This is a genomic window from Streptomyces sp. NPDC001450 (assembly GCF_053597295.1).
In genome coordinates, this window is sequence record NZ_JBSFHY010000013.1 from 170,002 (window position 1) to 219,103 (window position 49,102).

Below are 49,102 nucleotides of genomic sequence, written 5' to 3' on the forward strand. Positions count from 1 at the left end.
GTCGGTCTTCCCACAGCTCGAAGCTCTGCTCCCGCATGTGCAGAAGCCGATCCAGTACGTGGGCGGCGAGCTGAACTCCACCGTCAAGGAGTGGGACAGCTGCGACGTCCGCTGGGCGCTCATGTACCCGGACGCGTACGAGGTCGGCCTGCCCAACCAGGGCGTCATGATCCTCTACGAGGTACTCAACGAGCAGGAGGGCGTCCTCGCCGAGCGCACCTACAGCGTGTGGCCGGACCTGGAGGCCCTGATGCGGGAGCACGGCGTCCCGCAGTTCACGGTGGACAGCCACCGGCCGGTGAAGGCCTTCGACGTGTTCGGCCTGTCCTTCTCCACGGAGCTGGGCTACACGAACATGCTCACGGCGCTGGACCTGGCCGGCATCCCCCTGGAGTCCAAGGACCGCACGATCGACGACCCGATCGTCCTCGCGGGCGGCCACGCGGCCTTCAACCCGGAACCGATCGCGGACTTCATCGACGCGGCGATCATCGGCGACGGCGAGCAGGCCGTGCTGGACATGACGAAGATCATCCGCGAGTGGAAGGCGGAGGGCTGCCCCGGCGGCCGCGAGGAGGTCCTCTTCCGCCTGGCCAGGACCGGCGCGGTCTACATCCCGGCGTTCTACGACGTCGAGTACCTCCCCGACGGCCGTATCGGCCGCGTGGTCCCCAACAAGTCGGGCGTCCCGTGGCGCGTGTCGAAGCACACGGTCATGGACCTGGACGAGTGGCCGTACCCCAAGCAGCCGCTCGTCCCCCTGGCCGAGACGGTCCACGAGCGCATGTCGGTGGAGATCTTCCGCGGCTGCACCCGAGGCTGCCGCTTCTGCCAGGCCGGCATGATCACCCGCCCGGTCCGTGAGCGCTCGATCACGGGCATCGGCGAGATGGTCGACAAGGGCCTGAAGGCGACGGGCTTCGAGGAGGTGGGCCTGCTGTCGTTGTCGTCGGCCGACCACTCGGAGATCGGCGACATCGCCAAGGGCCTGGCGGACCGCTACGAGGAAGACAAGATCGGCCTGTCCCTGCCGTCGACGCGGGTGGACGCCTTCAACGTCGACCTGGCGAACGAGCTGACGCGCAACGGCCGCCGCTCCGGCCTCACCTTCGCCCCCGAGGGCGGCTCCGAGCGCATGCGCAAGGTCATCAACAAGATGGTCTCGGAAGAGGACCTCATCCGCACGGTCTCGACGGCCTACGGCAACGGCTGGCGCCAGGTCAAGCTGTACTTCATGTGCGGCCTCCCGACCGAGACCGACGAGGACGTGCTGCAGATCGCCGACATGGCGACGCACGTGATCCAGAAGGGCCGCGAGGTGTCGAAGTCCAACGACATCCGCTGCACCGTCTCGATCGGCGGCTTCGTCCCCAAGCCCCACACCCCCTTCCAGTGGGCCCCGCAGCTCTCCGCCGAGGAGACGGACGCCCGCCTGGAGAAGCTCCGCGACAAGATCCGCGGCGACAAGAAGTACGGCCGCTCGATCGGCTTCCGCTACCACGACGGCAAGCCGGGCATCGTCGAAGGCCTCCTGTCCCGCGGCGACCGCCGTATCGGCGCGGTGATCCGCGCGGTGTACGACGACGGCGGCCGCTTCGACGGCTGGCGCGAGCACTTCTCCTACGACCGCTGGATGGCCTGCGCCGACAAGGCCCTGGTTCCCTTCGGCGTCGACGTCGACTGGTACACCACCCGCGAGCGCACCTACGAGGAGGTCCTCCCCTGGGACCACCTCGACTCCGGCCTGGACAAGGACTGGCTCTGGGAGGACTGGCAGGACGCCCTCGACGAGACGGAGGTCGAGGACTGCCGCTGGACTCCTTGCTTCGACTGCGGTGTGTGTCCCGCCATGGACACGAACATCCAGGTGGGTCCGACGGGCAAGAAGCTCCTGCCTTTGACTGTGGTCAACAAGTAGCCGGTCGGGCCTCGTGCGGCAGGGAACGCAGGGGCCCTTCCGCTTTCGGGAGGCAGCGTGTCCGCACCTTCGCTGGGCGATGTGTGGACTTGCGCGCCAGAACCGCTGCGGCCGATCAGCCTTCCCAAGGCGGACAGTGGGGAGCGGGCCGCGCGCTTGGGGCGTCGGTCCCCGCAGCGCTGTTCCGCGGGGCAGACGAAGGGCAGCCTGGCTGGGCAGATGCCTCCGGCCCCGCGGCGCGGGTGCCGGACGCCGCCCACCAGGTCATCATGGGACCGTGATGGAGCTTTTCCCACCGATGCCGTTGACGGAGTGGCGGGACACCAAGGAGACCCTGCACCGCTTCGAACAGATCGTCGGCAAGATCCGCCTGGCGGCGAGCGCCCGGCGCAACCACTGGTGGAATGTCCCGTTCCATGTCACGGGGCGCGGCATCACCACGCGTCCGATGGGTCAGGTCGACGGGAATCCGATCTTCACGATCGACTTCGACTTCGTCGACCACCGGCTCATCGTCGCGACGCTGGACGGCGAAGAGCGGTCCTTCCCGCTTCTCGGCCAGTCCGTCGCGTCCTTCCACGACGCGACCCTGGCCGCCCTGACCGCGCTGGGCGTCCGGGTGGACATCGCCATTCCCAGGCCCTTCGACCTGCCCGACGCCGGCCGACCGTTCGCCCAGGACACCGAGCACGCGACCTACGATCCGCTGGCCGCCAACCGCTACTGGCGGGTCCTGAGCCAGGTGGCGTCCGTGCTGGAGGAGTTCGCGGCGGGCTACTCGGGAAAGAGCAGCCCGGTGCACCACTTCTGGCACACCTTCGACATCGCCCACAGCCGGTTCTCCGGGCGGCAGATCGACCAGCCTCGGCAAGCCGACCCGGTTACCCGGGAGGCGTACTCCAGGGAAGTGATCAGCTTCGGCTTCTGGTTCGGCGACGACACCTTCACCGAGCCCGCCTTCTACTCCTACACCGCCCCCGAACCCGCCGGCCTGGCCGGGGAGCCGCTTAGCCCCGCGGCCGCGCGGTGGGTCACGCGCGGTGACAGCCACCTGGCCGTGCTGCGCTACGACGCGGCCCGCGTCGAGACCGATCCCCGTGCCGCCGTCCTCGCCTTCTACGAAAGCGCCTACCGGGCCGGGGCCGGACGCGCCGGATGGGACATTGCGACGCTCGCGTGCCCCGGAGGCATCACGGACGTGGTCCGGCGGGTCTGACTCCCGGTCCGGAAAGTCCAACGATCGAGCGCGGTGCCTCCCTGATGAGGCTCCGTCGTCAGGTTTCGGTGTCGGTGCGCGCCAGGATGCCTTTGAGCAGCCCCGTGGCCTGGCCCACCTCGATGAGGTAGCCGTCCGGATCGCGCATGTAGCAGCGCAGCTCGGCGCGGCGGTCGATGGGCGGGGTGAGGAACTCGGCCCCTTTGGCGCTCGCCGTGGCGTAGAAGTCGTGGATGTCCGCCACCCGTACGTTCAGGGAAGCTGGAGACGGTGTTGGGGTTCTCTGGTGTGCGCAGGACGACATCGGGTTTGTCGTCGGTGGGCCCGCCGCCTGGGTTCATGATGATCCAGCTGTTGGCGACCTTGACGATGCAGGGGTTCTCGTCCAGCACCACCGTCCAGTATGTCTGCGTAGAACGCGCGCGAGCGAGGGACATCGCTGACCGCGAGGAAGTGCGTGAGCACCAGGCCCTCGGTCGGTGCGGGAAGGTCGTCGGCTGTGGCGCCGGCAGACGTGACGTCGGACATGTATCGAGCGTATGGCCCGCATGGACGTGCGGCATTCTCAGCCGGTGCGTCTCTCGTTGCGTGATGCGGCATTGGAGCGGGCGGGGCCGGGCCGGACACCGGGCGCGGTTTTGGAGCCGTTGGTTTATGCCCGCAGATGGACACGCACATCCAAATCGGCCCGACGGGCAAGAAGTTGCTGCCTCTTACGGTCAAGAACGCGGGTCCGACGCCGGCTTCGAGCGGCCACACGCACTGAGGTGAGCGAGGCACTCGATTGGGTGGTTGAGGCGCTGGCGGGGGTGAGCGAGGACGAGGTGGCCGCTGCGATGGCTGCGGTCGGCGCTTCGCGTCCTCGCCCGCCGGTGCCGGCGGTCTCCTCTCGGACGCCGTTGCCGCGCCCTGGAGGCGCCCCGCAGATCGTCTCCGAGGGGGAATGGGTCTGAGCCGTGTCCGGGCTGTGTGTGACTGTGTGATGCGTTGAGGCCCTTCCCTGGTCGGGAGGGGCCTCAGCGGTGCTTTGGGTAGTCCGCTGCCGGGTCCACGTACAACCTGCAACAATTCGCTCACGCATCCTCCGGTGCCTCTCGAAGGGGTTGCCTTGCTTCGCTTGCGACGACTCAGACAGCCTCCGATATCCGTCCCCGCGGCGGCGTCCCTGGGACTGGTGGTCGTGCTTCTTTGCCTAGACGGGTGTGCTTCCAGCGCGCCAAGGCCGACGGTGACCCGCATGGTAACGGCGACCCCAACCGTGGTCGTGAAGAGCGCCTTGGGCCAACCATCCGCGAGCGCAACTCCCACCCGTGCAGCGTCTGCATCCGCGATAACCAGTTCACTGCCAGCGGCTGCCACCAGTGCCGTCAAGGCGCCCCAGGGAGGCGTGACTCTCGCAGAGTGGCACGATGAAGATGCCAGCAATACGTGCGTCTCCGTCTCAACTCGCTAGGAAAACCGGTCGGATACTGCCGTCAACACCATCACCCAGACGTTCCACACTCTCTACATGCCTAGGCACAAGGACGGCGAGTATCCGCACGAGGTGAACGGGACCGTGAAGACCCTCACCCAGGTTGCTGGCATTGCTCCGTACCAGGAGCGCACCCTCTACTGGCACGTGTGCGCGCCAAAACTCGCCAGCAAGCAGAATCCTCCGCCGTCGGACGGTGCCGACGGTTTCATGAGTGAGATTGGTGCGCAGCCGAAGCGGTACTCCTGGAAGTGGAGCACACCGTAGCTGCATCATCGACGTGCCTCTATCGAGGCGGCTCAGCGGTCTCTAATCCGTGTCCCTCCGGTAGCAGTTTGAGGACTTGCCAGACGAGGTGAACTTGGGCAAGTCGTTGCGGAAGAAGCGGATCGTTTGGTCCGGTGGCTGTGGATTTTGCAGTTCGTTGACCGCCGACTCGGAAATGATCAAGCAAAACCTCTTGATCAAGTGATCACGGCCCCCTGAACGGAGCATTTCAAGGGAGCCTTGGTACTGGCCTGCCTGGTACATCCAGTTGTCGGCCAGGAACTCGAATGATGGCTGTTGAGGTTTGTCCTGGCTAACGATAAATGGGGCTGGATCGGTGCTCCAGTGATTATTGACTGTGTCCGTATCTGGGTCGTAATACCATGTGACGCTCTCCCTCCAATAAAAGACCGGCCGCTTCGAAGAAGCGATAGGCCCGGTAGGGGTGAGCTGCAAGCGCGCATCACGGATTACTTCGACATTCTCGCTCTTGAATCTGGTAGACACGGTCGGCTGCACGTAGAACCGCACACCATTGCCGGATTTTTCGAGGCGCAGTAGGTGGGGAAGCGCCACATCGACCTTGGGTTGGCGCTGCAGCTCAGCGAAGTTGTAGAGAGAAATGGCCAGGGCGACGACAGCTGCACCGGTAGCAGACCACTTGTGAACGGCATCGAATCGTCGCCTCCTGCGAGACCTATTCGGCCTCTGCGCAGCATCTTCCATCCCCCTATTCTGTCCGGAGGGCGCGGTTCTTCGTCAGCTGAGTTACTCCGTCTGGTCAGCGAAAATGACGTCCGAGCGGGGGTTTCACTCATCCTGAGGTGGCACCCGCACCGCCAGCTCCGCCGCAAGTTGCGCGCCTGTGCGGCCCGGTACAGGGTGAGGGGCTGTTCCGCTCGTGACCGATCCGGTCCGGCCCTACCGGCGTCCGTGCCGCGCGCACAGCAATCAGCGGCCTGATGTCAGCCGGCAAACGTCGGTCCACTTGATCCCGATGTACAACGGCGGCCGACGAATGCGGCAGTGCGAGGCGAGCACGCCCCCTTCAACTCCGGCCGGAATTCGCAGGCCGTCGGAGCAGGTAGCCCCATACAGGATCCTGGGCCGCGCCATCGAGGTAAGCGTGGTCAGACCAGTGACGCTCTGCGGCCGGAGCAAATAGCGCCTCTACATTGCACGACCACGCTTCACACAAGGTGCGCACGAACAGGCCAAAAAGGTCGCCCGACATGCGCCACCAGACCTTTTCCCAGGTGAGTGCGACATGATTACGTGCGAATTCATATTCGATATCGCGATTCAGGATGTCTGGAAATGAGCCGACGAAAGGCGGGTGAGGAGCCCTCTGGAAGACAACAACCCAATTTTTAGGGAGTAGTACATTCTGTCCAGACAGGTAGTTGTAGATCTGTGGAGGCCGGGTCCGGACTGCCACGTTCGGGCCCGAGGCAATGAAGACTTCGTCCCGTTGCGCCGCCCATGCTGCGACATTGGCTGGACGCAGTAAGCCATCCGCAGTCAGAGCAAATGCGATGTCATCGGTGATGCCCTTGAACGCTGTGTAGAGCGTGGCGGCCAGTTCCAATTGGACCGAGTCGCCGAAGTGCCCGACGTCGCGCAGCCGTTGCTCCTGGGTGCGCAACCATTGTCGAAGCTGATCTGGCTGCGCGACCAGGCTGGCCTGGTCCCTGGAAGCCCGACTGGGCCGACCGGCTAGATATCCTGCGAAGGCCATCGTCTGGTCAGCAAGGAAGCCACTAACCGGAACAACCCCGCTGAAGTTACCCCGGCCTTGATAGTTCAGGTCCGTCCAGAGCGTGGCCAAGCCGATACGTCGACCTGATTCATCCAGTAGCTCAGTTGCTCTTTCAACAAAGGCGTCGCGCAGTTGGAGGCGCTGTTTCTCCTGTCCAGTACGCCAGCTGTCTGTGAGGGGCGGGTACAGGCGGTCGAAAACGTCGTCCGGCTCTCCCGTAGCCAGGCTGAACGGCGGAAGAATGTCGGGTTCCGACACACCGGGGTCCCACATGCGTATGGGGACAGCGTTCTCCAAGACAAGTCGCCGAATGAGCTGACCCAGTCGGTCGCCTGAGGTCCTGCGGAGCAGTCCCTGGAGGTCGTAGGGATTCGTCTTCAGCGCGACCCGCACTGTTGTGCCCGAGGGGGCACGATCCTGTGCAGACAGCGGCATGAGCAGTGGTCTTTGAGCCGGGCCGCCGAAGGTCAGTCGGCGTGCGTCTGCCACGGAAGCGTCGTAGCGGCGGGTGATCAACTCGACCTGATCGCCCAGCAGGAAGACTGAATAGAAACCGATACCGAACCGGCCCGTGGGCTGAAATCCTCCACTAGCCAGGCCAGGGAGCCGACTACGGATTCGGGTGGAACTCCAGCCGCTGGTGCCGAAATCGAGCAGGCCATGCACGAGAGTTTCCTCGTCCATGCCGATGCCGTTGTCGCAGATCTCCAGGTACCAGGAACCGTCAGTTCCAGTCAGGCGTATGTCGATGCGGCCGTCGGTGAAATCAGGCTCCACAGCCTGGCGAGCAAGGATGGCATCCTGAGAGTTTTGGATTAGCTCGCGAACTGCGACCTCGGGTTCTTTGCCGTACAACTGCTCCCCGCCCAAGGTCTCTACCAGAGCAGGCACATCGGAGACCTTGACAGTGGCATCCATTGGCCGCCAGTCAGATACCGGGAAAAGCTCGGCGAACCGTTCAGGGAAGTCGACTCCCGCGACTGCACGGGCCGCGAGTCGCCTGTGGCCGAGGTCGTGCAGGAGGGCATCGACTTTTTTCAACTCCCGGTCTACGCCTCGCAGATAGTCCAGGGCTAGCCACCAAGCACTAGCGTCGCGCGGAAGGAAAGGGCGCAACGACGTGTAGGTGAGCCGGTCGCCGTTCAGGTGCGGGCGGCTGACGTGTTCCTGAAACCGCCAGTGCTCACGGGCGATGCCTTCCGGTTTACGTAGAGAGAACAGAAATGTCGGAGCGCGGCGGCTATCGATCTGGGCTGCGTCGGCGAGTCGTAGAATGCAGGCCAGCTTCAGCGGTTCGATGATCCACTCCGCTGGCTGCCATGTCAGTGAGCCCTTCACGGTGCGAAAGCGCGCCGCGAGCTTGTCCACTGACCACCAGTGACTGGCTGCCAGCTCGCCGATTAACGGGCCGTACGCTTCGCGAAGCTGAAGGTCCTGAATGAGGAGGATCTCATTGCCCGTGCTGGAGTGCCACGGTCGGTCGACCAGTTGCTGAGCTTGCTCCGCGTGCGTTTCGCGGATCGCCGTAGCCTGACATGCTTCCACGATCTCGGCTGGCGGTGCGTCCAGTTCCTCCTTATCCGGCCAGCAGCCCCGGCGATGGAAATAGGCGACTGACACCAGATCCCGCCATCGCTGTTGCCCCAGCGCGTCAGGCACGCTCATTCGATAAGCCGCCGTCCCCATCGCTGCGTCGTGCAGCACGAAGGCGCAGCCCAGAACGTATGCTTCGGCGGGGTTTAGTCCGACCTGGTCACCACACATGAGGCTGGCCGTCTCCCATAGTGCATCGACATGGCTGATGTCGTGCACCGTGAAATCGGGCATACTTCGCGCGTTCTCTCCCAGGAGTATGGCTGCGTTGTCCCGAAGCGTCAGATATGACGCGCGCAATCGCTCCCGCTGGTCGCGGTGATCATCGTTCCGCGGGCGTGGGGCGAGGGTTTTCTGCCACAGAGGCGTGCCGGAGAAACCGTACTCAGACACCGGGAACGATTACCTCATCGCGGGCAGGACGAAGAAACTGGCAAGTGTCCACATCGTGATCACGGAGACGATGATGAACAACAACACGTATGTCTCGTACCAGCGGAAGAAATTGCTGGGACGCGGGCGTTTGCGAAAGCCTGCACCGACCATCTCATCAGTGATGTCGCACTCCTCATTGCGGTAGTCGAGCCAAGCCAGGGCGCCCACCACGATCAGCATGACGGTGAATGCAGCGACCACCGTGGTAAGGATCAGGAGCCCGATCACTCCGCCCCGCGCGGTGGCCGGCGACACTCCCCACTTGCGGTACCCCACAAAGAGGGCAAGGACAGCACCAATCAGGGTGGTGGCAAGCGTCTGATAGATGGCGAGGAAGCGGTGAGCATTCTCATTCACCGCATGGATCTGCTGCAGGATGAACCGGTACCGTTCAAGTGCGAACTCGTTCCGCACCGCTCGCATGTCCGGTCTCGTTTCCCCCTGTGTCGTCATCTCCCCCACCTGTCTGACCTGCCATCAGCATAGGTGACTAAGGTCGCTAAACGCCGCTAGTTGCCAAGAGTCTTCAGGGACAGGGTTGGTCTCAGCCGTCTCGTTCATCCCTATTCACGGCAGTCAGTCGAGGCCCAAGTCGAGCCCACCGAGAAGCGAAACGGGGTCGGCACCTCGATTTGCGAGGCGCTCTCGGACGCGTCCAGTGGTGCAGACCCGACATGGGACGGGGCCCCGCTACCTGTTGGTTGCGGGGCCCGGTCGTCTCTCGTGGTTCAGAAGGGTAGCTCCGGGCGGGCAGCGCCTCGCTTGATGGTCGTGACCTGCTCGTGGAAGTCGCGCGTGGCGGCTTCGCGGGGGTACCGGGACCTGAGTTCCTTGTCCAACTCGTCAGCGACTAAAAGCAGGGACGGGAGGGACTTGCGGTCCGCCTCTAGGGCTTTGGTGCCCATGCCGATGGCTTCTTCGATCTCACCCATGCGTGCGGCGGCGACTCCGAGGGTGAGGCGGGCCTCTGCGGCGCGCATGGGTGAGATTTCGGTGCCGTCGGGGCCGGTGCTGATGCGGATCACGGACCGGGCGTGGGTGGCGGCGCGCTCGTCGTTGGCAACGGGGTCAGCGGTTGCGGGTGTGTTGGGAGCGACGCCACGAGCGGCATCCGCCGGATTCCCCCGGCCGGGATCGAGCAGACGCGGTCGAGGGCGAGGCCGCCACTGGCCCCTTCACCCGGTCCGCGGAGTTCATGAAGCTCCGCTCGCAACCAGGCCGCACCCTGGCCCACGGGGACTACCTCACGTCGGGGCCCCTCGCGGACGCCGACCGGACCACGACCGTCCTCACCGAGGAGGAGTTCGTGACCGGTCGGTTCACCGACCTGCCCTTCGTGCTCGGCCTCCGGCTCCTCGCCGCCGACGAAAGCGATGGCGTGTCAGGGCTGTTTCAACGTCCGAGTGATGCTGCGAAGTCGCAGGTCACAGCGGCGTGACGACTGCCGGTCGACCTGTCTCGCACACGACGAAGCTCCGGTTGGAGCGGGTGACCTCTCAAGTCGCCCTGCCGAACCGGAGCTTCGATGAGCCGTCGGTCTGCCAGCGTCTGCCTGATCAAGTCGCCCTCGCGTCAGCACCGCGCACTGCCGGGACTGCCGCAGCGGCTGGCCACGTTGGCCGATCCGCGGCACCGGCGCGGGAAGCGTCACCCGTTCGTGAGCGTGCTGCTGATCGCGTGCCCGGGCGTGCTGAGCGGAGCGTGTTCGTTCGCCGCGACGGCCAGTGGGCCCAGATGTCCCGCAGGAGGCCCTCGTCCGGCTCGGGGCCCGCACCAGCGTGTTCGCTGTCCGCGTCGCCCCAAGCACGTCGACCGTCCGCCGGATCATCAACCGCACCTGTCCCGGCGGGCTTGCCGACCTGCTCGGCACCGAGTCGGACATGCTCGCGCTTCTCCTGATCTGCGGTCTCTGGGCCCGCCTGGCCCACGCAGCCCCCTTCTGTTGGTCGGTGGTGAAGGCTTGTCACAACCAACCGGGCCATTACCTGAAAACCCGAAAGATCAGCAACCTGGAACAGCAGGTTTACGGCGAACGGTCCACCGCCGTCCGTTTCAGGGGTCGTACCTGATGCCCCCGACCTCGCCCAACTGTTCGGTGAGATTCTCTTGAAGAGCCCGGCCTTCGCCGGGCTGCGGGAGCGCTACGAGGCCACCGGGCGCAAGATCAACACCATCCAGCACACACAGGTCGGCAAGATCACCCTCACCTTCCAGGGCGTGGCGCTCGAAGGCACCCCCGGCCAGCGCATGGGCATCTACACCACCGAACCCGGCACCCCCGATCACGACGCCATGCTCCTTCTCGGCATGACCGCCACGCATACGGAGTCGAGGCTGTCCGAGCGGGTGAGGACGAGGTGGTTGCTGCGCCGGTGGCTGTCGGCCAAGGGGCTACTGACCCGAACCGGTGAAATTGTGGTGTGCGCCCTCGTCATCGGGGACGCACACCATATGGCTGAGGAAGCATCCTCCGCCCCGGGCTCGGGGCGGCGACGAAGTATGCGGGAGATGGATTCCACCCTTCGGGCCACGGCGACCGCGGCCGTTGGCGGAACACTCGTCATCTGGTGGCCCGCTTTCACGTTGGGCGCGTACAACGCCGTCTTCTTCGACAACGTGCTGGCCCTCTGGGCGGTGGCCACCGCGGTGCTGCTCTCGGGTTTTCTTCTCCACAGCCGCGGTGCGCTGCCTTGGGGAGGCTGGATCGCGCTGTCCCTTCCCTCGGTCTGGATCGTCCTGGCCATCGTGGCGCCGAGGGACCATGGCTTCCCCTACCTTCACTACTTCGAAGTCGCCCTGACCCTCCTGGGCGCCCCGATGCTCACCTGGCTGCTCGCGCGCACCCTGGTAGCCGATTACGAGGCGCTGCCTGTGTTCCAGCGCCTGGGTGCCGTTGCTGCCACGGCCCTTGTCGGGGTGCTGGCTTTTCTGCTGGGGAAGTTCAATTACCTGTTCCTCACGTGCTCCGACTTCGACGTGAGCGGCAACAACGCCCCTGCCGGCTGCGCCCATGGTCCAGCGTTCCATCGGCGCTGACGGTTGAACCGACGATTGAAGTCGAATGCGAAGCGCGGAAAGGGACGTCGGGTGCCCAATGCGGTGCCCCTCCTGGGACAGGTACGGCGCTCTTCGTGGCGCGATGCGCGGGGGGATCTCGTGGCCGGGTTCGCGGTCGCGGTGACGCTGGTGCCACAGGGCCTGGGGTACGGGCAGCTGGCGGGTCTGCATCCGGTGGCCGGTCTTTACACCGCAGTGGCGGCGATGGTGGTGTTCGCCCTGGTGACGTCCACGCGGCTGGTGGCGGTCGGCCCGTCCTCGACCATGGCGATCATGACGTACGCGGCGGTGAGCGGCCGGTCCGGCGACGACGCGCATCGGGCGGTGGCACTGACCGCGTGTCTGGCGCTGATCACCGGTGTTCTGCTGCTGCTCCCGGGGCGGCTGCGGGGGCTCACGAACTTCATGTCGGGACCGGTGGTGCTCGGCTATCTGGCGGGCACGGCCGTACAGATCATGGCCGGTCAGGTGGGCACGCTGCTCGGTGTCCCCACCCACGGCAATCGTCCGATGGTGAAGTTGTGGCAGGTGCTCACGCATCTGGATCAGGTGCACGTGGTGACTGCCGTCGTCGGTGTGTCTTCATTGGCCGGGCTCATCGTGTTGAAGAAGGTTCTGCACGCCGTGCCCATGCTGCGTGCCGTGCCTCCGACGCCCGTCGTGTGTGCGGCCGCCGTCGTCGTATCGGCCGCGGGGGACCTGGCCGGTCACGGCGTGGCGCTGATCGGTGGCATCTCCGGCGGCCTGCCCACCCCGACCTGGCCGGACGTGAGGGCCGGAGACGTGTGGGACCTGCTGCCCACTGCGGCCGGCATGGCCATGATCGCCTCGATCGAGGGCGTGGCCGTTCTGCGCAGGACAGCGCCGTCGGAGGGACAGGTGTCCTTGGTAAGGGAGTCGGTTGCCATGGGGGCGGCGAGTGCGGGTTCCGGCTTCCTCGGTGGCTTCGCGCCGATGGCCAGCACGCAGCGCACCCTCTCCGCCAAGGGGGCCGGCGGACGCTCTCAGCTGTACCAGCTGGCATGCGCCGCCTTCGTGGTGATCGGCCTGCTGACCACCGGCCCGGTCATCGAGCTGCTGCCGAAGACGGTGCTGGCCGCGGTCGTCATCGTGTCGGCCTCGCACCTCATCGACGTCACGGGGTTCGAGGAACTGTGGCAGGGCTGGCGCACGGAGGCCCTGCTCGCGCTGGCCGCGATGATCGCCGTGCTGGGCCTCGGTGTGCTGCACGGGTTGCTGGTGGCCGTCATCCTCGCGTTGCTGCAGCTGCTCCGTCGCGTGGCCTGGCCCCATGACGCGGTGCTCACCGTCACCGACGACGGGACGCCGCGTGAAGCCGCTCCCGATGAGCCCGTCGACGGAGGAGTGCTGATCTACCGGGTGGACGCTCCGCTGTTCTTCGCCAACGCCAACCGCGTCCACCAACGGATCTTGAGCCTGGCGGCGACGCGGTCGCCCTATCCGCGGTATGTGGTGCTGGATACCGAGGCCGTGTTCCATGTGGACGCCACGGCGGCGCAGGTCCTGGCTCGGCTCACCGCCGACCTGCGGGAACACCACTGCGAGCTGGTGCTCGCGCGCCCCCGGGAGACGGTCTTGGCCACCCTGCGCGCCAGCCCCTACGAGGAGGGCGCCACTCGGCGGCTGCGGGTGTTTCCCACCGTTCGGGAGGCGTATGCCGCACTGCGGCGACCCTGACCAACGGCTGCTGCTGTCCGTTGGCGCGGCGCCGTGTCGGCGCAAGCGCCCAACGCTTGCTGCTCCAGAATCGCGTGCAGAGCGAACACGTTCCGTGTGGAGGCCGGATGACGTCTGACCGTGAGGTGCGTTCCGTCTGCTGCGGCCCTTCGCGGCCGGCGACGCCGGCGTCCGAGTCGCCGACCGGAGCTGCGCGCGTGTGCGCCGGCGAAGGTTACCCCGACCGGGTGGGCATGGTGCTGCTGGAGGCGGCCACCTTCTTGATGGGCTCACATGACAAGTGGGCAGTTCAGGCAGACGGCGAAGGCCCGGTCCACGATGTGACTCTGGGTCCCTACTGGATCGACCGGTGTGCCGTCTCCAATGCCGACTTCGGCGCTTTCACGGCCGCCACCGGGTACGTCACGGAGGCCGAGCGGTACGGCTGGTCGTTCGTCTTCGCCGGGCTGCTGCCCCCCGGCTTCCCCGACACCCGGGCGGCGGCTGCGGCCCCCTGGTGGCGTCAGGTGCACGGTTCCTGCTGGCGGCACCCCGAGGGGCCGGGCTCCGACCTCACCGACCGTGCCGACCACCCCGTGGTGCACGTGTCCTGGAGGGATGCCTCCGCATACGCCGCCTGGGCCGGAAAACGCCTGCCCACCGAGGCGGAGTGGGAGTACGCCGCACGCGGCGGCCTGGAGCAGGCCGCGTTTCCCTGGGGAGACGGTCTGGAGCCGGGCGGCGAGCGACGGATGAACGTGTGGCAGGGCCGCTTCCCCGACCACCACACACGCCCGGACGGCTGGTACGGCACTGCCCCGGTGACCGCCTATCCGCCCGGCGGCCACGGTCTGTACAACGCGTGCGGCAACGTGTGGGAGTGGTGCGCCGACTGGTACGCGCCGACGTACTACGCCCACAGCCCCCGCGAGAACCCCACCGGGCCCGGGTTCGGCACGGCCCGGGTGATCCGCGGCGGCTCGTATCTGTGCCACGCTTCCTACTGCCGCCGGTACCGGGTGGCCGCCCGCAGCTCCAGCACTCCGGACAGCAGCACCGGGCACCAGGGCTTCCGCTGTGCCGCGGACGCCGGACCCCTCGACGGTCGTTGAGGGACCCGACGCCCGCGGCCGCTGTCAGTCGCGGTGGAACATACCGATGAGTTCCTTCTCCACGTCGGAGAAGGCTTCCCCGCTGACGTCGACCACCACCTGACGGATCGTGCCGCCGAGGAACTCGAACGGCGGGCCGTAGTCACTGGAGACCGGCTGGCTGGCGTCGCGGCCGACCGCGAGGCCTTCTCCGACCAGGGAGAAGTTGCCGGGCTGGGTCTTGATGTCGGATCGGGCGACCTGGCGGTCGTCCACGTAGAGGGTGAGCGCGCCGTGCGTGCTGCCCTGCTGGTCACGCTCGCGTGCCTGGAAAACCACCGAGAAGGTGTGGTCGCCTGGGCCGACCGGCTCCGGGGAGGCGACCTTCTGCTCCATACGGCCGAGCCAGTTGTAGACGTAGTGGACGTGTCCGTCCATGAGGTACAGGCTGTGCCCGCCGAAGCGCCCGCCGTGGGAGAAGAGCACCCCGCGGGCCTCGGGCGTGTCCAGGCGCGCTTCGGCGACGATGGTGTAGGACCGGCCGCGGATGTTGACGGCCGCGACCTCGGGGACGCCGGCGCAGCCGGGGTAGTAGACGTACCGGTCACGGGGCTTGGCCAGCTGCGGCCGGGGCGTGCTCAGGATCTCCATGGGGCTGCGGTCGTCGAGCGGCAGCCCGTGGTACTTCTCGGCCTCCGCCGACCACAGGCGCTTCAGCTCCTCGAGTTTCTCGGGGTGCTGTGCGGCCAGGTCCCGGTTCTCGGAGCGGTCCTCACGCAGGTTGTACAGTTCCCACACGTCCTGCTCGAAGTGGCTCCAGTTGGACGGCGCCGGCGGATGAGCGGTCGCGGCGTGCCAGCCGTCGTGCCAGATGCCTCGCGTGCCGAGCATCGTGTAGAACTGCGTCTGCCGCGGGTCGGGCGCCTGCGCGTCCTCGAGAACCCTGCGGAAGCTGGCGCCTTCGATCGGGCTCTGTTCGAATCCCTTGACGACGGCCGGGGGCTGGATGCCCAGCAGGTCGTAGATCGTCGGGACGATGTCGATGGCGTGCACGTACTGGTGGCGGGTCTCGCCTCGCTGCTTGATGCCCTTGGGCCAGGCGACGATCATCGGGTCGGCGATACCGCCCTCGTACGACACCCACCGCTTCCAGTACTTGAACGGGGCGTTGAATGCCCACGCCCACCCGCTCGGGTAGTGGTTGTAGGTCTTCGGGCTGCCCATCTCGTCCAGGTGACGCAGGTTCTCTTCCATGTCGTCGGGCACGCCGTTGAAGAAGTTCATCTCGTTCATCGACCCGTTCGGCCCGCCCTCGGCGCTGGCACCGTTGTCCGAGACCGCGACGATGATGGTGTTCTCCAGCTGTCCGGACTCTTCCAGATAGTCCAGCAGGCGGCCGATCTGCGCGTCGGTGTAGGAGACGAAGCCGGCGAAGACCTCGGCCATCCGGGCGAACAAGCGCTTCTCGTCGTCGTTCAGCGACTCCCAGGGGTGCACGAAGTCGGTGAGCGGCCACGGCTGGCCCGAGGGCCCGGTGGCCTCCGGTTCGCCGTGCGGGTTGATCGGGGTGAGCTCGGTACCCTCGGGCACGATGCCCAGCTCGATCTGCCGCTGCAACGTCATACGGCGGTAGACCTCGTATCCGTCGTCGAACTTCCCCGCGTACCGGTCGGCCCACTCCTTGAAGATGTGGTGCGGCGCATGGCCCGCGCCTGGGCAGAAGTACGTGAACCAGGGCTTCTCCGGGGCGATGACCTTGGCCTCCCGGATGAACTGGATGGCCCGGTCGGCCAGGTCCTTCGACAGGTGGTAGCCCTGCTCCGGGGTGGCCGGCGGTTCGACCGGGTGGTTGTCGTAGACCAGGTCGGGGTACCACTGGTCGGCCTCGCCGCCCAGGAAGCCGTAGAAGCGCTCAAATCCACGGCCGAGCGGCCAGTGCCGTTTCGAGGATGCCAGGGTGGCCTCGTCCGAGGGGACGAGGTGCCACTTGCCCAGGGCGTAGGTGTTCCAGCCGCGTTCGACCAGCACCTCGGCCAGACTCGCGTTCTCGAACGGGATCCGGCCGTTGGACCCGGGGAAACCGCTCGTCATCTCCGCGACGCAGGCCATGCCGTTGCTGGTCGCGTTCCGCCCCGTCAGCAGGGACGAACGCGTCGGGGAGCACAGGGCGGTGGTGTGGAAGTTGGTGAACTTCACCCCCATCCCGGCGAGCCGGCGCATCGCCGGCGCCTCCACCAGCCCTCCGAAGATGTCGAAGGTGCCGAAGCCGATGTCGTCCCACACCAGGTACAGCACATTCGGCGCACCGTCAGGAGCCTGCGGCTGCTTGTACGGCTCCCAGTCCGGCACCGACTGCCGGATGTCCTCTTGGATCACGCCCTTGAAGGGGATGGCCATCCTTGGGGTCTCCTTCGGGTTTCCTGGCGCCGCACGGCGACGGCCTTACCAAGGAGAAACGTCCCCACTCAGGTATGCCAGGCAGACCATGCCGACATCAGGTCATCCCATCGGCCGCACCCACGATGTATGCCATCCGGCACGGGGTGACCATGACACGAGGGAAGCGCCCTGAGCGATCACGCGCGCCTCTCGCATCGGCATCGGAAGGAGCCGAGACAGGTGACCTACCAGCTCCGCCCCGAGGACCTCGGCTTTCTCGACCGTGCCCTCTTCCGGCAGACCTGCATCCGAGAGCTGCGTGCTCCTGTCGGCGCGATCTTCGAGCAGCTCGCCGAACGCCCGGAGAACTGGCCCCGCTGGTTCGCCCCTGCCAACGACGTCCACTTCGAGGGCTCACCCCCCTACGGCGTCGGCTCGACACGCTGCTTCCGCCTCTACCGCGCCATCCGGGCTCGCGAACGGATCATCGCCTGGGATCAGGGCCGGCGCTTCGCCTACTGTGCCTACGAGGCCAACACGCCGGGCGTCTCGGCGTTGGTGGAACAGTGGACCTTGGCGCCCACGGCCGATACTGCCACCACCGTCACCTGGAACCTCGCCATCGACTCCAACCCCTGCGTACACCAGCTCCTGAGAGCCGGCCGACGACACATCGACAAGCTTTTCCGGGAGGGGATGCAGCGGCTGGAGGTCTTGAGCCAGGGCAGATGACGACCACGCGTCGGCACATAGCGGGGTGGTCTTCGGTGTCTCACCGCCCCCGCAGAGGGATACGGCCATACAAATCGGCCCGACGGGCAAGAAGTTGCTGCGTCCAGGCGGCGGCGGTCTTTCGCGCGGGAGGTGTCCCCGACACCTCAGCGGTGTCGGATGCGGACTCGGCCGACGTCGAGACGTTCAGTCGAGGGTCGCGAGGTGGTCGGCGGTGCCCCCGTGCCACTCGATCATGAAAAGGGTGGCGTCGTCGGTGGTGCGCCCGCCCCGTTCGCTCTTCAGCGCGTGGGAGAGTCGGCGCAGATCCGCCCGCACACTCTCTGGCGGCTCTTCCCCCAGGCGGTTGACGCAGCGGATGAGGCGTTCCTCGCCAAACGTCTCCCCGCCGGCGACATGCTCCTCGATGATGCCATCGGTGTAGCAGAGCACCCGGTCGCCTCGCTGGAGCACGTGCTCCCTGACTCGGGGCATCTCGCCGCCGAAGCCGACGGGCAGCGTCGTCGCGCTCTCCAGCTGCTGCACGACCCGGCCGTCGCGGATCAGCAGCGGTGCGGGGTGGCCCGCGTTGACCATTTCCATCTCACCGGTCGTGATGTTCAGGTGCATCAGCTGCGCCGTGACGAAGTGGTCGGGCCCGAACTGCCGGGAAATGGCATCGTCCATGAACGAGTACTTTTCGTCCAGGCTGATGAACACGCGCCGGGCATGCCGGTAGGCGCCGATGGCCACGGTCGCCATCGTGGCGGCGTCCAGACCGTGGCCCATGGCGTCAATGACGGCCATGTGCAGGATGTTGCCGTTGAGGGCGTAATCGAAGCTGTCGCCGGCGACGCGGTAGGCGGGCTCCAGGGCCCCGGCCACCTCGACCTGGGGCACGGACATCGTCAGCGGCGGCAGCAGGCTCCACTGGATCTCTGCGGACACGCTCATCGGCTCCCGACGCCGGGCCTGGAAGAACTGGTCGGTATAGGCGTTCTTGGTGACCAGCATGTCGGCGACCAGGCTGGCGAGCCTCTGCAGCAGGCGCCGGTCGTCGTCGTCCACCGTGTCCAGGGTGAGGGCCAGTACGCCCACCTGGTCACTGCCGTCCAGCAGCGGCAGGTACATCCGGATGCCGCCGCTGGCCTGCGGTACCTCGACAACGTCCCCGCGCAGGAAGGCCCGCCCGGCGGGGGAGTCGGCCATCGGCTCTGGCTGGGCCACGTGCAGCTTTCTGCCCGGCAGCGGCACCAGCAACTCCTGCGCGTAGTCCTGGAGCAGGACGGAGACGTCACGACCGCCGATCCTGGCCACTCCCTCCGCGACCAGCGGGGCGATCATCTGGGGCGGCAGCAGCCGCGCTCTGTCCAGCAGCAGGCCGAGCAGCCGCTCGCCGAAACCTTTCGATCGGTCGATGCTCTCCGTGCCCATGGCCCGGTTTGCCACCCGCCTTCCCGCGTCCACGCCGGTCACCGCCTCCGCACAACGTGACCTGGGAAGCCGCCGAAGCGGTTCATTACGCCATGCGCGGCATGTCGGCGGCATGCGTCACCGGCCTGAACAGCACGGCGGACAAGGACAGCGGGAGGCCCGGTGGCGATGCCGACGGATCGCTGTTCGCCACCGGCTGGGTGTGGAGAGCGGATTGACGCTCTGCCGTACCGATCAGCTGCGCCCCATCGTCTCGCGCCGGGGAGGTGATGTGCTGGTGTCGTGCACGAAGCGGTTGATCGCCTCGGCCACTTGGGTGGGCTGGTCGAGGTTGTCGAAGTGGCTGGCGTCGCTCACCCATTCCAGCTGGATGTCGGGGAAGCGGCTTTCGGCGTCATGGAAGAGCCACTGCGGCTGCGCGTGGTCTTCGGTCGCCTGTAGTTGCAGGATCGGGAAGGGGAGGCCGTTCTCGCCTATTCGGTCCATGGCGGCGGGAAGATCCCAGTTGCGGGCGAGGAAGTAGCGCGAGACCGCCTCGGCGACGCCTGGCCGCGAGAACTCGTACACGAAGTAGTCGCGGTCGTCCGGCTGCAGAGAGGTGGTCATTCGCGACGGGTAGACCTGGTCGATGATGGCGGCCGGGTCCTGCATTTTGTACCGCCCGAACTGGTAGCTGCGGCAGTAGAGCCACTGTGGCTTGAGCCGGTAGAAGGTGATCCAGTCGCCGAGGGACTTGGGGCTGGCGAGATCGAGTTCCATACGGACGTATCCAAGGATGCGGTCCGGGTGATCGCCGACGAGCACGCTGCCGATGACCGTGCCCCAGTCGTGCGAGACGACGTAGAACCTGTCGATGCCCAGGTCGTCCATCAGGTCCAGGGTCTGCCGGGCAACTGTGTGCCAGTTGTAGTCGCGGTCGTGGTGGTCGGACCTGCCGTAGCCCTTCATGTCGACGGCGATCAGGCGGTACTGGTGATCCACCAGCGGCAGCACATGGCGCCAGGAGTACCAGCTCTCGGGCAGTCCGTGGAGGAAGAGGATGACCTCGCCGTCGCGTGCGCCTTCGTCCACGTAATGCCAGTTGAGGCCATTGACGATGCGGTCCTGGTGGTTGAACTGGGCGTCGATCCGATCGTGCTCGGCCCGATGCTCGACCCGGTACTGCTCGTACTTCTTGGCCAGGCGCTGCGCACGGAGGCGGGCGTACCCCTGCGCAGCCGCTGCGCCGGCGAGGCAGGCTCCCGCTGAGACTGACGCCACTCGGTTCGCAGTCTTGTTCATCATGATCGCTTCCTCGTTTGAGCGGACGACTTCCACCGAGGTTCCCCTGAACCCGACCCTCGGGCGGGAGGGGTTCACATGCGTGCGAGCGGCCTACTCGGAGGTGGTCGACTGCCGTAGGCGATGGGGACGGGGGTGCTCAACCCGACAGGGAGCAGCCAGGGGACTGCCACACCTTCATGCTCAGCGGTAACTTGCGTAGCGGCAACTGGTGTGCCCTGCCTCAGCGCCTGCGTTCGCTCACTGCATGTGTTCGGTGCCGGCCGGCTGGGTTGGCGCGTCGGACTCCACCGACCGTCGGCGCGGGGCTGAACGCCGTTCCACGCATGTGCCGGCTGTGTGGCCCTTGAGCCCCCTTCCCTGCTGGGAGGGGGGCTCGTCGGTGAGCGGTGGCGCCGGGTCACGACTTCGCGAGCCGGTGTACGACCTCATCCGGCCCGGCGCGGTGCAGGCCTCCTACCAAGCCACCGGCAGCTCCAGCGGAAACCGCCTGATCGTTTCCGTGTCCCACCGCAGCTCCTCCGGCGGCACCGCGAGCCGCAGGCCCGGGAACCTCTCCACAAGGCGGCCGATGGCCACTTCGAGCTCCGCCATGGCCAACGGCATCGCGATGCACCGGTGTCCGCCCCAGCCGAAGGTCATATGCGGAGCGCTGGGCCGGTCGAGGTCGATGACGTGTGGGTTCGGGTAGCGCTCCGGGTCACGGTTGGCCGTCAGGTACGACACGTGCACGAAGTCGCCCGCCTTGATCCGCGCCCCGTCCAGTTCCACGTCCTCGAGAGCCACGCGGGGGATTCCGACGCCTTTGCGGAACGGGATGCAGCGGAGCATTTCGTGCACGACGTCGGTCAGGGTCTCGGGCCGGCGCGTGAGGTGCTGCATCAGCTCGGGGCGTGTCAGGAGCAGGTAGGTGATGTCGCTGATCTGGCAGGTCGCCGTGTCCTGGCCGCTGAGCGCCAGCGTCAGTGCCATGACCGCCAGTTCCTTGTCGTCGAGCTGTTCCTCGCCCTCCCGCGCTGCGGCCATCGCGCTGATGAGGTCGGGGCCGGGTGAGTTCCGGCGCTGCCCGACGAGTTCGGTGAAGTAGGCCGTCAGATAGGTCTTGGCTGTCGCGGCGGCCTCCTTGTTGCCCGCGCCGACGACGAGCAGTTGGTGCAGGGACTCCTCGACTCGGGGCCATTCCTCCCGTCCGATACCGAGGAGATCCAGGATGGTGTGCTGGGGGAGCTTGTTGGAGAGGTGCTGGACCACATCCGCCGGCGCTCCCTCTTTCTCCATGTTGTCCAGCAGGCGGTCCGCGAGCCAGGTGATCCGGTGCCGCATGCTCTCGACCTGTTGCTGGGTGAAGGCCTGCGAGGCCAGGTGGCGGACACGGCTGCTGAGCGGCGGGTCCATCACGTTGATCGATTCCGGCGAGACGATCGGCTCCGGCGTCATCCGGGGGTAGTCGTGACCGATGATGCCTGCCCTGCTGAACCGTGGGTCGGTGGTCACCTGCTTGACGGAGTCGAAGCCGGTGATCAGCCAGGCATCCGCGTTGCCGTAGGGAAGCCGGATGCGCGCGGGGGAGCGGCGTTGCATCAGGTCCGCGAGCGCGGGGTCGAACTCAAGTGCTTCGCTGAAGTCGAACGGGCAGGTGATTGTCTCGTTGTCCGCGGTCATCAGCCGGCTCCTCCAGGCATGGGTACGACGTTGGTGACGTCCACGGCCCGGCGAACGGCCTCGGCGAGCCTGACGGCATCGCCGACAGCCCAGTAGTGGACGAAGAACAGGCGTGGTTCGTCGGTGAGGTTGTGGTGGTGCACCTCGACGAGTTCGACCCCACCGCGTCGCAGGGTCGCGAGGACGGGCTGGACCTCGTCGGCGATCATGACCAGGTCGCCGCTGAGGGCGGCCCTTCCGCCGCCGAGCGGCTGGAAGTTGACGGAGGTGGTCGAGCCCAGTCCCGAAGGCAGGGCCATACGGCCGTCGGCGACGGTCTCGCGACGGACATAGGTGGACTTGTAGATCTCGCCGTCAGCGCTGCCCTTGACGCCCATTGCGGCGTCGATGGCGGTGGTGTCCAGGTCGACGGGCGGCGAAGGGGTGGCGGGTTCGGCGGGTGGAGTACCGGTGCAGTCGAATGCGGCGCGCAGACCGCGAGCGACGGCGACCGGATCGTGACCGTGGGCGTGCAGATGGACCCACCAGACATCCGGTTCGTGGGCGAGCAGGTGCTTGTGGATGGCGGTCTGCATGATCCCGTGCTCCTGCAGGACGTCACAGAAGTGCTGCAGTTCGCGTTCGGTGACCACAGCGTCACCCATCAAGAGCGTGCTCTGGTCCGCGTATCGGACGAAGGACACGTGCGTACCGAGGGCGAGCGCGGGGTTGATCAGGATGCCGCGCGAGTAGACCGTGAGGTCCCGGCGCGGCAAGCCCGTGTGGTACATGAACCGCCTCATGTCACCGGGTCGGCCGAGAGCGTCGCCCACGTCCGCCCAGTCCGTCAGCTTGGTCCTCACCGGTTCGACCAGGGCGCGGTCCGCCGGTCCGGCGGACAGGGCGTGGGCCCGGGCCGGCACACTGGCAGCTATGGGCGCCAGGGCGGCCGCCGCCAGCACATGACGCCGGGACGCGGTGAGTCGGGAGCGGGTGCCTTGCTGTGTCTCGTCAGTCATGTCATGGGCCTCCTCGCAGGATGCAAGCATGGGAGACCGCGTCGACCGCTGATCGGCACAGTTGCACCCGGCCAGGTGGGCTAATGCCGGGGGTGGTGCCGCACTGGTTGTTGTAGGCCAGGTACAGCAGTGCTGGACAGCGACCGTGCCGACCGGCGACAGCCGTTCATGGACCGCGCAGCCCTCCTGACCGGCCCGACGAAACTCAGCGACCATCGTGCTCGTAGTTCGCATCGAGGGAGCCAAGGAGCGGCCCCGGGCCGTGCCACTCTCGTGCCGGAGCGGGCGGGGGCCCAGGGCACTCGATCGGGTGGGTGAGGCGCTGGCGGGGTGAGCGAGGAGGAGGTGACCGCGCACAGCGATGGCCGACGACGGACGCCGAAGGGCGAATGCGCTCGCCGTCCAGCTGCAGCAGCTGCCCACCCTGACGTGGCCACGCCCATTGTCGGGAGGCCGCCCCAAGGGCGGACTGTTCCCCTGACAGATGAAATCGCCTAAGTTAATCCGATTAAGATGGATTCGATGGATGTAGATCGCTACAGGTCCACATCCGATCACTTGCAGCCCAGCGGGTGAGCGGAGGCGACAGTCGACAGTGGTGAACACCAGAGGTGGCGAAGCGCACAGCACCGACCCGTCGATGCCCCACGTCCCCCATTCGCTGCACCAGCCGCAGGGTCTGCGGACCATACCGACCGCACGGCCCTCGGAAACACACCGCATACGGATGCGGCTGCTCGACGCCGTGGACGAGGACCGGCGCGAGGTCGAGGTGCTGCTGACCGCGCTCCAGCAGGCGGTGGCCGAGGTGCACGGCCTGGGCGGCCTGGTGCATCTCCCGGGCGGCGGCATGAGCGGCATCCTCTACCTGGTCGCCGACAGTGGCCTGCCGGAGTCGATGACCCGGCCCTGGCTGATCATCCCGGTACGGGGCACGGCCCCGCCCAGCAGGGCCGCCCGCAACGACACCATCACCTGGCAGCCCGACCTGGCTCCGCCCGACCCGGTGCCCGGCCGGGACCCCGCCGCCCTGTGGCCTTCCCGGCTCCCCGTCGGCATCGGTCACCTGGCCGTCCCCATTCCGGGCGGTGGCCGGCGACGTGGCGCGCTCTCCGTCCTCTTCGCCCCGGGCGACGAGCCCGGTGCGGCGGAGTGCGCGTTTCTGGACGAGGTGGCGACCTGGATGTCCGGGAGGCTCGGGTCGTCCGGGATCCTCAATCCGTCCCCCACCCTGCTGCGCGCCCTGGAGAACGAGCCAGGACCGCGGGAGTCCGCCCCTGCGTGGGACGTGGAAGGGGCGCCCCCCGTCTCGTACACCTGGGACCTGCGCACCGGCGAGCTGACCTCCGACCGGCCCGTCGAGGAGGTGCTGGTCGGCATCGACCCGGAGGTGATGAGCGGCGGCATCGAGGCGTGGGCGGCGCTGATCCACCCCGACGACCTGCCGGGGGTGGTGGCCGGCTTCGACACGGGCATCCAGCTCCGCGGCGGCTTCCAGAACGAGTACCGGGTCCGGCGCCAGGACGGCACGTACCTCTGGATCGAGGCCCGTGCCCGGACGATCACGGACGAAGACGGCGCACCGGTGAAGGTGATCGGCACCCTCCGGGACAGCAGCGAAACGCACGCCGCCGCCGAGTCGGTGGGGCGGGCGCTGCGCCACATGAGCGACGGCTTCGTCTCCCTGGGCACGGACTGGCGCATCGGATTTCTCAACCAGGCCGCCGAGCGGTTCCTCGGGGCCGCGGGAGACGTGGCCGGAGCCCTGCTCTGGAACATCCCCGCGGTACGTGCCGTGCCGGGGCTGGAGCAACGGTGCCGGGCGACGGCGGCCGAGGGCCGGCCGGCCGGATTCGACGTACCGGGGCCGGACGGGACGTCCTGGTACCACCTGCGGCTGGTGCCGGTGCCGGAAGGCCTCACGCTCTACATCACCGACACCACCGAGCGGCATCTGCGGGAGGCCGAGCGGGCCGCCGCGGAGCGGGCGTCCGCGGAGCGGGCGGCCCTGGTGCAGCGGATCACGCGGGAGCTGGCCGAGGCTGTCACGGCCCAGGATGTGATGGCGGCGACGGCCGACGGTGTGATGACACCCCTCGGAGCCACGGGGCTCATCATGCTCGGCGTGGTCGGCGACCGGCTGACCGTGGTCGGCTCCCGGGGACATGCGGAGCGCTTCACCCGACTGCTGGACGGGCACTGGGCAGTGCGGGACACCATGAACCCGGCGGGAGACGCCCTGCACACCCTCACCCCCCTCTGTATCTCCTCCTCGGAGGAGTTCCTGGAGCGTTACCCGGGGACCGAGACCCTGATCCGGGAGAGCGACAAGCAGGCGTGGGCCTTTCTGCCGCTGGCGGTGTCGGGGCGCGAGATCGGCGCGGCGGTGATCTCCTTCGGACGACCGCGGGTACTGGACGACGACGAACGAACGCTGCTGACCGCGCTCAGCGGACTGATCGCGCAGGCGCTGGAGCGAGCCGGGCTCTACGACGAGGCGACGACCCGCGCCCGCACCCTCCAGCGCAGCCTGCTGCCACAGGTACTGCCCAAGCTGCCCGAGGTGACGACAGCGGCGCGCTACCAGTCGGCCAAACAGGGAGCCGACGTCGGCGGCGACTGGTACGACGTGATCCCCCTCTCCGCGGCCCGGGTGGCGCTCGTGATCGGCGACGTCATGGGCCATGGCATGGCCGAGGCCGCCACCATGGGCCGGCTCCGCACAGCCGTCCGCACCCTCTCGGAGCTGGAGCTGCCGCCCGACGAAATCCTCGGCCACCTCAACGACATCGTCGGCGAGCTGGGCAACGATGCCTTCGCGACCTGCCTCTACGGCATCTACGACCCGGTGAGCCGGTGTCTGTCGTACGCCAGCGCCGGTCAGCCGCCCCCGGCGGTGGCCCACCCCGACGGCACCGTCACCTTCCTGTCCATGACCCCGGACCCGCCACTGGGGGTGGCCGCTCCGCCCTTCGAAACGCTCGAGACCCCACTGCCCGCCGGCAGCCTGCTCGCCCTCTACAGCGACGGCCTGGTCGAGAGCAAGGACAGGGATGTCACCACCGGCATGAACCACCTGGCCGAGCTCCTCTTCCGGTCCGTGAACGCCATGCCGACCTCACCGGCGGACGCGTCCGACCTGGACGCCCTCTGCGCCACCCTCACCTCCGCTCTCCTCCCCGCCCACGGCGTGCTGGCAGACGACGCCGCCCTGCTGCTGGCCCGGACCCACCCGCTGGACGCGGAGAACATCGCGGAGTGGCCGTTGCCGGAGGACCCGGTGGCGGCGGGCCGGGCCCGCGAGCTGGTCCGCGCCCAGCTCACCGACTGGGACCTGGCCGACGAGGACCTGATCATGACCACCGAACTCGTGGTCAGCGAGCTGGTCGGGAACGTCATCCGGCACGCCTGCGGCCCCATCCGGCTGCGCATGCTCCGCAGCCGCGCACTGATCTGCGAGGTCTCCGACGCCAGCCTGACCACGCCGCACATCCGCCACACCTCCGCCACCGACGAGGGCGGCCGCGGCCTGCAGCTCATCTCCGCACTCTGCCAGCGCTGGGGCACCCGCCACACCCCCAACGGCAAGTCCATCTGGACCGAACAACCCCTCCCCGGCGCCTCAGTTTGAGCGTCAGCACTCGATCGGTGGCGGCTGTCGCGTCAACTGTCACCCTGCTCGATGTGCAGATGGATCGGACCGCGAAGGACGGGGCTGCGCCGGTACGGCGGTGGGTCGGCGACCAGCCGGGGTCGGTCGAGACGGCGTACCAGTTCGGTCAGCGCGATCTGGGTTTCGCGCCGGGCCAGTGGGCCGCCGAAGCACAGGTGGATGCCGCTGCCGAAGCCGAGGTGCTGGTTGTCACGCCGATCGGGGTCGAAGCGGTCGGGATCGTGGAAGCGGTTCGGATCGCGGCTGCCCGAGGCCAGCATGAGCAGGATCCGCGAGCCTTTGGGGATGACTGTGTCCGCGACGGTGATGTCGCTGTACGCCGCCCGCCACGGAATGATGTGCACGGGAGGCTCGTAGCGCAGCAGTTCTTCGACCAGAGGGACGACCAGGCCCGGTTCGTCGCGCAGTCGCCGCAGCACCTGCGGGTGGCGCAGCAGCGTCAGCATGCCGTTGGTGATGAGGTTGACGGTGGTCTCGTGACCGGCGATCAGCAACAGGTTGGCGGTGGCGACGATTTCGTCGTCGGCCATCCGCCCCTCCGGCCCGTCGTCGTTGGCCAGCCGTGACAGCAGGTCGTCACCCGGCCGGCCTTGGCGTTGCTCCACCAGCCCGCCGAGGTACGCGCGCAGGTCCTCGGTGGCCTGCCGGCCGTTCTCCAGCTTCTCCTTCGGGTCGATCTTGGGGTTGTAGTCGATCGACTCGATGATGGCGTTCACCCACAGGTGGAACCTCGGTTCGTCCTCGCGTGGCACGCCGAGCAGATGGCAGATCACGGTGACGGGGAACGGGTAGGCGAAGTCGTCGACGACGTCGATCTGCTCCTTGCCCGCGAAGTCGTCGATCAGGCTGCCGACGGTGGCGGTCAGGTCGGGTTCCAGGCCGGCCACCAGCCCCGGGGTGTGCGGGGGGCCGAAGTGACGCATCGCCATACGCCGCAGGCGGTCGTGCTCGGGAGGGTCGAGGTTGATGAACGCCGGCGTGCCGGATCTCTCGAATGCCTCCATCGGATGTGACAGATTGCGGACGTCGGAGCTCAGGTGCGGGTTGTGCAGGATGTCCGTGAGCTCGCGATAGGCGCTGATGACGTAACTGCCGTCCTCCTGCAGTGCCACCGGCGTCTCGCGCAGCTCGGCGTACAGCGGGTACGGGTCGGCCCGGGAGGAGTAGTCGAGGATCCGGCGCAGGGTGTCGGGCGTCTCGGTCGTGGTCATCTTGCCTTCCCTCTCACCGGTGCTGCTGGATGGACGTGACGCGCCGCTCACCTGGGTCATTGCCGGTGACGACCACGGTCGCTCCCTGGGCGATCAGGGCGGGGCCGGGGAAGTCGACGGGCACCGGTTTCATGTCGAGGGGCTGGTCGGGCGTGGGCCAGGGCGGCGGGAAGGGTGCGGCCGTCTCGATCAGCTGCCGGTAGTGGTCCAGCCACTTGGCGTTGTTGAAGCTGACCGCCGCGGTGACGCGGCCCCGGTAGCCGTACGCGGCGACGAAACGGTGGTCGGGCACCGATCCCTGGGTGACGACCACCTCGTCGGCGAAGGTCGGCACGCCGACGGACTTGATGTTGACGCCGAACTGGATCGACCAGAACACCGGGATGGACAGGTGGGGCCAGCGGTCCGCCTGTCCGCTGACCATGTTGTGCGCCGCGACCTCGGCCTGCTCCACGGCGTTGGCCCAGTGCTCCAGCGAGATGAGCCGGTACTCGTAGATCGGGTTCGGACAGCGTGCCACGTCTCCGGCGACGAAGACGTCGTCGGTGATCAGGCCGTTGAGGTCGAGGGCGCGGCAGCCCGTGTCGCAGGCGATTCCCCAGACACCCGCCGCCAGGCCCGAGTCCCGCAGCCACTCGGTGTTGCGGATGCCTCCGAGTGCCACCACCGCCACGTCGGCGTCGATGGTGCTGCCGTCGTCGAAGTGGGCGCGGCGGAAGTGCCCCTGCGCGTCGCCCTCCAGCCGGGTGACCTTGACGCCGCAGCGCAGGTCGACGCCGTGAGCGCGCTGCATGTCCGCCGCGATCTCACCGACCATGGCACCGAGCGCCCCGACCAGCGGAGCCGGCGCGAGTTCGGCGACGGTCACCGGGATGTCCCGCTCGCGGCAGATGGAGGCGATCTCGGAGCCGGTGAATCCCGCACCGATGACCAGTACGCGGGAGGGCCCGGCGGCGAGGGCTCGCTGCAGGCCCTCGGCGTGCTCGCGTGTACGTACGACGAACACCCCGTCCAGGGCTGCCTCGCTCTCGACGAACCAGGGCCGTGCCCGCACCCCGGTAGCGATCAGCACCCGGTCGAAGGGAACCTCGCGTCCGTCGGCGAGACGCACGTGGTTGGTCGCCAGGTCCAGCCCGCTGGCGGGCACGCCCAGCAGCCACTCCGCATTGACGTCACGGCGTCGCGGCAGCTTGGTGCCGTCGGCCGGCACCCACCCGGTCAGTACCTGCTTGGACAGGGGAGGCCGGTCGTAGGGCTCGCCCAGCTCGTCACCGATCATGGTCAACGATCCGGTGAAACCCTCGTCGCGCAGAGCCTCCGCGGCCCGCAGCCCAGCCAGCGACGCCCCGACGACCACGATGCGGCCATCACGCTTGAACGCACGCAAGTTGTCGGCGCTGGTCATGACTTCGACGCCTCCGCCGGTACGTCCCGTCCCTCCAGCTGGTCGACCAGAATCGCTTGGACCGGGCAGGCCGCCGCGGCGCGCAGCACCTGGTCGCGCCGGGCGTCGTCGGGGTTCGGGTCGTACATCAGTGCTTCCTCGCCGTGCATCCGGAACGCGTCCGGAGCGAGGAACGCGCACTGCGCATACCCCTCACATCGGGAAAGGTCCACGACAATTCTCATCCCGACCTCCACAGGGACTGCAAGCTGCGGACCCTGAAGCCGGTGCCGATCCGGCACGCAAAGCGCGAGAAAGGCTTGGAGAGAAGGGATTCGGCCGTTGCCCACTCCTGGAAAGTGCGAGGGGGCGCACCGCGCTCGTCGGGTCTCAACAGAAAGAACTGAGCGTCGCGAATAAACTGAACGTCGCGAATAAGGCGACCGGCGTCTGTAAACCGCCCAGAGAACCTGACCTTGTCGTCAAAAGCCTATCCCGCATGCACATCGCCCGCACCCGGGGAACCAGGGCACCCGTGGGCGCCATTCACTCGCGTGCCACGTGCCCATGCGGCAAGGACCGTGCGCCGTCGTTGATTCTTTACGCATGGGTGAAGTGCTGGGTGATGTGCTGGGGTTGGCGGCCGGTGTCGCCGTCAGTCCGCTGCCGATCGTCGCCATCATCATCGTGCTGGCCACGCCTCGGGGACGCGTGAACGGACTGGTGTTCGCCGCCGGCTGGGTGGTGGGTCTGTCGGCCTTGGGCGTGGTGATGCTGGTCATCGGCGGCCACCGGAGTGCCACCACCCACGGGCAGCCGGCCGACTGGGTGGGGGCTCTCAAACTCGCCCTGGGGGTGGCACTGGTTCTTTTCGCGGTGAGGCTGTGGCGTCATCGCCCTGCAGATGTCACGCAGGCACAGTTGCCTCAATGGATGGCCGCGATCGACCGTTTCACACCGGTGAAGGTCTTCCTTCTCGCTCTCCTGCTGTCGGCCGGGAATGTGAAGAACGCCCCGCTGACCATTGCCGCGGCAGCGTCCATCAGCTCGTCGGGGCTGCCGGTCGAAGAGCAGATCGCCGCGCTCGCGATCTTCGTTCTCGTCGCATCCGTGGGGCCGTTGACTCCGCTGGGCGTCTTCCTGGTCATGGGTGAGCGGGCGAAGAACATGCTGGCCAACTGGAAGGAATGGGCGGCGCGGCACAACATCGCTGTCATGGCGGCTCTGTTCTTCGTGTTCGGGCTGAAGCTGCTGGGGGACGGCATCGACGTTCTGGTTTCCTGACCGTGTCGGCGTCGCTTCAGCCGTCGCCGGAGCCCGGGCCATAGAGCGCGGCGATGTCCTCGGACCTCGCCCACCGGCTGTAGGTGGGCGACTGAGGCCAGCCCTCGGGCGAGTCCTGCCATTCCTCCTGCCGCCCGTACGGTAGGACATCGATCAGCGCGAAGGTGTGACTGAGCTGCTCGGTACCCCGACCGTTCGTGTGCCAGGTGCGGTAGACGGTGTCGCCGTCGCGCAGGAACACGTTGACCGCGAAACCTCCGTCGGGCGGTGCGCCGACGTCGGCCCCGAACGGGCTGTCGGAGGTCGAGTACCACGCCATCCGGTTGCCGACCCGCCGTTTGTAGGCGAGTGCCTCTTCGATCGGGCCCTGGGTGACGACGACGAATCGCGCGTCGTAGTCGTCCAGGAACTCCAGACGGGTGTACTGCGAAGTGAACCCCGTGCAGCCCGGGCACTGCCATTCCTTGCCGGCGAACCACATGTGGTTGTAGACGATCAGTTGCCTCTTGCCTTCGAAGATGTCCGCCAGCCGAACGGGGCCGTCCTCGCCCTCGAGGATGTAGTCGGGCATCTCGACCATCGGCAGGCGACGACGCTCGGCGGCGATGGCGTCGAGCTCCCGCGTCGCGGCCTTCTCCCGGGCGCGCAGTGCCTCGAGCCGGCGCTCCCAGGTCGCGGCGTCGACGACGGGCGGTAGTGCGTGGGTGGTCATGGTCCCCTCACAGAGTTGGTGCGCGGCTTTCGCTTGCGCAGAGGCAGACCCCACCGAGTTCCGGAACTCATCGGTCGCCGGCCCGGTATCGCCGCTGCGACGTGATCGGCGGCGTTGCACGGCTGGGCGCGGTCCGCCATCGGGGCGGGCGGGTCGTTCGGCTCCGGCGCACGTGTCGCCGCCGCGGTCCGTGCGGTGAGGGTCAGTTGGACGTGCCGGCCGTCGTTCCACCCCGTCCGCTTGTCGGTCACTTTCCAGGTTCCCGTGCCTGACAGGCACCACCTGTCGTCGAAGTCCCGTTCCTGTCCGTCCAGGAGACGGATCTCAGCCCTTCACGTGGTGGGTCAGAGTGATTCGGCCGTCGCCGTGGGGGTCTCCTCCTGCGCGGGTGCACCGCGGCCGACGGTCATCGACCAGCGAACGGATGAGGGCGCCTCGACGGAGACGACGCCGCTGCGATCCACGCCGCTGACAGCCAGCTGGTTGTAGGTGGTGCTGACCTGGCCGGCGAGGCACTCCAGCGGGAAGGTGACGTGCGCGGACCGCACCGCGACCTTGATCCTGCCCGCGCCTTGGCAGCGGACCGCGACGATCAGTGCGTCCCCCTTCCTGCCCTTGCCGAAGGCGAGGCTCGCGTTCCCGGTGGTCGCCTTCTGGCGGGCGGCGAGTGTTTCGTCGGCGTCCAGCCGTGGGGGCTGCTGGACCGGGGGCTGTGCACTGCTGCTCGGAGTGGCTGTTGCCGCCACCGAACCCGGCTCGGGCGAACGTGTGGGCCGCGCGGGCTTTTTGGCCTCGGTGTGGTCCGAGGTGCAGCCGGTGAGCGGAGTGAGCAGCGCGGCACACGCGATGCTCAGTCCTGCGAGGGTCCGCAAGGCCCCCTTGGATGTGGGCATGACATTTCTCCTGGTCAGGGAGGTGGCGTGCCGCGATCGGTTGACTGCTCACGGCTGACGAGATCATGTCAGCGCCGAGGGGCGGACTGCCTGCCTCCGTGAGTCTTCTGAGCAAGATGTGAGGTTCACGCGGCCGGCCTGGACGAATCGAGAAGCGAAACAGGTCGGCGCCCCGCGCTGTTGCGGAGGTGAGCGGCCCCGCGTTGGAATCAAGTGTGAGGCACTTTGGCGGCGTCGAGTCCGCCGGCCGCCCCGCCCCCGGGACGGGGGCCGGCCGCAAGGGGCTCAAGAACAACGCCCTGGGCATGTTCTCCTCGGTGGTCATGGGCCTGGCCTCCACCGGCCCGGCGTACAGCGTCGCCGCCACGCTGGGCATCATCGTGGCCGGGGTCGGACTGCAGGCCCCGATCGTCACCATGCTGGCCTTCATCCCGATGCTGCTGGTCGCATACGCCTTCCGGGAGCTCAACGCGAGCAACGCCGACTGCGGGACCACCTTCACCTGGGCCACCCGCGCCTTCGGACCGCGCACCGGCTGGATGGGCGGCTGGGGCATCGTCGTCGCCGACATCATCGTCATGGTCAACCTCGCCGAGATCGCCGGTGTCTACGGCTTCCGGCTGGTGGGCCTGGACGAACTGGGGGAGAGCCGGCTGTGGACCACCGTGGCCGGCATCGTCTGGATCGCCGTGCTGACCGCGATCTGCTACGTCGGCATCGGGTTCTCGGCGGCCGTGCAGCGCTGGCTGCTGTGCCTGGAAGTGCTGATGCTGGCCCTGTTCGCCGTCGCCGCGCTGGTCAGGGTCTACAGCAGTAGTCCTCCCGCGACGGCGATCCACGTCTCCGCCTCCTGGTTCAACCCCTTCGAGGTGTCCTCGGCACGGGCCCTGACCTCGGGCGTCCTCGCGGGCGTCTTCATCTACTGGGGATGGGACACCGCCTTCGCGGTCAACGAGGAGACCGTCGACAGCACGCGCATCCCCGGGCGCGCCGCGGTCCTCGCCACCGTGCTGCTCCTGGTCATGTACGGGCTGGTGTCCACGTCGGCGCAGGCGTTCGCGGGTGTCGGCGCCTCGGGTATCGGGCTCGGCAACCCGAACAACTCGGACGACGTGTTCTCCGGACTGGGCGATGCCGTGTTCGGGAGCCACGAGACGGGGCTGGTCCTGTCGAGACTGTTGATCCTGATGGTGCTGACCTCGGCGCTGGCCTCCGCCCAGACCACCATCCTGCCCCTGGCCAGGACCGTCTTCTCCATGGCGGTCCACAAGGCCCTCCCCGCCCGGTTCGCCCGGATCCACCGCAGGTTTCTCACCCCGACCTGGGCGACCATCGGCATGGGAGCGGTCTCGATCGCCCTGCTGGTCCTGCTGACGTCGTTCAGCCAGAACATCGTGGCCGACTCGATCGACTCGGTCGGGCTCGCGATCGCGTTCCAGTACGGAGTGACCGGTTTCGCCTGCCTCTGGTACTACCGCAAGGTCCTCACCCGAAGCGTCAGGGACATGGTCTTCAAGGGCGTGTTCCCGGCGCTCGGCGGGCTCAGCATGCTCCTGCTGTTCCTGTACGCCACCTTCGTCGTCTACGCGAACCCGCGGTACGGCTCGACCAGCGTCGACCTGCCGCTGATCGGACCGACCGGCGGGGTCACCGTCCTGGGCCTGGGCGCCCTGCTGGTCGGTCTCCTGCTGATGCCGTTGGCCACCCGTGGCCACACGGTGGCCCTCAAGCTTCAGCGGAGCCTGCTTCCGCGCCGCCTGCCGTCACACGCCGCCCTCGACTCGGCGAGCCGTTACCAGCCCGCCGACAGCGGGTCCGGGGTGGGCGGTGACTGGTACGACGTCATCCCGCTGTCGGGCAGCAGGGTCGGCCTGGTCGTCGGGGACGTGCTCGGTCACGGCCTGCGCGCCGCGGCGACCATGGGGCAGCTGCGCACGGGGGTACGCGTCCTGGCCCGCCTGGACCTGAGCCCGGACGAGCTGCTGTCCCGCCTGGACGACCTGGCCGAGCAGACCGCGCACGAGCGCGGGACCGGACAGGGGCCGGGCCACCTGAGGCCGCGGACCACCGCGGCGCTGGGCGTGGCCTGCCTGTACGCGGTGTACGACCCCGCTTCGGGAAAGTGCAGTCTGGCGCGGGCCGGGGACTCGGTGCAGGCGGTCGTCGTACCGCGCGACGGCGTCGTCGAGTGTCCGGAGCTGCCGTCAGGACCGCCGCTCGGTGTCGGTGGCCCGCCCTACCAGAGCACGGAACTGGAGTTCCCGCCGGGCAGCGTCGTCGCCCTCTTCACGGGCGGCCTCCTCCAGGCGGCCGAAAGCCGTGAGGCCGGGCTCACGCAGCTGTCCCACGTACTCGCCGGCGACTGCAGGTCCCTGCAGGCGCTGTGCGACACGGTGGTGGACACCCTGCTGCCCGGGGCGGTGGACGTGGACGCGACACTGCTCACGGTCCGCACCCGCATGCTCGACCGGAACCGGTTCGCCCAGTGGGCACTGGCCCCGGACCCGGCGGCGGTGGCCACCATCCGCTCCGCCGTCGCGAAGCAGCTCGGCGACTGGGGGCTGGACGACCTGGCGTTCACCACCGAGCTGATCGTCAGCGAACTGGTCACCAACGCCATCCGCTACGCCGGCGGCGGCCCGATCCAGGTACGCCTGATCCGCGACCGGAACCTGATCTGCGAGGTCTCCGACACCGGCCACACGACGCCCAATCTGAAGCACGCGGAGAACGACGACGAGGGAGGCCGGGGCCTGTTCATCATCGCCCAGATGACGCACCACTGGGGCACGCGCTACACCCCCACCGGCAAGACGATCTGGACCGAGCAGGACCTGCACCCGGCGGACGGCGAGTAGCGCCTCCCGCGCACCCTCGCTGTTCCGGACCGTTGCCGCCCCCCGTTGGCAACCACCCGGGGAGGGTGAGGCCGGCCCCGTCGATCGGTTCGATCCTGTCGGGAGGGCGACGTGGGCACGAGGCCGGGCCGGTGGGCCGGGCCACGGCGGAAGGCAGGCGGACGATGGCCGACGACATGGCCGAACGCATAGCGGAGTTCATCGGGCCGCTGCGGGTCGAGCCCGGCAAGAAGGTGCGTCTGGCGGAGGACTTCGATCCCGGCTACAAGGCAGGCCTGCGGAAGAAGAAGAAAGAGGGCGTCGAGCTGCTCCGCACCGGTGTCGAGCTGCTCGCCGAATACCAGCGGCGGCTGGCGGCCCAGGACACCTATGGGGTGCTGGTGATCCTGCAGGCCCTGGACGCGGGCGGCAAGGACGGGACGATCCGCCATGTGATGAGCGGCGTCAACCCGCAGGGGGTGCGGGTGTCCAGCTTCAAGGTGCCCTCGGCCGAGGAGCTCGATCACGACTATCTGTGGCGCTACGCCTGCCGGCTGCCGGGGCGCGGCGAGATCGGCATCTTCAACCGGTCCCACTACGAGGAGGTCCTGGTCGTACGGGTGCACCCGGAGAACCTCGACCGGCAGCGGCTGCCGGACTCGGTGCGCGGTCCGGACGTGTGGGACCGGCGCTACCGGGAGATCAACGACTGGGAGCGCTACCTGACCGACAACGGGTTCCGGATCGTGAAGCTGTTCCTGAACCTGTCGAAGGAGGAGCAGCGCATCCGCTTCCTCAAGCGCATCGACGTTCCCGAGCGCAACTGGAAGTTCTCGCCCGCCGACGTCCGGGAGCGGGCCCGGTGGGACGACTACCAGCGCGCGTTCTCGCAGATGCTGTCCGCCACCAGCACGGACTGGGCGCCCTGGTACGTCGTACCGGCCGACCACAAGTGGTTCGCCCGCGTCTGCGCGGCCGCGGTGCTGGCGCACACCCTGATCGAGATCGATCCCCAGTACCCGCGGGTCAGTGACGAGACCCGGCGTGGCCTGGCCGAGGTGAGACAGGAGCTGGAGCGTGAGGCGCCCAAGGGTGCCGCGCCCGATCCGTATGCCGCTTCTGTTCCCAAAGGCAAATCACGCCACGGGAAATCCGGTAAGAGGCGCGCGCCGTGACCGCGCGGACGGATGCCCCGCACGAGGGAGCGACGGGCGACCCGGCCTGGTACGCACGTCCCGCGGAGGAGGTCGCCGCCGCGTTCGACGTGGATCCGGCCGTGGGGCTGTCCTCGGCGCGGGCGGCGCAGCTGCTGCGGGCGAACGGTCCGAACGCGCTGCCGGAGGAGAAACCCCTGCCGGGCTGGCGCCGCTACCTGGCCCAGTACCGCAGCTACATGCAGCTGGTCCTGGTCGCCGCCGCCGTGGTGTCGTTCCTGATCGCGCAGTGGAGCACGGGCATCCTGCTGGTCGTGCTGACGGTCCTCAACGCGGTCGTCGGCATGCGGCAGGAGGGCAAGGCGGAGAGCGCCATGAACGCGCTCAAGTCGATGCTGAAGGCGACCGCCCGGGTGCGCCGGGACGGGACGGAGTCCGAGATCCCGGCCGAGGAGGTCGTCGTCGGCGATGTCGTCCTCCTCGCCGCCGGGGACGAGGTTCCCGCCGACGGCCGGATCGTCGGCGCCAGCGCCCTGCAGATCGACGAGTCGGCGCTGACGGGCGAGAGCGTGCCCGCCGCCAAGGATGCGACGACCCTGGCCGGCCACGACCTGGGCCCCGGGGACCGGACGAACATGGCGTTCATGAACACGCCCGTCACGCACGGCAGCGCGACGGTGATCGTCACGGCCACGGGCGCCGGCACCGAACTCGGCCGCATCTCCGGGATGCTGTCGGCCACGCCCCGCGAGGCCTCGCCGCTGGACCAGGAGCTCAACCGGCTCACCCTGTGGATCACGGGGGCGGCCGGACTGACGATGATCGTGATGTTCGTCCTGGGGCGCAGCCGCGGTAATGCGTGGGACGCGTTGTTCGTGAGCGCCGTCTCGCTGGCCATCGCCGCCATCCCGGAGGCCCTGCCCACGGTGACCCAGACCATCCTGTCGATCGGCGGGTTGGACCTGGCCCGGCGTCAGGCGATCGTGAAGGACCTGCCGTCGGTGGAGTCGCTGGGGTTCACCTCGGCGATCAACTCCGACAAGACCGGCACGCTCACCATGAACCAGATGACCGTCGTGGAGGTCGTCGATCCCGCCGACCGCTACACCGTCTCCGGCACCGGCTACAGCCTGGAGGGCAAGGTCCATCACGCCGTCGGCAGCACACCCCGTATCGAGGACGCGATCCTGCCCTACGTGGTCGCCAGCGACGCCGGGCTCGTGGACGGCAAGGTGGTCGGCGACCCGACCGAGGGCGCCCTGCTGGTGCTCGGCCACAAGGCCGGGCTGGACATCGACGCCACCCGGGAACGGCTGCCCCGGCTGGCCACGCTGCCCTTCGACCCGTCGTACAAGCTGATGGCCACCTTCCACTCGGCCACGGACGCGGCCGGCCGCCCGGTCGTACGGTGCTTCGTGAAGGGTGCGGCACCCGCGGTCATGGCCCGGGCCGCCACCGCGCTGCGCGACGGTGCGGCCGTCCCCTGGGACGCGGAGCTGCGTGAGCGGGCCCAGACACACGTCGAGCGCATGGGCGGCGAGGGGCTGCGGGTGATGGCCGCCGCGCGCCGGGACCTCGACCCCGCCGCCTTCGATCCGGACGGGGACCTGCTCGCCCACGTCACCGACCTGCAGATGACGAGCCTGGTCGGCATGCTCGACCCGCCTCGCGCGCAGTCGCGGGCCGCCGTGGCCGACGCGCAGGCCGCGCACATCCGGGTGCGGATGGTGACCGGCGACGACGTCGTCACGGGCGCCGCCATCGCCCAGCAGCTGGGCATCGAGGGCGAGGCGCTCCTCGGCGCCGAGTTCGCCGCGCTGCCGGAGAGCGGGCGGCTCGCCCGGATCGACGACATCGGGGTGGTCGGCCGCGTCGCCCCCGAACACAAGGTGCTGCTCGCCGACACGCTCAAGAAGAAGGGCGACGTGGTGGCCATGACCGGGGACGGCGTCAACGACGCCCCGGCCATCAAGGCGGCCGACATCGGCATCGCCATGGGCTCCGGCACGGAGGTCGCCAAGAACGCCGGGCGGATGGTGCTGGCCGACGACAACTTCGCGACGATCGTCTTCGCCGTCGAGCAGGGCCGCAAGATCTACGACAACCTCACGAAGTACATCCGTTTCGTCCTCGTGCTCCTCGTGGTGTTCGTCCTGACCTTCCTCGGCGCGACCCTGTTCGACATCGCGGCGGGCGAACCCTTCACCCCGGCCCAGGTGCTGTGGATCCACTTCTTCGTCAACGCGGCCTTCGGCTTCGCGCTCGGCTTCGACCGGCAGAGTCCCGGACTCATGGAGCGCAGACCGCGTCCGCGCGGTGATCCCGTGCTGACCAGGGGCGTGATGATCACGGTCGGGCTGTCCGGGCTGGTGATCACGATCGGCCTGCTCGCCCTGAGCAAGCTCGGCGAGTCGCACTACGGCAGCACCGCCGTCGGCCAGTCCATCGCGTTCACGTCCTTCGCGCTCTGCCTGATCGTGGCCGCGCTCGAATGCCGCAGCGAGACGGAGACCGTCCTGACCACCGCCAGCTTCGACAGCAAGCAGATGAACTGGGCGATGCTCGTGGAGTTCGTCCTCGCGGTGCTGGTCACGCAGATGGACGGCTTCCGGCGGCTGCTGGGCACGACCCAGATCAACGCGCGGCAGTTCGGCTGGGCGCTGGTGCCGGCGCTGGTGCTGCTCGGGCTGTGGGAGCTCGGCAAGTGGGTCGCCAGGCGGGCCGCAAGGACGTGAAGGCCGTAGATACGACGCCGTACTGGGCCGGGTGCCAGGGCTGGAGGGCTTCCACGACATGCGCTCCCATCCCGGCGCGCAGTGGACCACCGGCGCCGGGTGACGTCATCTCCCCAGCGCGAGCCGCGCCACCCGTGGCCAGTCGGCGGCCGGTCGGGCGACCGGTGAACCGGGGCGGCGGCGCGGCACGCGGACCCGCAGGACCCCGGGAGCGATCCGGCACACGACGGGTGCGGGCAGCACGACGTGCTCCCCGTCGATACCGGCCGGGACGGTGGGCGCGTCCGCCTCGACGACGACCTCCCGCGCGGTCAGCCGGCTCAGCCCCGGCGAGCGCGGGCCGCGCAGCAGCCGGGCCGCCTGCGCGGTGCTGCCGACGCGCAGGCACAGTACGCCGAGCCGTCCGGAGTTCAGGCAGACCCGGCGTCCCGGGCGGGAGACGTCGACGGCACGCCGGTACGGGTTGTTGCTGACGAGCAGCGCCTGCAGGCCCTCGGCCCGCGTCCGGCCGGCCCGCATCCGCAGGCTGGGGGCCTTGTCACCGGTGAGGAGTTCGGGCAGCTCCCGCAGCGCCGTGCGGACCTTCTGGTCCCGGTAGGCGGGATTGGCCACCACGGCCGCGTACGTGCCGAAGGAGACATTGTTGACGAACACCCGGCCGGCGGCGAACCCGAGGTCGACGCGGAACTCGTCGGCGTCGGTCAGCGCCTCCAGGGCGGCCGCCGGATCCTCCCGGTCCAGGCCGAGGTCCAGGGCGAAGTGGTTGCGGGTGCCGGCCGGAATCACGAGGAAGGGCAGGCCGTGCCGGGCCGCGACCTCGGCGACCAGGGCCTGCGTGCCGTCTCCGCCGGCCACCCCCAGCAGGTCGGCGCCGTCCGTCACCGCGCGCCGGGCCAGCTCCGCCACGTCCTGATGCCGCGTCGGGTCCAGCAGGACGACCCCGGCACCCGCCGCCCGTGCCCGCTCCGCCAGGTGGCAGCGGGCCACTTTGCCGCCGCCGGAGTTCGGGTTCATCAGGATCCACGGGTGGCGCGGCGGCTCGACGGGCCCCCGGTCGCGGCGGCGCGCGGAAGCACCCGCGGGCGTCAGGGCGATCCGCGCGGCCACCACCGCCAGCACCCACAGGCCCAGCGAGAGGCACGCCGCCCACAGCAGGTCGTGCGCGGCGTACAGCGCGAGGACCGCCAGGGGCGCGGCCACCGACAGCAGCGTCCCCACCGCCCGGACGACTCCGGTGTGCGCGAGGACCCACCACACCCCGGCGGCGGTGAGGGCCAGCCCCGCGACCCCGACCAGCACCCACAGCACGCTCTTCAGCCCGGCGACGACGAGCGGTACCGCCACACTGCCCAGCAGGGCGAGCAGCGCCGCACGGGCCCACAGGGCGGGACCCGGGCCGGAAGCCGGTCTCACTGTGCGCGTGGCACACCTCGGGAGAAGTCGCAGGAGCCGTCGTCACATCCAGCTTGGGCACGGCCTGCGCCGGAGGGCTTCACCCGACGCGGGTGAACGCAATCGCCGAGGTTGATCAGCGTCAGCCCTCAGGTGAGCCGGTGGGTCTGTCCGGACCGGAAGGGCAGCGCGGCGTCGGAGCGGCCGGCCCAGCGACAGTCCGCCCCGTGCGGGTACACCGGGGACCGGGGCGTCGAAGACGTGCACCATCGGCCACCGGGTATCGCCGCGCCGACGTGGTTCGGCACCGCGTCGACGCGCTCCTCACCGCGGCCCGCAAGGCCTCCGGGTCGGTCAGATCGCCCGCGCGCACCGGCAGGGATTGCCCCGGTCTACGGGAAAGGCCCGCCGGAGAACTCCGGCGGGCCTTCTCGCTGACGTCGGCTCAGTGGGCCGGGGCGTACTTCGGGTTGGGGCCGTACTGGTTCGGCTCCGCCTTGCCCTCGGTGGCGAGGAAGACGATCAGGATGATCGCGCCCACCAGCGGGATGAGGGAGATGAGGATCCACCAGCCGGAGCGGCCGGTGTCGTGCAGGCGGCGGACCGTGACACCGAGGCCGGGGAGCAGGACGGCGAGGGTGTAGATGAGGCTGATGACGTTCGAGCCGACGGCGCGGTCGACGATCGTCAGCACGATGCTGATGATCAGGTTGAACAGGAAGAACATCCAGTATTCCTGCCGCCGCGCGCGGCCGCTGAACACCGCGTACTTCTTGAGTACGTCCACATACCAGTGCATTGTCTCGTCCCCCCTGGGATTCGCGTGATTGCTCCCCCATCGAATCAGTCAGGGTGACTGGAAACCATATTTTTGGCGTGCGCGGGTCAATGTGTTATCCGGCCGCTGCCATTCGGTGATCAGGCCCCGTCGGCAGCGGCGAGGCGGGCGTCCAGCCAGTCGAAGACGCGCTGTTCGAACAGGGCGCGCCCCATCGGCTCGCAGTGCAGGTGCGCCCCCTCCGCCTCGGTGAAGCGGACCAGGTGCTTCGGGCCGGGCAGGGCGTCGTACAACTCCCTTGAAGCGCCCGGCCAGAAGTGTTCGCCCTCCGGGTCGGTGATCAGCAGCGGGGTGGTGATCCGGTCGGCGAACGGCGTGACGTCGTACCGGGAGACCTCGGTGAGGAGGTCGAACGGTGAGTCGATGCCGTACGGCTTGGCCCGCCAGCGCCAAGTCGCGGCGAGTGCCCCGTCCTGGGCGAGGGCGTCCTCGATGACGCGGTCGAAGGCGGCACGGTCACCGGACTCCCACAGGTAGCGCAGATCGGGGCCGATGTTGTGCCACCAGCTGTCCGCCACGCGGGTCACCCCCGGGTCGGCGACCGCGGCCGCGATCCGGTGCTCGAAGGCGAGCGCGCGCGGGACCCAGTAGCCGGCCTGGCTGACGCCGGCCAGGACGATCCGGCGGGGGTCGACGTCGGGACGGGCGAGGAGGAAGTCCACCACCGGGGTGATGACGGTCTCCCAGTCGGGTCGGAAGGGCACGCCCCGTTCGAAGAACATCGACTGCTGGCCCGGGCCGTCGAAGAGCAGGACGCGGTATCCGCGGGCCACCGCCGGCGCGCCGAGCAGCGTCCAGGCCGCGCTGAGCGGGCCGTCGCTGCCGTTGTTGGCGATCAGCGTCGGGAGGGGACCGGGGGCGCCGGGTGGGCTGACGAGGTAACCGGGCAGGGGCGTGTTCTCGTACGGGATGGTGACCGGCTCGGCGGGTGGGTCCCAGGCCGTCAGGAAGCGGTCCAGGCAGGCGCGGTGCTCCGGGAACACCTCGGCCAGCCGTCTGCCGGGATCGGCGACCGCCTCGACGCCCACCAGGGCGGTGCCGAAGTAGCCGGCGGCGCGCAGCAGGGCGTCCCGGGCGCTCTCCGTCCGCCCCTCGGCGGCGCTGCGGTCGGCCTGTTCCCGGACTCTGCGGGCCAGTTCGACCCAGGCGGCGAACCAGCCCTCGCCGTCACCGTCCGCCACGGCGGAAGCGGTCGCCAGCACCTCGCCCACGTCCGCGCCCTGCCGCCAGGCTGCGCCGAGGGCGAGCCGGATCTCGTAGTCGAACTGGTCGTTCTCGTTGAAGCGGTAGGTCATGGCGGCTCCCGGTACCGTTCATCCGTTCCGGGAGGCGTCCCGAACCGAGTGCGAGGTTGCCCCTTGTGCGCCCGGACCGAGCGCGTGTCACGTCGGAACTCGCCGGTTTATCCATGGATTGGACTAAGAGACGACTGCATCCGTAGGGGGTGCTCAGGCGTCTACGCCGGTATGGATCTACAGAAGCCCCCGCCCGAGCCGCAGTACCCCGGAGGATGCCTCGCCGTCGCGATCCGCGTTCCCGTACGGATCGTCGTGCTCGTGCTGGTGCTGCCCGTACGCATGGCGTGGGACGTGCTGGTCGTCTGCGGCCGGTTCCTCACCGACACCGTGCTGCGGCCGCTGGGGCGCGCGCTGCTGTGGATCGGCCGGGCGGTCTTCGTGTGGCCGTGGGTGGCGCTGTGGCGCCACGTCCTCGTGCCCGTCGGGAAGGCGCTCGGGTGGCTCGGGCACGTCCTCGTCGTCGTACCGCTGCGGTGGCTGTACACCCACGTGCTGACCCCGGTCGGGCACGCCGTCGCCCAGGTCGCGCGGGGGATCGGGGCCGGCCTGGAGTGGCTGTACGCGCGCGTGCTCGCGCCGGTGGGCCGGGGCGCCCTGTGGCTGCTGAAGGGTGTGGGCATCCTGCTCGCCGCCGTCGGGGCGGGTGTGTACGCCGGCGTGGCCTGGCTGGTGCGGTACCTGCTCGTCGTCCCCGCGCAGTGGCTGTACACGTGGGTCCTCGCCCCGGTCGGGCGAGCGCTGGCGTGGCTCGCGGGCGCCGTGGTCACCGCGATCGGCGCGGTCCTGTACTGGACGGCCCGCGTCCTGGTCGTCCTGCCCGTCCTCGCCCTGTGGCGCTGGATCCTCGCCCCCGTCGGCCGGTTCCTCGCCGTCGTCGCGCGCGAGGTGGGCGAGGCCCTCGGGCACGCCTGGCGGGTCGCGGGGCGGATCTCGCGCGCGGTCGGCAGGGCGCTCGCGACCCTCTTCCGGTGGATCTTCGTGGAGCCGCTGCGCTGGGTGTACCGCACGGTCCTGACCCCCGTCGGGCACGTCGTACGGGACCTCGTCCTGCAGCCCGTCGCCGAGGCCGCGCGCGTGGTGGGGCGGACCGCACGGCAGGCGCTGACCGCCGCCCGCGACACCGTACGGCAGGCCCGCGCGGACCTGAGGCGGATGCTCTTCGGCGAGCCCCGGCAGCCGGTCGCGGTCGACCGGCGGGAACCCGGAGGACGCGAGACACGTACTCTTGGTAGCAGTACGACCGCTCTCACGAAGGACTAGGACACTGGGCAAGCGACAGCCCGAAGGCCCGCCGCCCGCACCCGCGGTGCAGCGCATCCGACTGCGCTACACCAAGCGCGGCCGCCTCCGGTTCACCAGCCACCGTGACTTCCAGCGCGCCTTCGAGCGTGCGCTGCGCCGCGCCGAGGTGCCCATGGCGTACTCGGCGGGGTTCACGCCGCACCCGAAGGTGTCGTACGCCAATGCCGCACCCACCGGCACGGGCAGTGAGGCGGAGTACCTGGAGATCGCGCTGACCCAGTCGCGCGACCCCGGGATCCTGCGCGACCTCCTCGACGAGTCGCTGCCCGCCGGGCTCGACATCGTCGACGCGGTCGAGGCACGGACCTCGGGCCTCGCCGACCGGCTCACGGCCTCCGTCTGGGAGCTGCGGCTGGACGGAGTCGACCCGGTCGACGCACAGCGTGCGGTCGAGGCCTTCACCAAGGCCGACACCGTCGAGGTGCAGCGCATGACCAAGAACGGCGTCCGTACCTTCGACGCACGTCCTGCGGTCGTGCACCTGGAAACGCACAGTTCGACGGCTGATAGGCCGACCGACCAGCCCTGTGCGATACTGCGGCTGGTTGTTCGGCACGTGACGCCTGCCGTACGACCCGACGACGTCCTGTCCGGTCTCCGCGCCGTGGCCGACCTGGCGCCGCCGGTCCCCGCAGCGGTGACCAGGCTGGCGCAGGGGCTGTTCGATGAAGAGACCGGCACGGTGACCGACCCGCTCGCGCCCGACCGCGAGGCAGCCGAGGCCCTTACGGCCCAACCGGCTGCCGCCGCGACGGCGCCGACGCCGGAAGGTTCCGTGTAGGGACGGACGTCGTAGCGCCGCCCTCGTACTCGGGAGCCACCTGGGTCGGGCAGCGCACCGACCAGAAGACTTTCGCCAGGCCGTACCGACAAGGCGTACGGAACCGGCGAGACAGGACACAGAGTGCTCCCGTGCGGCGCCCGCGCCCCGGACGGCGGCCACCGCGCATCGCGCGGGCCGCGGACGTCAACGGCGGACGGTCCTTGGAGACCGCCGCCGGACCAGGCGCGGCGCCCGGGAGCCTGACGGGAGAAACGCCCGCATGCTCGAGCCGACCGAACCCCAAGAGGGTTCCGAACTGAACACTCCGAGCGACACCCTGCCGCCGCGCAGGCGTCGCCGTGCCGCCTCGCGCCCGGCGGGTCCGCCCGCCGCGGCCGAGGCCCCCACCGAGGTCACCGCGCCGGCCATACCGGCAGCGGAGGCCGACGAGATCGCCGAGGAGCAGGCCGAGGCCGTCGAGGCGCCCGCCGCCGTCGAGGAGCCCGCGCCCGCCGCTCGTACCCGCCGCCGTGCCACGCGCCGTGCGTCCGCAGCCGCCGGGGCGCCCGCGGCTGCCGAGGCCGTCGAGAAGGTCGTTCCCGCTGCCACGGCTGTGACGACCGCTGGCGCCGAGGCTGCTGAGCCGACTGAGGCCGTCGAGACCGCCGAAGAGCCCGCGCCCGCCGCCCGTACCCGCCGCCGTGCCACCCGCCGCGCCTCCGCGCCGGCCGGAGCTCCGGCCGAGGCTGAGGAGAAGACCGAGGTGAAGGCCGAGGAGAAGGCCGAGGCCGTCGAGGCGCCCGCCGCCGTCGAGGAGCCCGCGCCCGCCGCCCGTACCCGCCGCCGTGCCACCCGCCGCGCCTCCGCCCCCGCCGGTGTGCCGCAGGCCACCGAGGCGCCCGAGGCCGCGCCCGCCGCTGAGGCGCCGGTCGTCGCCGAAGCCGCGCCCGCCGTGGAGGCTCCCGCAGCCGAAGCCGCGCCCGCCGTCGAGGCGGAGGCCGTGCCGGCCGCTCGTACGCGTCGTCGTGCGACCCGCCGCGCGTCCGCGCCTGCCGGCGCCCCGTCGGCCGCCGAAGCCACCGAGACCGTCGTACCGGCCACTGCCGCCGCACCCGCCGCCGAGGCCGTGGAGCCCGCGGTTGCCGAGACCGCCGAGGCCGCCGAGGCCGCTGAAGCCCCTGTGACCGCCGAGGTCGCTGAAGAGGCCGCGCCGCGCCGTACCCGTCGCCGTGCCACCCGCCAGGTCTCCGCGCCCGTCGGTGCTCCCGTGACCGAGGAGGCCCCGGCGGCCGCCGAACAGGCCTCCGCCGAGCCCGCCGAGGAGGCCACCATCGCCGAGCCCGTCGCCGTCCAGGCCGCCGCCGAGGCGCCGGCTCCCGTGGCCGAGGCCCCCGCCGAGGGTGCGCCGCGCCGTCGCCGCCGGGTCGTGCGGCAGGCCGCGAGCGGGTTCTCCGCGCCCGCGCACACCCCGGCCGCCGAGGCCGCTGCCGAGGCCGCTGCCGAGGCCGAGGCCCTGCGTCGCCCGGCCCGGCCCGCCGTGGCCGTGTTCCAGGCACCGGTGTTCGCCGAGCCGAAGTTCCAGACCCCTGAGCGGGCCGCCGCCGAGGCCGCTGCCGAGGCCGCCGGGACGCAGGAGACCGAGGAGACCGAGGAGGCCGCGGAGGCCGCGGAGACCGGGGCGTACACGGAGGAGCGTGCCGAGGCGGGCTCGCGCCGTCGCCGTCGCCGCCGGGGCGCCGCCGAGGAGCCGGAGGCCGTCGAGGCCGCCGCCGAGGCCGAGGAGCCGGAGGGGGCCGAGGACCTCGCCGAGGGCGACGAGAGCGAAGAGGCCGAGGGCGCCGAGGAGGCCGGCTCGCGCCGTCGCCGTCGCCGGGGCGGCCGTCGCCGTCGCCGGGGTGACGCCGTCGAGGGCGAGGCCGCGGAGGGCGCGGAGGCCGAGGCCGACGAACTGGCCGCCGAGCAGGCCGCGCAGGACGCCGAGGACACCGCCGAGCAGGAGGACGAGGACGCCGAGGACGCTCGCGACGAGGCCGGCTCCGCCAGCAGCCGTCGCCGCCGTCGCCGTCGTCGTCGCGCGGGTGACAGCGCCGTCGACACCGAGCCCGACGAGGGCGACCCGGAGCGCACGGTCGTCAAGGTCCGCGAGCCCCGCAAGCCCGCCGAGCCGTCCGACGAGGTGCAGTCCATCAAGGGCTCGACCCGTCTGGAGGCGAAGAAGCAGCGCCGCCGGGAAGGCCGTGAGCAGGGCCGCCGGCGCGTTCCGATCATCACCGAGGCCGAGTTCCTGGCCCGCCGCGAGGCCGTCGAGCGCGTGATGGTCGTGCGCCAGCACGGCGAGCGCACGCAGATCGGCGTGCTCGAGGACGGCGTGCTCGTCGAGCACTACGTCAACAAGGAGCAGTCGACCTCGTACGTCGGCAACGTCTACCTGGGCAAGGTCCAGAACGTGCTGCCGTCGATGGAGGCCGCCTTCATCGACATCGGCAAGGGCCGCAACGCCGTCCTGTACGCCGGTGAGGTCAACTTCGAGGCGCTGGGCATGGCCAACGGCCCGCGGCGCATCGAGTCCGCCCTGAAGTCCGGCCAGTCCGTCCTCGTCCAGGTGACGAAGGACCCGATCGGCCACAAGGGCGCCCGTCTGACCAGCCAGGTCTCCCTGCCGGGCCGTTACCTCGTGTACGTCCCCGAGGGCTCGATGACCGGCATCAGCCGCAAGCTGCCCGACACCGAGCGCGCGCGTCTGAAGACCATCCTCAAGAAGATCGTCCCCGAGGACGCGGGCGTCATCGTGCGCACCGCCGCCGAGGGCGCGAGCGAGGAGGAGCTGCGCCGGGACGTCGAGCGGCTGCAGGCGCAGTGGGAGGACATCCAGAAGAAGGCCAAGGGCGGCGGCAGCTCAAGTGCGCCTTCACTGCTGTACGGCGAGCCGGACATGACCGTCCGGGTCGTGCGCGACATCTTCAACGAGGACTTCTCCAAGGTCGTCGTCAGCGGTGACGAGGCCTGGGAGACGATCCACGGGTACGTCTCCCACGTGGCCCCGGACCTGGCCGAGCGGCTGTCGAAGTGGACCTCCGAGGTCGACGCCTTCGCCACCTACCGGATCGACGAGCAGCTCGCCAAGGCGCTGGACCGCAAGGTCTGGCTGCCCAGCGGCGGTTCGCTGGTGATCGACCGGACCGAGGCGATGGTCGTCGTCGACGTCAACACCGGCAAGTTCACCGGCCAGGGCGGCAACCTGGAGGAGACGGTCACCAGGAACAACCTGGAGGCGGCCGAGGAGATCGTGCGCCAGCTGCGGCTGCGCGACCTCGGCGGCATCATCGTCATCGACTTCATCGACATGGTCCTGGAGTCGAACCGGGACCTGGTGCTGCGCCGCCTGCTGGAGTGCCTGGGCCGCGACCGTACGAAGCACCAGGTCGCCGAGGTGACCTCGCTGGGCCTGGTCCAGATGACCCGTAAGCGGGTCGGACAGGGCCTGCTGGAGTCCTTCTCCGAGACCTGCGTCCACTGCAACGGCCGTGGCGTCATCGTCCACATGGAGCAGCCGACCGCGGTCGGTGGCGGTGGCGGTGGCGGTGGCAAGCGCAAGAAGCGCGGGCGCGGCGGTGACGGGCAGCTGCCCGAGCACGAGGTCGCCGCGGTGGCCGTGGAGACGGGCGAGGCCGTCGAGCCGGCGGCGGAGACCGTCGTCGAGGTGGCCGCGGAGCTGGCCGAGCCGGTCGCCCTGCCCGCTCCCGACTTCGCGCCGGACGAGGAGCTGTACAGCAGCGTCGCCGAGGCGGAGGCGGCGGCCGGCCGTGGCCGTTCGCGTCGCCGCGTCAGCCGTCGGGCCTCGGCTCCTGCCGGTGCGCCGAAGGCCGAGCGCCGGAAGGCCGCGGAGGTCACCGAGACCGCGAAGGCCGCGGAGACCGCCGAGGTCGCCACGCCCGCCGCGGAGGCCGTGCTGCCCGCGCGGCCGGAGCCCGTGGTCGAGGCGCAGGCCGAGCCGGTCGCCGTGGCGGCCCCGGAGCCCGCTGCCGAGGAGGCCGCGCCCAAGGGCCGTACGCGTCGTCGTGCGACCCGGAAGGTGTCGGCGCCGGCCGGTTCCCCGGCGGGCGCGGAGGCGGCCGTGGTGACGGTCGCCGAGACCGCGCCCGAGGCGCCGGTGGAGCAGCCCGAGGCCGAGGCCCCGGCTCCGGTCGAGGAGGCGCCCGTCGAGAGCGCCGCCCCGGCCCGCCCGCGGCGCCGTGCCGTGCGCAAGGCCACCGCGCCGACCGCGTCCGAGGAGACGGCCGTCGTGGTCGTCCCGGCCACCGCGTCGGAGGCGGCTGCCGCCGAGGCGCCCGCTGCCGAGGCGGCGGAGGAGGCGGTCGAGGAGGCCGTGCCGGCCAAGAAGACCGCCCGCAAGGCGGCCAAGAAGGCCACGGCGAAGAAGGCCGCCACCAAGAAGACCGCGGCCAAGAAGACGGCCGCCAAGAAGACGACGGCCAAGAAGGCGGCCAAGACCGCCAAGACGGCCGCCGCCAAGGCGACGGCGAAGAAGACCACCACGGTCTCCGCGGCCGCCGACGAGGGCTGAACCCGCTGAGCGGTGCAGGGCATCGAGAGGTTTCTCCGGGGTCTGCGAGGGGCTCCCACGGCGGACCTGGAGACGGTTGTCGACGACCTCCTTGCCGGTACGCAGAAGAC

General features: G+C 69.3%; 35 protein-coding genes and 1 pseudogene (1 of these 36 cut by a window edge). 18 read left to right on the forward strand and 18 right to left on the reverse strand.

The window, feature by feature from the left end:
* Positions 1–1,918, forward strand: the 3' portion of a protein-coding gene (locus ACWC5O_RS17095) for a TIGR03960 family B12-binding radical SAM protein (RefSeq protein WP_450580694.1). 11 nt of this gene lie to the left of the window's left edge; only the last 1,918 of its 1,929 coding nucleotides appear in the window; its start codon lies beyond the left edge, outside the window; the stop codon is at positions 1,916–1,918.
* A 280-nt stretch (positions 1,919–2,198) separates the two neighbouring features.
* Positions 2,199–3,134, forward strand: a complete 936-nt coding sequence (locus tag ACWC5O_RS17100; protein WP_393466918.1) for a DUF5996 family protein — start codon at positions 2,199–2,201, stop codon at positions 3,132–3,134.
* 58 nt (positions 3,135–3,192) lie between these two features.
* On the opposite strand, the pseudogene ACWC5O_RS17105 reads toward ACWC5O_RS17100, so the two are convergent.
* Positions 3,193–3,662 (reverse strand): annotated as a pseudogene (locus tag ACWC5O_RS17105) (VOC family protein).
* Between the two features lie 982 nt (positions 3,663–4,644).
* Between ACWC5O_RS17105 and ACWC5O_RS17110 the strand changes: the two are divergent.
* Positions 4,645–4,875, forward strand: a complete 231-nt coding sequence (locus tag ACWC5O_RS17110; protein WP_450580695.1) for a hypothetical protein — start codon at positions 4,645–4,647, stop codon at positions 4,873–4,875.
* A gap of 42 nt (positions 4,876–4,917) precedes the next feature.
* Here ACWC5O_RS17110 and ACWC5O_RS17115 read toward each other — a convergent pair whose 3' ends face one another.
* The 4 genes from ACWC5O_RS17115 to ACWC5O_RS17130 all read right to left on the reverse strand — a co-directional run bounded on the left by ACWC5O_RS17115 (position 4,918) and on the right by ACWC5O_RS17130 (position 9,687).
* Positions 4,918–5,601: a hypothetical protein gene (locus tag ACWC5O_RS17115; RefSeq protein ID WP_450580696.1), complete on the reverse strand. Its 684-nt coding sequence runs from the start codon at positions 5,599–5,601 to the stop codon at positions 4,918–4,920.
* A 322-nt stretch (positions 5,602–5,923) separates the two neighbouring features.
* The gene (locus tag ACWC5O_RS17120; RefSeq protein WP_450580697.1) at positions 5,924–8,461 is read right to left on the reverse strand and encodes an HD domain-containing protein; all 2,538 of its coding nucleotides are present in this window, start codon (positions 8,459–8,461) and stop codon (positions 5,924–5,926) included.
* Between the two features lie 168 nt (positions 8,462–8,629).
* Positions 8,630–9,115, reverse strand: a complete 486-nt coding sequence (locus ACWC5O_RS17125; protein WP_450580698.1) for a hypothetical protein — start codon at positions 9,113–9,115, stop codon at positions 8,630–8,632.
* Between the two features lie 275 nt (positions 9,116–9,390).
* Complete coding sequence (locus ACWC5O_RS17130) at positions 9,391–9,687, reverse strand: hypothetical protein (protein ID WP_450580699.1); 297 nt, start codon at positions 9,685–9,687, stop codon at positions 9,391–9,393.
* Between the two features lie 170 nt (positions 9,688–9,857).
* Between ACWC5O_RS17130 and ACWC5O_RS17135 the strand changes: the two genes are divergently transcribed.
* The 5 genes from ACWC5O_RS17135 to ACWC5O_RS17155 all read left to right on the forward strand — a co-directional run bounded on the left by ACWC5O_RS17135 (position 9,858) and on the right by ACWC5O_RS17155 (position 14,508).
* Positions 9,858–10,100: a hypothetical protein gene (locus tag ACWC5O_RS17135; RefSeq protein WP_450580700.1), complete on the forward strand. Its 243-nt coding sequence runs from the start codon at positions 9,858–9,860 to the stop codon at positions 10,098–10,100.
* 340 nt (positions 10,101–10,440) lie between these two features.
* Positions 10,441–10,731, forward strand: a complete 291-nt coding sequence (locus ACWC5O_RS17140) for a hypothetical protein (protein ID WP_450580701.1) — start codon at positions 10,441–10,443, stop codon at positions 10,729–10,731.
* A gap of 37 nt (positions 10,732–10,768) precedes the next feature.
* A complete protein-coding gene (locus ACWC5O_RS17145; RefSeq protein ID WP_450580702.1) occupies positions 10,769–11,698 on the forward strand; it encodes an MmyB family transcriptional regulator in 930 nt (309 codons plus the stop codon).
* 120 nt (positions 11,699–11,818) lie between these two features.
* Positions 11,819–13,417 (forward strand): SulP family inorganic anion transporter, encoded by a 1,599-nt coding sequence (locus ACWC5O_RS17150; protein ID WP_450580703.1) that lies wholly within the window; start codon positions 11,819–11,821, stop codon positions 13,415–13,417.
* 107 nt (positions 13,418–13,524) lie between these two features.
* Positions 13,525–14,508 carry a formylglycine-generating enzyme family protein gene (locus tag ACWC5O_RS17155; protein WP_450580704.1) on the forward strand — a complete coding sequence of 328 codons (984 nt, stop codon included), beginning with the start codon at positions 13,525–13,527 and terminating at the stop codon, positions 14,506–14,508.
* 24 nt (positions 14,509–14,532) lie between these two features.
* On the opposite strand, the gene ACWC5O_RS17160 is transcribed toward ACWC5O_RS17155, so the two are convergent.
* On the reverse strand, positions 14,533–16,884 hold the full coding sequence (locus ACWC5O_RS17160; protein ID WP_450580705.1) for a sulfatase-like hydrolase/transferase: 2,352 nt from the start codon (positions 16,882–16,884) through the stop codon (positions 14,533–14,535).
* A 222-nt stretch (positions 16,885–17,106) separates the two neighbouring features.
* Here ACWC5O_RS17160 and ACWC5O_RS17165 point away from each other — a divergent pair, with 222 nt between their 5' ends.
* Complete coding sequence (locus tag ACWC5O_RS17165) at positions 17,107–17,598, forward strand: SRPBCC family protein (RefSeq protein ID WP_450580706.1); 492 nt, start codon at positions 17,107–17,109, stop codon at positions 17,596–17,598.
* A 186-nt stretch (positions 17,599–17,784) separates the two neighbouring features.
* Here the strand turns inward: ACWC5O_RS17165 and ACWC5O_RS17170 are convergent, their stop codons facing one another.
* Entirely contained in the window at positions 17,785–19,011 is a 1,227-nt protein-coding gene (locus tag ACWC5O_RS17170) for a PP2C family protein-serine/threonine phosphatase (RefSeq protein WP_450580707.1), read from the reverse strand.
* Between the two features lie 56 nt (positions 19,012–19,067).
* Here ACWC5O_RS17170 and ACWC5O_RS17175 point away from each other — a divergent pair, with 56 nt between their 5' ends.
* Positions 19,068–19,229, forward strand: coding sequence for a hypothetical protein (locus ACWC5O_RS17175; RefSeq protein WP_450580708.1), 162 nt, complete (start codon positions 19,068–19,070; stop codon positions 19,227–19,229).
* Between the two features lie 16 nt (positions 19,230–19,245).
* Here the strand turns inward: ACWC5O_RS17175 and ACWC5O_RS17180 are convergent, their stop codons facing one another.
* The 3 genes from ACWC5O_RS17180 to ACWC5O_RS17190 form a co-directional block, all read right to left on the reverse strand.
* A complete protein-coding gene (locus ACWC5O_RS17180) occupies positions 19,246–20,295 on the reverse strand; it encodes an alpha/beta fold hydrolase (RefSeq protein WP_450781013.1) in 1,050 nt (349 codons plus the stop codon).
* 453 nt (positions 20,296–20,748) lie between these two features.
* A complete protein-coding gene (locus ACWC5O_RS17185) occupies positions 20,749–21,954 on the reverse strand; it encodes a cytochrome P450 (protein WP_450580710.1) in 1,206 nt (401 codons plus the stop codon).
* A complete protein-coding gene (locus ACWC5O_RS17190) occupies positions 21,954–22,952 on the reverse strand; it encodes a DUF1259 domain-containing protein (RefSeq protein WP_450580711.1) in 999 nt (332 codons plus the stop codon). Before ACWC5O_RS17190 ends, ACWC5O_RS17185 begins: the two co-directional genes overlap by 1 nt.
* Before the next feature lie 727 nt (positions 22,953–23,679).
* On the opposite strand from ACWC5O_RS17190, the gene ACWC5O_RS17195 reads away from it, so the two are divergent.
* Positions 23,680–26,583, forward strand: coding sequence for a SpoIIE family protein phosphatase (locus ACWC5O_RS17195; RefSeq protein WP_450580712.1), 2,904 nt, complete (start codon positions 23,680–23,682; stop codon positions 26,581–26,583).
* Between the two features lie 32 nt (positions 26,584–26,615).
* Here the strand turns inward: ACWC5O_RS17195 and ACWC5O_RS17200 are convergent, their stop codons facing one another.
* From ACWC5O_RS17200 to ACWC5O_RS17210, 3 genes are read right to left on the reverse strand one after another with little or no spacing between them, the layout of a single operon-like run.
* Complete coding sequence (locus ACWC5O_RS17200) at positions 26,616–27,836, reverse strand: cytochrome P450 (protein ID WP_450580713.1); 1,221 nt, start codon at positions 27,834–27,836, stop codon at positions 26,616–26,618.
* A gap of 13 nt (positions 27,837–27,849) precedes the next feature.
* Complete coding sequence (locus ACWC5O_RS17205; protein ID WP_450580714.1) at positions 27,850–29,241, reverse strand: NAD(P)/FAD-dependent oxidoreductase; 1,392 nt, start codon at positions 29,239–29,241, stop codon at positions 27,850–27,852.
* Positions 29,238–29,465: a ferredoxin gene (locus ACWC5O_RS17210; RefSeq protein ID WP_097254680.1), complete on the reverse strand. Its 228-nt coding sequence runs from the start codon at positions 29,463–29,465 to the stop codon at positions 29,238–29,240. The genes ACWC5O_RS17205 and ACWC5O_RS17210 overlap by 4 nt, the downstream gene beginning before the upstream one ends.
* Positions 29,466–29,826: 361 nt before the next feature.
* Here ACWC5O_RS17210 and ACWC5O_RS17215 point away from each other — a divergent pair, with 361 nt between their 5' ends.
* Positions 29,827–30,504 carry a GAP family protein gene (locus ACWC5O_RS17215; RefSeq protein WP_450580715.1) on the forward strand — a complete coding sequence of 226 codons (678 nt, stop codon included), beginning with the start codon at positions 29,827–29,829 and terminating at the stop codon, positions 30,502–30,504.
* Positions 30,505–30,520: 16 nt separating this feature from the next.
* On the opposite strand, the gene ACWC5O_RS17220 is transcribed toward ACWC5O_RS17215, so the two are convergent.
* Positions 30,521–31,216, reverse strand: coding sequence for a DUF899 domain-containing protein (locus tag ACWC5O_RS17220; protein ID WP_450580716.1), 696 nt, complete (start codon positions 31,214–31,216; stop codon positions 30,521–30,523).
* A 344-nt stretch (positions 31,217–31,560) separates the two neighbouring features.
* Positions 31,561–32,109, reverse strand: coding sequence for a hypothetical protein (locus ACWC5O_RS17225; protein WP_450580717.1), 549 nt, complete (start codon positions 32,107–32,109; stop codon positions 31,561–31,563).
* A gap of 215 nt (positions 32,110–32,324) precedes the next feature.
* On the opposite strand from ACWC5O_RS17225, the gene ACWC5O_RS17230 reads away from it, so the two are divergent.
* The 3 genes from ACWC5O_RS17230 to ACWC5O_RS17240 all read left to right on the forward strand — a co-directional run bounded on the left by ACWC5O_RS17230 (position 32,325) and on the right by ACWC5O_RS17240 (position 38,835).
* A complete protein-coding gene (locus ACWC5O_RS17230; RefSeq protein WP_450580718.1) occupies positions 32,325–34,967 on the forward strand; it encodes an amino acid permease in 2,643 nt (880 codons plus the stop codon).
* A gap of 164 nt (positions 34,968–35,131) precedes the next feature.
* Positions 35,132–36,121 (forward strand): polyphosphate kinase 2 family protein, encoded by a 990-nt coding sequence (locus tag ACWC5O_RS17235; protein ID WP_450580719.1) that lies wholly within the window; start codon positions 35,132–35,134, stop codon positions 36,119–36,121.
* On the forward strand, positions 36,118–38,835 hold the full coding sequence (locus tag ACWC5O_RS17240; RefSeq protein WP_450580720.1) for a cation-translocating P-type ATPase: 2,718 nt from the start codon (positions 36,118–36,120) through the stop codon (positions 38,833–38,835). The genes ACWC5O_RS17235 and ACWC5O_RS17240 overlap by 4 nt, the downstream gene beginning before the upstream one ends.
* Before the next feature lie 105 nt (positions 38,836–38,940).
* On the opposite strand, the gene ACWC5O_RS17245 is transcribed toward ACWC5O_RS17240, so the two are convergent.
* From ACWC5O_RS17245 to ACWC5O_RS17255, 3 genes are all read right to left on the reverse strand, one after another.
* Entirely contained in the window at positions 38,941–40,248 is a 1,308-nt protein-coding gene (locus ACWC5O_RS17245; RefSeq protein WP_450580721.1) for a diacylglycerol/lipid kinase family protein, read from the reverse strand.
* Between the two features lie 424 nt (positions 40,249–40,672).
* Complete coding sequence (locus ACWC5O_RS17250; protein ID WP_450580722.1) at positions 40,673–41,026, reverse strand: DUF805 domain-containing protein; 354 nt, start codon at positions 41,024–41,026, stop codon at positions 40,673–40,675.
* 119 nt (positions 41,027–41,145) lie between these two features.
* Positions 41,146–42,360: an alpha/beta hydrolase family protein gene (locus ACWC5O_RS17255; RefSeq protein ID WP_450580723.1), complete on the reverse strand. Its 1,215-nt coding sequence runs from the start codon at positions 42,358–42,360 to the stop codon at positions 41,146–41,148.
* 171 nt (positions 42,361–42,531) lie between these two features.
* Here ACWC5O_RS17255 and ACWC5O_RS17260 point away from each other — a divergent pair, with 171 nt between their 5' ends.
* The 3 genes from ACWC5O_RS17260 (at position 42,532) to ACWC5O_RS17270 (ending at position 48,992) form a co-directional block, all read left to right on the forward strand.
* The gene (locus ACWC5O_RS17260) at positions 42,532–43,623 is read left to right on the forward strand and encodes a hypothetical protein (protein ID WP_450580724.1); all 1,092 of its coding nucleotides are present in this window, start codon (positions 42,532–42,534) and stop codon (positions 43,621–43,623) included.
* A 46-nt stretch (positions 43,624–43,669) separates the two neighbouring features.
* Positions 43,670–44,446, forward strand: a complete 777-nt coding sequence (locus ACWC5O_RS17265) for a TIGR03936 family radical SAM-associated protein (protein WP_450580725.1) — start codon at positions 43,670–43,672, stop codon at positions 44,444–44,446.
* A 262-nt stretch (positions 44,447–44,708) separates the two neighbouring features.
* The gene (locus ACWC5O_RS17270; RefSeq protein WP_450781015.1) at positions 44,709–48,992 is read left to right on the forward strand and encodes an Rne/Rng family ribonuclease; all 4,284 of its coding nucleotides are present in this window, start codon (positions 44,709–44,711) and stop codon (positions 48,990–48,992) included.
* Positions 48,993–49,102: the final 110 nt, after the last annotated feature.

What these genes read in the sequence shown, in the direction of transcription:
- ACWC5O_RS17100 (WP_393466918.1), top strand. Translation starts at nt 2,199, where the DNA reads ATGGAGCTTTTCCCACCGATGCCGTTGACGGAGTGGCGGGACACCAAG.
- ACWC5O_RS17110 (WP_450580695.1), top strand. Translation starts at nt 4,645, where the DNA reads ATGCCTAGGCACAAGGACGGCGAGTATCCGCACGAGGTGAACGGGACC.
- ACWC5O_RS17115 (WP_450580696.1), bottom strand. Translation starts at nt 5,601, where the DNA reads ATGGAAGATGCTGCGCAGAGGCCGAATAGGTCTCGCAGGAGGCGACGA.
- ACWC5O_RS17120 (WP_450580697.1), bottom strand. Translation starts at nt 8,461, where the DNA reads ATGCCCGATTTCACGGTGCACGACATCAGCCATGTCGATGCACTATGG.
- ACWC5O_RS17125 (WP_450580698.1), bottom strand. Translation starts at nt 9,115, where the DNA reads ATGACGACACAGGGGGAAACGAGACCGGACATGCGAGCGGTGCGGAAC.
- ACWC5O_RS17135 (WP_450580700.1), top strand. Translation starts at nt 9,858, where the DNA reads ATGAAGCTCCGCTCGCAACCAGGCCGCACCCTGGCCCACGGGGACTAC.
- ACWC5O_RS17155 (WP_450580704.1), top strand. Translation starts at nt 13,525, where the DNA reads ATGACGTCTGACCGTGAGGTGCGTTCCGTCTGCTGCGGCCCTTCGCGG.
- ACWC5O_RS17160 (WP_450580705.1), bottom strand. Translation starts at nt 16,884, where the DNA reads ATGGCCATCCCCTTCAAGGGCGTGATCCAAGAGGACATCCGGCAGTCG.
- ACWC5O_RS17170 (WP_450580707.1), bottom strand. Translation starts at nt 19,011, where the DNA reads ATGGGCACGGAGAGCATCGACCGATCGAAAGGTTTCGGCGAGCGGCTG.
- ACWC5O_RS17180 (WP_450781013.1), bottom strand. Translation starts at nt 20,295, where the DNA reads ATGATGAACAAGACTGCGAACCGAGTGGCGTCAGTCTCAGCGGGAGCC.
- ACWC5O_RS17185 (WP_450580710.1), bottom strand. Translation starts at nt 21,954, where the DNA reads ATGACCGCGGACAACGAGACAATCACCTGCCCGTTCGACTTCAGCGAA.
- ACWC5O_RS17190 (WP_450580711.1), bottom strand. Translation starts at nt 22,952, where the DNA reads ATGACTGACGAGACACAGCAAGGCACCCGCTCCCGACTCACCGCGTCC.
- ACWC5O_RS17195 (WP_450580712.1), top strand. Translation starts at nt 23,680, where the DNA reads ATGCGGCTGCTCGACGCCGTGGACGAGGACCGGCGCGAGGTCGAGGTG.
- ACWC5O_RS17200 (WP_450580713.1), bottom strand. Translation starts at nt 27,836, where the DNA reads ATGACCACGACCGAGACGCCCGACACCCTGCGCCGGATCCTCGACTAC.
- ACWC5O_RS17205 (WP_450580714.1), bottom strand. Translation starts at nt 29,241, where the DNA reads ATGACCAGCGCCGACAACTTGCGTGCGTTCAAGCGTGATGGCCGCATC.
- ACWC5O_RS17210 (WP_097254680.1), bottom strand. Translation starts at nt 29,465, where the DNA reads ATGAGAATTGTCGTGGACCTTTCCCGATGTGAGGGGTATGCGCAGTGC.
- ACWC5O_RS17215 (WP_450580715.1), top strand. Translation starts at nt 29,827, where the DNA reads ATGGGTGAAGTGCTGGGTGATGTGCTGGGGTTGGCGGCCGGTGTCGCC.
- ACWC5O_RS17220 (WP_450580716.1), bottom strand. Translation starts at nt 31,216, where the DNA reads ATGACCACCCACGCACTACCGCCCGTCGTCGACGCCGCGACCTGGGAG.
- ACWC5O_RS17225 (WP_450580717.1), bottom strand. Translation starts at nt 32,109, where the DNA reads ATGCCCACATCCAAGGGGGCCTTGCGGACCCTCGCAGGACTGAGCATC.
- ACWC5O_RS17235 (WP_450580719.1), top strand. Translation starts at nt 35,132, where the DNA reads ATGGCCGACGACATGGCCGAACGCATAGCGGAGTTCATCGGGCCGCTG.
- ACWC5O_RS17250 (WP_450580722.1), bottom strand. Translation starts at nt 41,026, where the DNA reads ATGCACTGGTATGTGGACGTACTCAAGAAGTACGCGGTGTTCAGCGGC.
- ACWC5O_RS17255 (WP_450580723.1), bottom strand. Translation starts at nt 42,360, where the DNA reads ATGACCTACCGCTTCAACGAGAACGACCAGTTCGACTACGAGATCCGG.
- ACWC5O_RS17260 (WP_450580724.1), top strand. Translation starts at nt 42,532, where the DNA reads ATGGATCTACAGAAGCCCCCGCCCGAGCCGCAGTACCCCGGAGGATGC.
- ACWC5O_RS17270 (WP_450781015.1), top strand. Translation starts at nt 44,709, where the DNA reads ATGCTCGAGCCGACCGAACCCCAAGAGGGTTCCGAACTGAACACTCCG.